The sequence below is a fragment of the Nocardia elegans NBRC 108235 genome (assembly GCF_001612845.1).
Classification (GTDB): domain Bacteria; phylum Actinomycetota; class Actinomycetes; order Mycobacteriales; family Mycobacteriaceae; genus Nocardia; species Nocardia nova.
Map to the genome: position 1 here is coordinate 1 of NZ_BDBF01000043.1, position 57671 is coordinate 57671.

The 57671-nt window shown below is 66.8% G+C and carries 48 protein-coding genes, 4 tRNA genes and 1 pseudogene (1 of these 53 running past the window's edge); 26 read left to right on the top strand and 27 right to left on the bottom strand.

The genetic code is table 11. The features are described from left to right. From NE2_RS26320 to NE2_RS26340, 5 genes are all read right to left on the bottom strand, one after another. A partial coding sequence (locus tag NE2_RS26320; RefSeq protein WP_167356783.1) for an NAD-glutamate dehydrogenase domain-containing protein occupies window positions 1-2837 on the bottom strand: 2837 nt, incomplete at its 3' end. A 248-nt stretch (window positions 2838-3085) separates the two neighbouring features. Continuing rightward, window positions 3086-4762, bottom strand: coding sequence for an energy-dependent translational throttle protein EttA (ettA, locus tag NE2_RS26325; protein WP_030517883.1), 1677 nt, complete (start codon window positions 4760-4762; stop codon window positions 3086-3088). Window positions 4763-4837: 75 nt separating this feature from the next. Continuing rightward, window positions 4838-5347 (bottom strand): single-stranded DNA-binding protein, encoded by a 510-nt coding sequence (locus NE2_RS26330; RefSeq protein ID WP_084494343.1) that lies wholly within the window; start codon window positions 5345-5347, stop codon window positions 4838-4840. 162 nt (window positions 5348-5509) lie between these two features. Beyond that, the gene (locus tag NE2_RS26335; protein WP_063909491.1) at window positions 5510-6460 is read right to left on the bottom strand and encodes a threonine/serine dehydratase; all 951 of its coding nucleotides are present in this window, start codon (window positions 6458-6460) and stop codon (window positions 5510-5512) included. Then, window positions 6457-8493: a bifunctional copper resistance protein CopD/cytochrome c oxidase assembly protein gene (locus tag NE2_RS26340; protein WP_063030403.1), complete on the bottom strand. Its 2037-nt coding sequence runs from the start codon at window positions 8491-8493 to the stop codon at window positions 6457-6459. The genes NE2_RS26335 and NE2_RS26340 overlap by 4 nt, the downstream gene beginning before the upstream one ends. Window positions 8494-8675: 182 nt before the next feature. Here NE2_RS26340 and NE2_RS26345 point away from each other — a divergent pair. The 5 genes from NE2_RS26345 (at window position 8676) to NE2_RS26365 (ending at window position 13925) form a co-directional block, all read left to right on the top strand. Beyond that, window positions 8676-8749, top strand: a tRNA-Arg gene (locus NE2_RS26345). Window positions 8750-9077: 328 nt separating this feature from the next. Beyond that, window positions 9078-10904, top strand: coding sequence for a glycoside hydrolase family 15 protein (locus NE2_RS26350; RefSeq protein WP_063030404.1), 1827 nt, complete (start codon window positions 9078-9080; stop codon window positions 10902-10904). Next, window positions 10901-12274 carry a glucose-6-phosphate dehydrogenase gene (locus NE2_RS26355; RefSeq protein ID WP_063030405.1) on the top strand — a complete coding sequence of 458 codons (1374 nt, stop codon included), beginning with the start codon at window positions 10901-10903 and terminating at the stop codon, window positions 12272-12274. Before NE2_RS26350 ends, NE2_RS26355 begins: the two co-directional genes overlap by 4 nt. 51 nt (window positions 12275-12325) lie before the next feature. After that, window positions 12326-12808 carry a gluconokinase gene (locus tag NE2_RS26360; protein WP_233429883.1) on the top strand — a complete coding sequence of 161 codons (483 nt, stop codon included), beginning with the start codon at window positions 12326-12328 and terminating at the stop codon, window positions 12806-12808. A gap of 301 nt (window positions 12809-13109) precedes the next feature. Next, the gene (locus NE2_RS26365) at window positions 13110-13925 is read left to right on the top strand and encodes an enoyl-CoA hydratase/isomerase family protein (protein WP_063017495.1); all 816 of its coding nucleotides are present in this window, start codon (window positions 13110-13112) and stop codon (window positions 13923-13925) included. Here the strand turns inward: NE2_RS26365 and NE2_RS26370 are convergent. Together NE2_RS26370 and NE2_RS26375 are read right to left on the bottom strand one after the other, a co-directional pair. Beyond that, a complete protein-coding gene (locus NE2_RS26370) occupies window positions 13907-14326 on the bottom strand; it encodes a PPOX class F420-dependent oxidoreductase (RefSeq protein ID WP_063030407.1) in 420 nt (139 codons plus the stop codon). The two genes, NE2_RS26365 and NE2_RS26370, sit on opposite strands and share 19 nt — an antisense overlap. 49 nt (window positions 14327-14375) lie before the next feature. After that, a complete protein-coding gene (locus NE2_RS26375; RefSeq protein ID WP_063030408.1) occupies window positions 14376-14936 on the bottom strand; it encodes a DUF2165 domain-containing protein in 561 nt (186 codons plus the stop codon). A 241-nt stretch (window positions 14937-15177) separates the two neighbouring features. Between NE2_RS26375 and NE2_RS26380 the strand changes: the two genes are divergently transcribed. From NE2_RS26380 to NE2_RS26405, 6 genes are all read left to right on the top strand, one after another. Further along, window positions 15178-16563 (top strand): dihydrolipoyl dehydrogenase family protein, encoded by a 1386-nt coding sequence (locus NE2_RS26380; RefSeq protein WP_063030409.1) that lies wholly within the window; start codon window positions 15178-15180, stop codon window positions 16561-16563. 58 nt (window positions 16564-16621) lie between these two features. Further along, complete coding sequence (locus NE2_RS26385) at window positions 16622-16963, top strand: MmcQ/YjbR family DNA-binding protein (protein WP_030517848.1); 342 nt, start codon at window positions 16622-16624, stop codon at window positions 16961-16963. Window positions 16964-17014: 51 nt separating this feature from the next. Next, window positions 17015-17458 carry a nuclear transport factor 2 family protein gene (locus tag NE2_RS26390; protein ID WP_063030411.1) on the top strand — a complete coding sequence of 148 codons (444 nt, stop codon included), beginning with the start codon at window positions 17015-17017 and terminating at the stop codon, window positions 17456-17458. Window positions 17459-17570: 112 nt separating this feature from the next. Then, window positions 17571-18785 carry a DUF445 domain-containing protein gene (locus tag NE2_RS26395; protein WP_063909492.1) on the top strand — a complete coding sequence of 405 codons (1215 nt, stop codon included), beginning with the start codon at window positions 17571-17573 and terminating at the stop codon, window positions 18783-18785. Between the two features lie 88 nt (window positions 18786-18873). After that, window positions 18874-18949 (top strand) — tRNA-Gly (locus tag NE2_RS26400). A gap of 262 nt (window positions 18950-19211) precedes the next feature. Then, window positions 19212-20117: an aromatic prenyltransferase gene (locus tag NE2_RS26405; RefSeq protein WP_063909493.1), complete on the top strand. Its 906-nt coding sequence runs from the start codon at window positions 19212-19214 to the stop codon at window positions 20115-20117. 102 nt (window positions 20118-20219) lie between these two features. On the opposite strand, the gene ectB is transcribed toward NE2_RS26405, so the two are convergent. Beyond that, window positions 20220-21473, bottom strand: a complete 1254-nt coding sequence (gene ectB, locus NE2_RS26410; protein WP_063030412.1) for a diaminobutyrate--2-oxoglutarate transaminase — start codon at window positions 21471-21473, stop codon at window positions 20220-20222. Window positions 21474-21761: 288 nt separating this feature from the next. Here ectB and NE2_RS26415 point away from each other — a divergent pair, with 288 nt between their 5' ends. From NE2_RS26415 to NE2_RS26425, 3 genes are read left to right on the top strand one after another with little or no spacing between them, the layout of a single operon-like run. Continuing rightward, window positions 21762-22568 (top strand): ABC transporter permease, encoded by an 807-nt coding sequence (locus tag NE2_RS26415; RefSeq protein ID WP_063030413.1) that lies wholly within the window; start codon window positions 21762-21764, stop codon window positions 22566-22568. Beyond that, the gene (locus tag NE2_RS26420) at window positions 22561-23382 is read left to right on the top strand and encodes an ABC transporter permease (protein WP_063030414.1); all 822 of its coding nucleotides are present in this window, start codon (window positions 22561-22563) and stop codon (window positions 23380-23382) included. Before NE2_RS26415 ends, NE2_RS26420 begins: the two co-directional genes overlap by 8 nt. Beyond that, window positions 23379-24548, top strand: a complete 1170-nt coding sequence (locus tag NE2_RS26425) for an ABC transporter ATP-binding protein (protein ID WP_233429884.1) — start codon at window positions 23379-23381, stop codon at window positions 24546-24548. The genes NE2_RS26420 and NE2_RS26425 overlap by 4 nt, the downstream gene beginning before the upstream one ends. Before the next feature lie 159 nt (window positions 24549-24707). Here NE2_RS26425 and NE2_RS26430 read toward each other — a convergent pair whose 3' ends face one another. Next, window positions 24708-25037, bottom strand: coding sequence for a hypothetical protein (locus NE2_RS26430; RefSeq protein ID WP_063015358.1), 330 nt, complete (start codon window positions 25035-25037; stop codon window positions 24708-24710). 358 nt (window positions 25038-25395) lie between these two features. Between NE2_RS26430 and NE2_RS26435 the strand changes: the two genes are divergently transcribed. Next, window positions 25396-25938, top strand: a complete 543-nt coding sequence (locus NE2_RS26435) for a DUF4254 domain-containing protein (RefSeq protein WP_063030416.1) — start codon at window positions 25396-25398, stop codon at window positions 25936-25938. Between the two features lie 6 nt (window positions 25939-25944). Here NE2_RS26435 and NE2_RS26440 read toward each other — a convergent pair whose 3' ends face one another. From NE2_RS26440 to NE2_RS26450, 3 genes are read right to left on the bottom strand one after another with little or no spacing between them, the layout of a single operon-like run. Continuing rightward, entirely contained in the window at window positions 25945-26265 is a 321-nt protein-coding gene (locus tag NE2_RS26440; RefSeq protein WP_063030418.1) for a hypothetical protein, read from the bottom strand. Next, window positions 26266-27420, bottom strand: a complete 1155-nt coding sequence (locus NE2_RS26445; protein WP_063015355.1) for a fatty acid desaturase family protein — start codon at window positions 27418-27420, stop codon at window positions 26266-26268. A gap of 15 nt (window positions 27421-27435) precedes the next feature. Continuing rightward, window positions 27436-28545 carry a ferredoxin reductase gene (locus NE2_RS26450; RefSeq protein WP_084494344.1) on the bottom strand — a complete coding sequence of 370 codons (1110 nt, stop codon included), beginning with the start codon at window positions 28543-28545 and terminating at the stop codon, window positions 27436-27438. Window positions 28546-28714: 169 nt separating this feature from the next. Here NE2_RS26450 and NE2_RS26455 point away from each other — a divergent pair, with 169 nt between their 5' ends. From NE2_RS26455 to lysA, 6 genes are all read left to right on the top strand, one after another. Continuing rightward, window positions 28715-29332 carry a TetR family transcriptional regulator gene (locus tag NE2_RS26455; protein ID WP_084494350.1) on the top strand — a complete coding sequence of 206 codons (618 nt, stop codon included), beginning with the start codon at window positions 28715-28717 and terminating at the stop codon, window positions 29330-29332. A 199-nt stretch (window positions 29333-29531) separates the two neighbouring features. Beyond that, window positions 29532-30134, top strand: coding sequence for a PadR family transcriptional regulator (locus NE2_RS26460; protein WP_030517834.1), 603 nt, complete (start codon window positions 29532-29534; stop codon window positions 30132-30134). A gap of 4 nt (window positions 30135-30138) precedes the next feature. Further along, entirely contained in the window at window positions 30139-32190 is a 2052-nt protein-coding gene (locus NE2_RS26465) for an NADPH-dependent 2,4-dienoyl-CoA reductase (protein WP_063030424.1), read from the top strand. Continuing rightward, window positions 32190-32813: a VOC family protein gene (locus NE2_RS26470; RefSeq protein ID WP_063030426.1), complete on the top strand. Its 624-nt coding sequence runs from the start codon at window positions 32190-32192 to the stop codon at window positions 32811-32813. The genes NE2_RS26465 and NE2_RS26470 overlap by 1 nt, the downstream gene beginning before the upstream one ends. Window positions 32814-32824: 11 nt before the next feature. Next, on the top strand, window positions 32825-33616 hold the full coding sequence (cmrA, locus tag NE2_RS26475) for a mycolate reductase (RefSeq protein ID WP_063015350.1): 792 nt from the start codon (window positions 32825-32827) through the stop codon (window positions 33614-33616). Between the two features lie 146 nt (window positions 33617-33762). Continuing rightward, window positions 33763-35106 (top strand): diaminopimelate decarboxylase, encoded by a 1344-nt coding sequence (gene lysA / locus NE2_RS26480; protein ID WP_063030428.1) that lies wholly within the window; start codon window positions 33763-33765, stop codon window positions 35104-35106. A 51-nt stretch (window positions 35107-35157) separates the two neighbouring features. On the opposite strand, the gene NE2_RS26485 is transcribed toward lysA, so the two are convergent. Further along, the gene (locus NE2_RS26485; RefSeq protein ID WP_084494351.1) at window positions 35158-36840 is read right to left on the bottom strand and encodes a helicase HerA-like domain-containing protein; all 1683 of its coding nucleotides are present in this window, start codon (window positions 36838-36840) and stop codon (window positions 35158-35160) included. A 169-nt stretch (window positions 36841-37009) separates the two neighbouring features. Here NE2_RS26485 and orn point away from each other — a divergent pair, with 169 nt between their 5' ends. Continuing rightward, window positions 37010-37648: an oligoribonuclease gene (gene orn, locus NE2_RS26490; RefSeq protein WP_063030432.1), complete on the top strand. Its 639-nt coding sequence runs from the start codon at window positions 37010-37012 to the stop codon at window positions 37646-37648. A 54-nt stretch (window positions 37649-37702) separates the two neighbouring features. Then, window positions 37703-37775, top strand: a tRNA-His gene (locus NE2_RS26495). 60 nt (window positions 37776-37835) lie between these two features. On the opposite strand, the gene NE2_RS35950 is transcribed toward NE2_RS26495, so the two are convergent. Then, window positions 37836-39437 carry a WXG100 family type VII secretion target gene (locus NE2_RS35950; protein ID WP_146165361.1) on the bottom strand — a complete coding sequence of 534 codons (1602 nt, stop codon included), beginning with the start codon at window positions 39435-39437 and terminating at the stop codon, window positions 37836-37838. Between the two features lie 130 nt (window positions 39438-39567). Here NE2_RS35950 and NE2_RS26510 point away from each other — a divergent pair, with 130 nt between their 5' ends. Beyond that, window positions 39568-45114 (top strand): FHA domain-containing protein, encoded by a 5547-nt coding sequence (locus NE2_RS26510; RefSeq protein WP_167356784.1) that lies wholly within the window; start codon window positions 39568-39570, stop codon window positions 45112-45114. A 9-nt stretch (window positions 45115-45123) separates the two neighbouring features. Here NE2_RS26510 and NE2_RS26515 read toward each other — a convergent pair whose 3' ends face one another. The 3 genes from NE2_RS26515 to NE2_RS26525 form a co-directional block, all read right to left on the bottom strand. Further along, on the bottom strand, window positions 45124-45726 hold the full coding sequence (locus NE2_RS26515) for a hypothetical protein (protein WP_146165362.1): 603 nt from the start codon (window positions 45724-45726) through the stop codon (window positions 45124-45126). 477 nt (window positions 45727-46203) lie between these two features. Further along, window positions 46204-47664 carry an alpha/beta fold hydrolase gene (locus tag NE2_RS26520; protein WP_218018668.1) on the bottom strand — a complete coding sequence of 487 codons (1461 nt, stop codon included), beginning with the start codon at window positions 47662-47664 and terminating at the stop codon, window positions 46204-46206. Window positions 47665-48026: 362 nt separating this feature from the next. Then, window positions 48027-49211 carry a L,D-transpeptidase gene (locus NE2_RS26525; protein WP_084494346.1) on the bottom strand — a complete coding sequence of 395 codons (1185 nt, stop codon included), beginning with the start codon at window positions 49209-49211 and terminating at the stop codon, window positions 48027-48029. Window positions 49212-49559: 348 nt separating this feature from the next. Here NE2_RS26525 and NE2_RS26530 point away from each other — a divergent pair. Beyond that, window positions 49560-49632: transfer RNA gene (locus tag NE2_RS26530), tRNA-Lys, on the top strand. Window positions 49633-50029: 397 nt separating this feature from the next. Further along, window positions 50030-50164 (top strand): annotated as a pseudogene (locus tag NE2_RS26535) (MerR family transcriptional regulator); the annotation flags it as partial. A gap of 17 nt (window positions 50165-50181) precedes the next feature. Here NE2_RS26535 and NE2_RS26540 read toward each other — a convergent pair. The 10 genes from NE2_RS26540 to NE2_RS26585 all read right to left on the bottom strand — a co-directional run. Further along, entirely contained in the window at window positions 50182-50526 is a 345-nt protein-coding gene (locus NE2_RS26540; protein WP_063030448.1) for a hypothetical protein, read from the bottom strand. 632 nt (window positions 50527-51158) lie between these two features. Then, complete coding sequence (locus NE2_RS35955) at window positions 51159-52607, bottom strand: hypothetical protein (RefSeq protein WP_146165363.1); 1449 nt, start codon at window positions 52605-52607, stop codon at window positions 51159-51161. Window positions 52608-52661: 54 nt separating this feature from the next. Then, on the bottom strand, window positions 52662-53015 hold the full coding sequence (locus tag NE2_RS26555; RefSeq protein WP_063030454.1) for a phage tail fiber protein: 354 nt from the start codon (window positions 53013-53015) through the stop codon (window positions 52662-52664). 86 nt (window positions 53016-53101) lie between these two features. Next, the gene (locus NE2_RS26560; protein WP_063030456.1) at window positions 53102-53437 is read right to left on the bottom strand and encodes an LtfC-like domain-containing protein; all 336 of its coding nucleotides are present in this window, start codon (window positions 53435-53437) and stop codon (window positions 53102-53104) included. Next, the gene (locus NE2_RS26565; protein WP_063030458.1) at window positions 53434-53829 is read right to left on the bottom strand and encodes a hypothetical protein; all 396 of its coding nucleotides are present in this window, start codon (window positions 53827-53829) and stop codon (window positions 53434-53436) included. The genes NE2_RS26560 and NE2_RS26565 overlap by 4 nt, the downstream gene beginning before the upstream one ends. Further along, window positions 53829-54116 (bottom strand): hypothetical protein, encoded by a 288-nt coding sequence (locus tag NE2_RS26570; protein WP_063030460.1) that lies wholly within the window; start codon window positions 54114-54116, stop codon window positions 53829-53831. The genes NE2_RS26565 and NE2_RS26570 overlap by 1 nt, the downstream gene beginning before the upstream one ends. After that, window positions 54113-54934: a glycoside hydrolase family 25 protein gene (locus NE2_RS26575; protein WP_063030462.1), complete on the bottom strand. Its 822-nt coding sequence runs from the start codon at window positions 54932-54934 to the stop codon at window positions 54113-54115. Before NE2_RS26575 ends, NE2_RS26570 begins: the two co-directional genes overlap by 4 nt. A gap of 39 nt (window positions 54935-54973) precedes the next feature. Beyond that, complete coding sequence (locus NE2_RS26580; RefSeq protein ID WP_063030464.1) at window positions 54974-56365, bottom strand: hypothetical protein; 1392 nt, start codon at window positions 56363-56365, stop codon at window positions 54974-54976. Then, complete coding sequence (locus NE2_RS35220) at window positions 56362-56805, bottom strand: phage gene 29 protein family protein (protein ID WP_084494347.1); 444 nt, start codon at window positions 56803-56805, stop codon at window positions 56362-56364. Before NE2_RS35220 ends, NE2_RS26580 begins: the two co-directional genes overlap by 4 nt. Window positions 56806-56822: 17 nt before the next feature. Next, window positions 56823-57671 carry the 3' portion of a Gp37-like protein gene (locus NE2_RS26585; RefSeq protein ID WP_063030466.1) on the bottom strand. 834 nt of this gene lie beyond the right edge of the window, so the window shows 849 of its 1683 coding nt (coding positions 835-1683); the start codon falls outside the window, past its right edge; the stop codon is at window positions 56823-56825.

Sequence of the window (57671 nt, forward strand, 5' to 3'; positions counted from 1 at the left end):
CCGTATTTCTTGGCGACGTCGTTGGCGATATCGGAGAACGTCGCGGTCCCCTTGTCCGCCGCGACCACCAGATAGGTGTCATCCCCGTCGCGGCGCACCACCCGCGCCGGCGGAACCACCTCGCCGCTGGCGTGATCGACATTGTCGGTCACATCCAGCAGACCGCTGATGAAGGTGCGATAGCACTCCACTCCTTCGCCCTGCAGGGCCTGGCGATCGGTTGCCGGATCGCCACTGGGCGCCGGCGGGCGTTTCACCACGAATCCGCCCTTGGCGCCGACCGGCACGATCACCGCGTTCTTCACCGCCTGCGCCTTCACCAGACCCAGAATCTCGGTCCGGAAATCCTCCAGGCGATCCGACCACCGCAAACCACCACGCGCCACCGGGCCGAAACGTAGATGGACGCCCTCGACCCGCGGCGAATATACGAAGATCTCGAACTGCGGCCGCGGCCGCGGGAGCTCCGAAATCGCGTGCGGCTCGACCTTCAGCGACAGATAGTCACGCGGCAACCCGTCGGCGTCGACGACGTAGTAGTTGGTACGCAGCGTGGCGGTGACGACACCGAGGATGGCACGCAGAATGCGGTCGGCATCCAGGCTCACGACCTCGTTGATCCGTTCCCGTACCGCCGCACGCAGCTCGTCCGCACGGTCCGCGGAGGCCGAATCGGGATCGAACATGGCCTCGAACAGTCCGACGAACAGCTGCGCGATATCCGGCGAGGCCAGCAGAACGCGAGCGATATTGGCCTGACTGTACGGAAAGTCCGCCTGCTGCAAGTACTTCGAATAGGCACGCAGAATCGACACCGACCGCCACTGCAGTCCGGCCCGCAACACCAACTCGTTGAGGGGGTCGCTTTCCGCCCGGCCGTGCCAGAGGGCGTCGAACGCCTCGGTGAAGCGCTCGCGTAATCCACATTCCTGCGCGTCGAGGAGATCGAGCCGGTCGGCGGTTTCCAGCAGCTCGGCATCCATGTTGCGGTCCAACGACATTCGCAGCAGGTCGGGTCGCGCCTGCAAACCGAAATCGTAGATCCACGCCCTCCGACCGTCGCCGAATTCGACCTCGTAGGGCCGTTCGTCGACCACCTCGACACCGAGGCTCTGCAGCAGTGGCAGCACCTGGCTCAGCGAAATACCGCTGCCGATGTACAGGGTGAATCGCCACGACCCGGGCGCGGCGTCCGGCCTGCGGTACAGATGCTGATCGATGGTCTCGCCGGCGAGGCGCTCCAGCCGCACGATGTCGGCCAGCGCCCGGGAAGGTCCGAAATCCTCCTTGTACCCGTCGGGCAGTGCGGCCGCATACCGTTGCACGACCGCGGGATCCAGCACGGTGGACCGAGCCACCTCGTCGCGCAGATGATCGTCCCAGGTGCGGCTGGCCTCGGCGAGCAGATTCTGAATCCGCAACCGGTTGGCCTCGGAGGTATCGACCCGAGTGCCCGGTTCGGGCAGATGCACGGTGAAATACACGCTGGCGAGCTCGTTTTCGGACACGCGCGCCGAGTAGTCGATCGATACGCCGCCCAACTCGCGAACCAGGATGTCCTGGATCTCGAGCCGAACCCGGGTGGTGTAGCGGTCGCGCGGCAAATACACCATGGCGGCCACGAAACGACCGTAGGAATCCTGGCGGAGGAACAGCCGCACCTGTCGACGCATGCCCACGCTGAGCACGGCGCTGGCGGTCCGCCGCATCGTGTCGATATCCGAGGAGAACAACTCGGTCCGTGGGAAGGACTGGATCACCTCGAGCATCGCCTGGCCCGAGAACGATTCGAGATCGAATCCGCATTGTTCGATCACGGTGCGCACCCGGCGCGCGATCACCGGAATATCGAGCACATTCTCGTGCAGGGCGGCGACGGTGAACACACCGATGAACAGATGTTCGCCGACGACCGTGCCCGAGGCGTCGGCCTCCGCGACGCCGATGAAATACGGATAGACCGAGCGGTGCACCGTCGCCGGGACCAGCCCCTGGGTGAGCATCAGCAGCGGACGTCGGCCGCCGTCGACCGGAACCTGGAAGTCGGTCCCGACGTTGGGTCGCAGGACACCGAGGCAACTGTCCGGCACGACAACGGATTTCGCTTCCGCACCGGTCGCGGGGCGACGCTGGAAGCGGGCGTAGCCGAGGAGGGTGAAATGCCCGTCTGCCAGCCAGCGGAGCAGATGCGCGCAGTCCACCAGGTCCGTGACCGGGTACGGCGAGGATCCCGCATCCGCCGTCCGGATCAGCTCGCGGGCGAGGCGATCCTGCACCGCCCGCATCGCTTCGGTATCGCCGATGACCTGGCGTACGTCGGTGAGCACATCGGGCACCTCGGCCTCGATGCGCTCGAGGACGTCGCGGCTCGTGGACGGATGCAGCTGCACGTGAATCCAGGATTCGCGCAAGCCGGTGACACCGTTGCCGTCGACCTCGTGCGGGGCCGCGGAATGCAGCCGCCCCTCGTCGTCGCGCATCACCTCGAAGATCGGATGGATCACTTCGCTGACGGTGGCGCCGATCCGGGTCAGGGCCGAAGCCACCGATTCGACGAGCAGACGCATGTCGTCCGTGACCAGTTGAACCGCCGCCCCGATGCCGCTGCCGTCGTCGGGGTGGTACACCCGCACGAGCGCCGCGCCCGGGGGACGTTGCAAGCCGAGTTCGAGATGCCTTCGGAAGACCAGCGCCGAACTTCCGGTGATCGCACAGTCCACATCGCCGGCATCCACGTGACGGAAGTACGCCGATTCGAGCGTTGCGAGTTCTCCCCGCAGCGGCTCCGGCAGACTTTCCGCCCACGCGTTACTGGACAATTCGGACGAGACCGTCATTTTTTTTCGCCAACTCCCTCGGATTCGGTTCCGCAACAAAGTGACGCCGGGATCGAGAGTAGCTGGGCAGCCGAGGCGCCGGGGTGTATTCCTTCTAAACCCTCGGCGACGCTCAGCTACCTCGAACGTGCCGGTTGGTACGCCCGTGTTCGCAGCCTACGCCGAGACCCGGGTAGACCGCGATGACGTTGCGCCCCTGAGAGATTGACGCACGTCCGGGTGGTCGGTCGACTGCGCGAGCCAAAAGGTCAGTCGCGAGTCAGCTTACGGTGAGTAACGCGGTGCGGACGGGCCGCCTCCGGGCCCAGACGCTCGACCTTGTTGGCTTCGTAGGCCTCGAAGTTACCCTCGAACCAGAACCACTTGGCCGGATTCGAGTCGTCGCCCTCCCACGCGAGGATGTGGGTACACGTGCGGTCGAGGAACCACCGGTCGTGGGAGATGACCACGGCGCAGCCGGGGAAGTTCTCCAGCGCGTTCTCCAGCGAGCCGAGAGTCTCCACATCCAGGTCGTTGGTGGGCTCGTCGAGCAGGATCAGGTTGCCGCCCTGCTTGAGGGTCAATGCCAGGTTCAGGCGGTTGCGCTCACCACCGGACAGCACACCGGCCGGCTTCTGCTGATCCGGGCCCTTGAAGCCGAAGGCGGAAACATATGCGCGCGAAGGCATCTCCTGATTGCCGACCTCGATGTAGTCGAGCCCGTCGGATACCACCTGCCAAACCGTCTTCTTCGGGTCGATGCCGGCACGGTTCTGGTCGACATAGCTCAGCTTCACCGTGTCGCCGACCTTGACCTCGCCGCTGTCGGGCTGCTCCAGTCCGACGATGGTCTTGAACAGCGTCGACTTACCGACGCCGTTCGGGCCGATCACACCGACGATGCCGTTGCGCGGCAGGGTGAACGACAGATCCTTGATCAGCTGCCGGTCGCCGAAACCCTTGTCCAGGTGCTCGACCTCGACCACCACATTGCCCAGGCGCGGGCCGTGCGGAATCTGGATCTCCTCGAAGTCCAGCTTGCGCATCTTCTCCGCTTCGGCGGCCATCTCCTCGTAGCGGCCGAGGCGGGCCTTGTTCTTGGCCTGGCGAGCCTTGGCGCCCGAACGCACCCAGGCCAGCTCCTCCTTGAGCCGCTTCTGCAGCTTCTGGTCCTTCTTGCCCTGAACCTCGAGTCGCTCGGCCTTCTTCTCCAGGTAGGTGGAGTAGTTGCCCTCGTAGGGGTAGGCCCGGCCGCGGTCGAGCTCGAGGATCCAGCCGGCGACATTGTCCAGGAAGTACCGGTCGTGCGTGACCGCGAGGACCGCGCCCTGGTACTGGGCCAGATGCTGTTCGAGCCAGTTGACGCTCTCGGCGTCGAGGTGGTTGGTGGGCTCGTCGAGCAGCAGCAGATCCGGCTTGCTCAGCAACAGTTTGCACAGCGCCACCCGGCGGCGCTCACCGCCGGAAAGGTTGCCGACCGGCTCGTCCGGCGGCGGGCAGCGCAGTGCGTCCATGGCCTGCTCGAGCTGGGAGTCGATATCCCACGCGTCGGCGTGGTCCAGGTCCTCCTGCAGCTTGCCCATTTCATCCATGAGCTCGTCGGAGTAATCGGTGGCCATGAGTTCGGCGATCTCGTTGAAGCGGTCCAGCTTCACCTTGATCTCGCCGAGGCCTTCCTCCACGTTGCCGCGGACGGTCTTCTCCTCGTTCAGCGGCGGCTCCTGCTGCAGGATGCCGACCGTCGCTCCGGGCGCCAGGAACGCGTCACCGTTGTTGGGCTGGTCCAGTCCGGCCATGATCTTCAGCACGCTCGATTTACCGGCGCCGTTCGGACCGACGACGCCGATTTTGGCGCCTGGAAGGAAGTTCAAGGTCACATCGTCGAGGACGACCTTGTCGCCATGCGCCTTGCGAACTTTCTTCATCTGGTAAATGAACTCAGCCATGTAGGAAAGCCTATCGGTGTCGGAACCAGTGGGTCGAAACGGAGGACCGCGCGAGCGGAGCAGAGGTAACGGTAGTCATCCGGCGTCGGCGGCCGCCGCGGAGACCGGCTCGACCGTAGTCGATCTCTCGCCCGTGGCGGGGCCGGACTCGCCCGGCGGCGCCTGTGGCACCGCGTCGTCCCCTTCGGGGACAACGTGTAGGTCCGGTCCGGAGTTCCGGGCGCCGCCCCGCCGCAGCACCGGAGCGGCACAGCGGCCCAGGTCGGGCCCCAGCGCGGCGGCTCGCATCTCGAGATCGTGGCGTTGCACACCTTCCCTGGTCCGGTACTCGTTGGTGCGCAGCTGACCGTAGGCGATGATCGGATCCCCGCGACGGATGGACGCGTCGACCCCCTCCACCAGGCGGCGCCAGCATGTCACCGTCAGAAACAGGGTGCCGCTGTCCACCCAGCCGCCGGTATCGCGATCGAAGCGGCGGGCATTGCTGGCCATCCGGAAGCTGATCACCTGTTCACCACCCGGCAGGCTCCGCCGTACCGGATGTGTGACGACGGTACCGATCACGGCGGTATTCGCCTCGTACATGGTTGTCCCCCTTCGCGATTCGACTGTGCCCCCGTCCGCGGCGCCCTCGGCGGACGTGACCTACTCAGCGTCGCCGATGCCGCGACGCCTCACCAGCCCCGGATGCGAATATGTGGACAACTCACGTGGGTGTGAACAGGCCCCGTTCCGGAGTCCACGTGGTCAGAGGTTGCTCACGTCCGTATTGGCGCCGCACAGCACGATCACCGGCCGCTCGCCGGGTTCCGGGACATAGGCCCCACTCTGTACTGCGGCCAGGGCGACCGCGCCCGCCGGCTCCACGACCAGACGGAATTCCCGCCACAGATATTCGCGTGCCATCGCGATCGCGTCGTCGCCCACCAGGACCGAGCCGACGCCGTAGCGAATCGCGGTATCGAGCGCGATATCGCCGATCCTGGTGGCGCCCAGCGCATCCGCCGCGATGCTGTCGACCGGCACATCGACCGGGCGCCCCGCCGACAACGCCGCGTACAGCGTCGGCGCGCCCTTGGGTTCGACGCCGATCACTCGTGACCGCGGGCCGAGCGCGATCGCGATACCGGCCATCAGGCCCCCGCCGCCGACCGCCATCAGCACCGGCGGCCGTCCGCGCACCTGACGCTCGATCTCGAGCCCCACCACACCGGCCCCGGCAACCACCGCCGGCAGATCGTAGGCGTGCAGTTGCAGCGCGTTCCGCTCCGCGGTCACCGCGTCGGCGTGGCGTTTGGATTCGGCATAGGTCGTTCCGTGCCACAGCACTTCCGCGCCGTACCCCCACATCGCCGCGACCTTGGTGTGCGGTGCGGTTTCCGGGACGACGACGGTACAGGGGCGGCCGCGCAACGCACAGGCCAGCGCCGCGGCGATCCCCGCGTTGCCACCGGAGGCGATCACCACCGGCCGGCCGTCGTCGGCCGACTGCAGCAGCGCGTTGAGACTGCCCCGCACTTTGAACGTGCCGCCGTACTGCAGATGTTCGAGCTTCAGAGTGACCTTGACCGGCCCCTCGGGACCGGCCACCTCGGTGTGGAATACGGGCGTGACCCGCACGTCGTTACCCAGCCGCTCGCGGGCGGCCCGGATATCGGCGCGAAAAAGGCGCGGAATCTGCGCGGGCGCCTCGGTCACGGTTTCACCTCGCGGTCACGTTTGGCCAGTTCGGCGAACATGGCGTTGTGCGCGGCGAGGGCGGCGTCGTGGTCGCGCTCGGCGGCCCGGTCGAAGCGCTTGGCCGTGCGGTTGTCGCTGCGCGACCACTGCACCAGCAGCGCCAGCATCACCAGGACCAGCGGAATCTCACCGCTGGCCCAGGCCAGCCCGCCACCGGTGCGCTGATCGCCGAGCAGATCGGTGTTCCAGCTCAATCCGAGCCCGCGATAGAACCACTCGCCCATCACCGTGGTCATGCTCATCAGCGCGACGCCGAAGAAGGCGTGGAACGGAAGCGATCCGAACACCATGCCGACCTTCGTGAGCGGCTGTACCTGGCGCGGTTTGGGGTCGATACCGAGAACGACCCAGTAGAACAGGTAGCCCGACACCAGGAAGTGCAGATTCATCGCCAGATGGGCGCCGTGCTCGCCGACCACCGCGTCGAAGATGCCGCCCAGATACAGCGCGTAGAAGCCGAGGATGAACAACGCCGCCGCGACAGCCGGCTGGGTCAGGAAACGCGAGACCGGGTTGTGTACCGCGGCCAGCACCCATTCCCGCGGCCCGGGCGGTGCGTCGCGACCAGCGGCGGGCAGGGCGCGCAGGGCCAGCAGCACCGGGCCACCCAGTGCGAACAGCACCGGCGCGAGCATCGACAGCAGCATGTGCTGGGCCATATGCACGCTGAACATGGCCGGGGCGTACCGGCCCACCCCGGAACTCGTCGCGATCAGCAGCACCGCACAACCGCACAGCCACGCCACGGTCCGCCCCACCGGCCAGGCGTCGCCGCGTGCGCGCAAGCGCCGCACGCCCACCAGATACAGCACCGCCAGCACAATGGCGAGCGTGCCGAACATGATGTCGAAGCGCCAGTCGAACAGGATGCGGCCGACGGTCGGCGGCCCGGCGAGGTTGTAGCCGAGTTCGACCTCCGCGGGCGAGGGCACCCGTTTGAGATCCGGCGGCGGGGTGCGGCCGAGCCCGACGGCCAGGCCGATCGTGGCCGCGAAGATCAAGATCTCGACTCCGGCGTAACTGATCAGGGCCGAGCGGTCGCGGGGATTGTCGGCCAGCGCCGGAAGGGCGCGGCGGCGCTGGAGGAATCCGGCGACACCGAGCAGGCAGAGTGCGACCGTCTTCGCGATCACCAACCGGCCGTAGGTGGTGGTGAACAGTTCGTCCCACGGCACCCGCACCCAGGCGTTGAGCACACCCGACACCGCGACGACCGCGAACGCGCACGTCGCCACCAGGGAGAATCGCCGTGCGGCGAGACCGGTGTACTTTCCGCCGCGCATGGCGTAGGCGAGGACCGCGAACAGTCCGCCGACCCACACCGCCATGCCGACCAGATGCAGGATCAGGCTGTTCGTCGCGACGTCGTGGGCGCCACCCGATGACGAATGTCCGGTCAGCGCAACCGGAATCAAGCACAACAGCGACCAGGCGAACAACACGGGCGTCCAGCCCCAACGCAAGGCCAGCCGGCAGCCGATGGCGAGCAGAATCGCCATGATCGCGGTGGCGCGCCAGGATCCGGCGACATCGACCTTGCCGATGGCATGCCAGATCTGATCGGGCCGCACCACCGAGCGCACGGACTGGCCGGTGGTGTCCGACAGCGTCAACGGCACCAGCAGAGCCGAGGTCACCGCCCAGGCCAGCGCCGCGATCCCGGCGCGACGCAGGGCCCGGTAACCGCCGACATCGAGCAGGCCGTCGCGCTGCGGTGGGCACAGGAAGGCCGCGAACAGCAGCGACCCGACCGCGATCGCAGCCGAGAAATCGGCCACCGCCCGCACTGCGGGCAGGCCGTAGGTGGTCAGCGGGCCGGGGTCGGGAATGCCGAGCAGAGTCAGCGCCTGCGCCGCGGACAGACTCACCACGATCGGCGCGACCAACGCGGTCAGACCTACCGCCACCACCGCCAGCACCGGGAACGCCGTCGCCTCCGGCCGCACGGCCTGGGGGTCGGCTTCGACGGGCGGATCCTGCGGTGACGACATACTATTCAGCGTAGTTGGCGGCCCACCTCACAGCCTTCCCGGCCCGAATCCACCCCGCTCGCTGTGACGAGGCCGACAGTCGTCCACGGCGTTGTCGATGACCAGCACCGATCTGGACGCTCGCTATAATCAACTCGCTGGACACGCTGCCCCAAACCGGGCATGGTGTTTGGTACTGCCATGCCTCCGTAGCTCAGTTGGATAGAGCAAGGGCCTTCTAATCCCTAGGTCGCAGGTTCGATTCCTGCCGGGGGCGCTTCGCCAGTCTGACCTGCGTATATTCCGGGTTGGACTGTGGTTACCCACTCGCTTCAACGGCTAAACACACAAGAATTTCGCGGAAGTTTCGGTCGCGGGGCGAGCCTCGCATGTCGTCGGGCAGTCACCACCGCCTCCCGCTCCCCCAAGTCTCCGGCCCCCCGTCGGCCTGTGCGTCCCGCCGGGAAAGCGTGCGTTAGCCAGCCAGTCGATCGATCGGTGTTTCAGGCAGGTATCGGCCGCTCTGTTCCGGTTTCCCACCGGATGCCAGCTGATAGCCTTCCCTCTAGTTGTCGCCGGGCGTTCCACTCGTGGAAGGGGGTGGCGTGCACGATCCCGATCCACCGTTCCGGCCGATCCCCCGGAGCGACGGGTATCGCCCGCTGGAGGACTACGGTCTGATCGGAGACGGTACGACGGCCGCGCTGGTCGGGATGGACGGTTCGATCCCGTGGCTGTGCCTGCCGCGCTTCGACGCCCAACCGTTGTTCTGCGGGCTGCTCGACCATGCCCACGGCGGCCACTTCACCGTCGCGCCGGCCGATCCTTTGGAAGGGCGCCAGCGCTATCAGCCGGACACCGGCGTGCTGGAAACCGAATTGCGCAGCGCCACCGGCGTTCTCCGGGTGACCGACGCCATGGTGGTGCGCCCCGGCTCGGATCTCGGCGACGACGCGCCCGCCGATCGCTCGGAACTGGTTCGCTCCGCGATCGTCGTCAGCGGGCACGTCCGGGTGGCGGTGGAGATCGCGCCGCAGGGAGGTGCGCAGTTGCGGCCGGTGCTCAGCGGGCTGGAGATCCGGGTCGCCTCGCAACCGAACCTGCGGCTGCATCTGCGCGCCGACCGGCCGCTGGACGGCGTGCACACCACCTTCGACCTGGTCCAGGGCGAGCGACTGGAGCTCGTGCTGTCGTGGGGACGCTTTCACCGTCACCATCGCTTCGACGCCGCGGCGATGCTGCGCCACACCGCCGACGCCTGGCGATCGTGGATGCGGACGTGCGTCTACGACGGTCCCGAGCAGGCACTGGTCCGGCGCTCCGCGATCACGCTCAAACTCTGCGACCACTGGGTGAGCGGATCCGTCGTGGCGGCACCCACCTCGTCGCTGCCGGCGCCCATCGGCGGCGTCCGCAACTGGGACTATCGCTACGTCTGGATCCGCGACGCGTCGTATGCCGTCTATGCCCTGCGCCGCATCGGGTTCCGTAACGAGGCCGACGCCTTCCTGGGCTGGGTGCTCGACGCGTTCGAGCGCAGCGGCGAGCCACGCATCATGTACGACATCGACGGCGATCCGGTTCCGGACGAGATGGTGGACACCGGCCTGGAGGGCTACCGCGGAAGCGGGCCGGTGCGCTGGGGCAACGGAGCCACCGACCAGCGTCAGCACGACGTCTACGGCGAGATCCTCGACTGCGCCGACCAATGGCTGCGCACCGGCGGTGAGTTGCAGCCGCTGCTGTGGTCGAACCTGTCCGATCTGGCGGAGGCCGCGGGCCGATCGTGGCAGGAGCCGGACCAGGGCATCTGGGAAGTGCGCAGCCCGGGCCGGGTTTTCACCTATTCCGCGGCGCTGTGCCAGGTGGCACTGCACCGCGCCGCGTCGATCGGGGAACGATTCGACCTGCCCGGTCCCGTCGCGATGTGGCGCAGCACCGCGAACGAGATCCGCGAGGCGATCCTCAAGAACTCGTGGGACGAGCGGGCCCACACCCTCAGCGCCCATCTGGACGGTGGCGGCGAGTTGGATGCGAGTTTGCTGGCGCTGCCGCTGCGCCGCGTCGTGCCCGCCGATCATCCACGTATGACGGCGACGACCGCGGCGGTGGCCGATCGGCTGGGCGCCGGCGACGGACTGCTGTATCGCTACCTGCACGACGAATCACCGGACGGCCTGCCCGGCAACGAGGGCGCGTTCGTCCTGTGCAGTTTCTGGATGGTCGACAACCTCACCGCGCAGGGACGGCTCGAGGACGCCGAGCGGCTCTACACCTCCCTGTGCGCCCGCGCGAGCACCGTCGGCCTGCTCGCGGAGCAGATCGACCCGACGACCGGCACGTTCATGGGTAATTTTCCGCAGGCGTTCAGTCATATCGGCATCATTTCCAGCGGGGTGAAACTCGCGCGAGCGAAGGCGGGTGCGCCATGATCACGCGTCTGGTCGTCTTCGGCGGCACCGGTGATCTCGCTGGGCGCTACCTCTTGCCGGCCGTGGCCGCTCTGTTCCAGGCCGGGCATCTGGACAGCCGTTTCGAGGTGGTGTGCGCCGACCGGAAGGGCCGCGGCGACGAAGAGTTCCACGAGTGGGTGGTGGCCCAGCTCGAGGACCATGCCGCGGAGGCGCCGCCCGACGCCCGGAAGGCGGTCGCGGCCGCGACGCGGTACCGCAGGGCCGACATCCAGAACGCCGACGAGGTGGCGGCGGCTATCGCCGGCGACGGTCCGGTGGCGGTCTACCTCGCCCTGCCCCCGGCGGTGTTTCCAGCCGCGATCACGACGCTGCACGAGGTGGGACTGCCCGCGGGCAGCGGGATCGTCCTCGAGAAACCGTTCGGCGAAGACCTCGACAGTGCCGAGAAACTGAATCGGCTACTGGCCGATCTGGTGCCCGAGCGAGCCGTCTTCCGTGTGGACCACTTCCTCGCCATGACCACGGTGCAGAATCTGCTCGGCAGCAGGCTGGCCAATCGCGTCCTCGAATCCATTTGGAACAGCGCGCATATCGCCAAGGTGGAGATCGTCTGGGACGAAACCCTCACCCTCGAGGGCAGGGCCGGATACTACGACCACGTCGGCGCCCTCAAGGACATGGTGCAGAACCATCTGTTGCAACTGCTGTGCCTGATCGCCATGGAACCCCCGATCACGCTGTCCGAACGGGACCTGCGCGACCGCAAGGTCGATGTGCTGCGCTCGGTGCGTCCGCTGACCGATGCCGATGTCGCCGCCCGCACGCGTCGCGGGCGATATCTCGCGGGACGGATCGGCGATCGCGACGTTCCGTCCTACGTGGACGAGGAGGGCGTCGACCCGCGTCGCCGGACCGAGACCTTCGCCGAGGTCGAACTGACGCTGGACAGCTGGCGATGGTCGGGAACGACCTTCGTGCTCCGCAGCGGCAAGGCGCTCGGGACCGATCGCAACGAGGTCGCCGTCCACTTCCGCCCGGTTCCACATATGCCCTTCGGTCATCAGGGAACGCCGGAGCCCAATGTGCTGCGGTTCGGGCTCGACCCCGAAAGCCTGTCGCTCGGTCTGACGGCCGTCGGCGCCACCGCCGGGACCCTGGTACCGCTCACACTGATCGCTCAGGTGCAACCGCCGGAGTTGCCGGCCTACGGCAGGCTACTGCTCGACGTACTGAACGGTGACCCGGCCCTCTCGATCCGCGCGGACGAGGCCGAACAGGCCTGGCGGGTGGTGACTCCGATCCTGTCGGCGTGGTCGCGCGATGTGGTGCCGCTCGACGAGTATCCGGCCGGGTCACAGGGACCGGCCGGCGCCGATCACAGCGAATGATCACCCGTGCCCGCGCCGACGCCCCGCCGGACGGTCCCGCCCTGCGTTGTCGTGACCGGAGTGTCGGGAACCGGCAAAACCACGACGGCCCGCCTGCTCGCCGCACGGCTCGACCTGCCGTTCGCCGACGCGGACGACTTCCACCCGCCGGCCAATATCGCCAAGATGACCGCCGGCATCGCGCTGAGTGACGCCGATCGCGAACCCTGGCTGATGTCGGTGAGCCACTGGCTGCGCGACCGCCATCTCCGCGGAGACGGCGGTGTGGTCGCCTGTTCGGCGCTCAAACGCCGCTACCGCGACATCCTGCGTTCCGCCGCGCCGGAGACCGTCTTCCTGCTCCTGATCGCCGACCGGGAAACCCTCAGCGAACGCATCTCCCACCGCCACGGCCACTACATGCCGGTGTCGCTGCTCGAATCCCAGCTCGCGACACTCGAACCGCTCGAACCCGCCGAACGGGGCCTCATCCTGCACGCCGACCGGCCACCGGACGCCGTCGCCGACCAGGCCGTCGCCTTTCTGACCGGATGATCCCCTCCCACGCGGTGAGCGACGCTCGAAACGGTCCCCGGAACGCCTGCGGCCCACCACATCCGTGATGTGGTGGGCCGGGTTGTGTCGTGATGGGTGGTCAGGCCGCGCTACCGCTGGCCCCCAGCGCAGCCAACATGTCCACGAGCACAGTCAGAAAGTCCATTCGGGTCTTACCTTTCGATTCAGCGGAGGGTGCCAGCATGCATGCCGAACGTTGCCGCAAGGTTATGCGCTGGTGAAGTCGAGTCGCCCGGACGAGAAGGGAATATCCGATACGAGAGATTGATATTCTTCCCTCATGACTGACGATCTCGGTGCGGCGGGGCTGCGATTCGAGCGCGACGGCGTGATCGGATGGTGCGTGATCGACCGGCCCGCAGCGCGCAACGCGCTGACGCCGGCGATGTATTTCGGCATCAAACGCGCGGTGCACCTGGTCAATTCGGATCCGGATCTGGCGGCGTTGATCATCACGGGTACCGATGACGTGTTCGCGCCGGGCGGCGACCTGGGCGGGCGCGCCGAGCCCGGGGATGCGTTGCCGCCGGAGCTGTCGGGCCAGGATGTGCTGCCCTTCCTCGCCATTCGTGACAGCCGCGCCCCGGTGGTGTCGGCGGTGAACGGGATCTGTCAGGCGGGCGGTCTGCTCATCGCGATGATGTCCGATATCGCGGTCGCCAGCGAGCGGGCGGTGTTCCGGGTGCCGGAGCTACTGCGCGGCATTCCCGACGCCACCTACGCCGCGGTGCTGCCCGCCCATGTCGGCGTGGCGGTGGCTCGGGATCTGCTGTTGTCGGCGCGGCGATTCGACGCCGACGAAGCGCGGCGACTCGGCGTCATCAGCCGGGTGGTGGCGCACGAGCGACTGCGCGAGGAGGCCGTCGCGGCCGTCTCCGAGATCCTGCAGACCGCACCGCAGGCCCGCGCACAGGTGAAACGCATGCTGAACGAGCGCTACGGCAGCATCGACTATCAGACTATGTTCCTCGCCCTGGAAACCTCGCCGGAACCGCGGGAGGGAATGCGCGCCTTCATGGAAAAGCGTGCGCCGCAATGGATTCCCGAGGGACTGCCCACGTCCGGCGAGCGCAGGCCTCAGGGCAGCATGCCGTAGGCGCGGGTGGGACGCAGACGCGCGATCACCCGGCGGTCGGCGACCATCGCGCGGCGATAGTCCGCCCAGTCCGGGTGCTCGCCGCTGAGCGCCCGGTAGTAGGCGATCAGCTCCTCGACGGTGGCGTCGTCGGCGGTCGCGGCCACCGGGGTCAGCTCGACATCGGCCTCCAGGACGGCGTAGGCCCAGAAGTCGTCACGGGTGACGTGCAGGGCCGCCCACGGCTCCCGGCGCAGATTGGCGTATTTGGCCCGGTCCGCCGTGATGGAGATCCGGATGATGCCGTCCGGGGCGACCCAGTGGGTGACGTTCGACAGCTGCGGACGCCCGTTGCGACGCAGGGTGGTCAGGACGGATCGCGAGGTCGTACGGGCGAAGTCGAGCGCGGTGTCGAGTTCCATACGCGCTGCAACCCCGGCCGCGCGGACACTGTTCCCGCACAGCCGCAACTCATTCCGACGGCGCGGCGGCCCGCGGCGCCGAGTCGGGCAGATGTACCAGCACCAGGCCGATGCCCGCGATCAGGAAGTTCTGCAACGCCGCCGAGGAGGCGTTGACCTCCTTGTTCGCCCACATCCGGAACCACTCCCCGCCGACGGTCAGGAACGCCCCCGCGAACAGCAGCACCGCCATCGTCCAACCGATACTGGACAACTTCGCCGCGGTGCCGGGTCGCACCGGCACCCGGCGTGGCCGCCCGCTCAGCTCCCGCAGCCAGCAGGCCGCGGCGACGAGGAGCACGAGGGCGATCGAGAACTCCCAGATCACCACGAGGATGTAGACGACGAGCGCGATGTCGCCGTTGGTGAGAGCACGCCAGTCGGTGCCCGGATTGTGGATCGTGGCCCGCATCGACAGCACAGCGGCCACCCCGCGGCGATTGGTGACGGTGTCGGTGCAGTTGGTGATCGCGACGAACAAGTAGTAGAAGCCGGTGATCGTCGCGAGTACCGCCACCGCCGTCCGTCGGCTACCGAGCACGTCGAGAATTCCCGCACCGCCGATTCGCATGATGCTTACCTAAACGGTTCGGCGAAACCGCGTCAACCGCAGCGGCTTCCCATCAACGACCAAGTGCGAAGGGGCTTTTCGCGAGAGACGGCGACTCGCCCGATCTCCTCCCACGCCACCCGCGGCAACGGAATCCCGCAATGGGTACTTGTCGATCCCCCACCGGCAGCGTCCCAGCTGTCACCATGGTCTGCGGGACCCCGCCGTCCCCCACCGAGTCGAATCAGAGGAGCGTGATCGCATGCCCGCCGAAACCCCGGCGACCGAATCCGTGGATGCCGTCGTCATCGGCATGGGGCCCGGCGGCGAGGCCGTGGCGACCGAATTGGCGCGCGCCGGACTCGCGGTGGTCGGCGTCGAAGGCCGGTTGCTGGGCGGCGAATGCCCCTACTACGCCTGTGTGCCGACCAAGATGATGGTGCGCGCCGCCGAGACCCTGGCCGAGGCGCGCCGGGTCGGCACCCTCGCGGGAAGCGCCCAGGTGCAGGCGGATTGGGCGCCGGTGGCGAAGCGGATCCGCGACGAAGCGACCGACAACTGGGACGACAAGGTCGCGGTCGAACGGTTCGAGTCCGCCGGCGGAACCTTCGTGCGGGGCTGGGGGCGCATCACCGGTCCGGGCCAGGTCCGCGTCGATACCGCCGACGGACCGCGCGACTTCCGCGCGCTGCGGGCGATCGTGCTGAATCCCGGCACCGCCCCGTCCGTACCGCCGATCGAGGGTCTGGCCGACACCCCGTACTGGACCAATCGCGAGGCGGTGACCACCACCGAGGCGCCGGAATCGTTGATCGTGCTCGGCGGCGGACCGGTCGGCGCGGAATTCGCCCAGATCTTCTCGCGGTTCGGCGCCGAGGTGACGATGGTCGTGCGCAGCCGGCTGCTCCCGCGCGCCGAGCCCGAGGCCGCCGACCTGCTCGCGAAAGTCTTTGCCGAAGAGAGTATTTCGGTACGCACCGGCGTCGAGGCCACCCGGATCGACCACGACGGCAGCTATTTCACCGTCCGGCTGAGCAACGGTGATCCGATCCGCGCCCAGCGCCTGCTGGTCGCCGCCGGCCGCTACACCGATCTGTCCGCACTGGGCGTAGGCGCCATCGGCCTGGACGAACAGGCGCACGGCATCCGGGTCGACGACCGGCTGCGCGCCGCCGAGGGGGTCTGGGCGATCGGGGACGTCACCGGGCACGGCGCCTTCACCCACATGTCCATGTACCAGGCGCGCATCGCCGCCGCGGACATCCTCGGTTCTCTTACCGAGCCCGCGCAGTATCACGCGGTTCCCAATGTCACCTTCACCGAACCGGAAGTGGGCGCGGTCGGGATGACGGAGTCGCAGGCCCGCGACGCCGGACTGAGCGTCTGGACCGGACGGGCCGAGGTTCCGGATTCGACCCGCGGCTGGATTCACGGGCCCGGCAACGCCGGATTCGTCAAGCTGGTCGCCGACGCCGATCGCGGCATCCTGGTCGGCGCCACCTCGGTCGGCCCGGTCGGTGGCGAGGTGCTGAGCGCCTTGGCCGTCGCGGTGCACGCCCGGGTGCCGGTCACCACGCTGCGGGAGATGATCTACGCCTACCCCACCTTCCACCGCGCGATCGAGGCCGCCCTCGCCGACCTCGGCTAGTCCGGCCCATCTCGCCGAACCGGACGCGACGACGCGGATTCGGCCGCATAATCGGCCCATGGCCGATGCCGACGACGTCCGGCGAATTGCGCTGGGACTACCCGAGTCCACCGAAGCGCCGCATTTCGACATGCCGTCGTTCCGCGTCCGCAAGGCGATCTTCGCGACGCTGCCCGATCCCGCACACGCCCACGTGATGGCGAGTGAAGCCGATATCCGGGAGGCGGTCGCGGAATATCCGGACTGCTGCGCGGAGAAGTGGTGGGGCAAGCGCCTGTCGGCGGTCCGCGTCGACCTCGGCGCCGCCGACACCGGCCTACTGAGCGAGTTGCTCACCGACGCCTGGCGACACAAGGCGCCGCGCACCCTGGTGCGCGCCTTCGACGCGGCTTCCGGATAGCCCGCATCGTCTGGTCCGCATCGTCGCCGAGCCGCTACCACTGGAGGAAAAATGCTGTCGCTGCAAGAGATTTCGGATCGGATCGAGATCGAGGATCTGATGGTCCGATACTCCCATGCCGTGGACACCCAGCAGTGGGATCTGCTCGACGACGTCTTCACCGCCGACGCGCAGATCGACTACTCGGCCATGGGCGGCGCCAGCGGAGGCCTGCCCGAGATCAAGAAGTTCCTCGCCACGGTGATGCCGAACTTTCCCGCCTTCCAGCATCTGATCAGCAACTCCTCCATCACCGTCGACGGCGATACCGCCACCGGCCGCACCATGTGCCACAACCCGATGCTCGTCGGCGAAGCGGAGGGCAAGCAGAACCTCATGCTGTGCGGCCTGTGGTATCTGGATACCTTCACCCGCGTGGACGGCGCCTGGCGGATCGCGCGGCGGGTCGAGGAGAAGAGCTACATGTTCCTGGCCGCCACCCCCGGCTCCCAGTAAAGCGCCTCCCTAGAACCTGTTACTGTTCGCGCGTGCGGCTCGACATTTCCTCACCGTTGCAGCGCTGTTCGCCGAATCACCGCTGGGCGCGGGCTCCCCACAGGGCGGACGCGTGATCGCCGATTTCACCGAGCACTGGCTGCTCTACTGCTCGATTCCGGTGATCGCCGCCTTCATCGGCTGGACCACCAAACTCGTCGCCGTCGAAATGCTGTGCCGCCCATTGGAATTCCGCGGCATCCCGCCCTGGTTCGGGTGGCAGGGCGTGATCCCGAAGGCGGCGCCGCGGATGGCGACGATCGCGGTGGACCTGATGTTCTCGCGGCTGATCGATCCGCAGGAGATCCTCGGCCGCATCGACGTCGCCGAGCTCACCACCACCCTGCGCGAACCGCTCGACGACGCCGTCGCGCACACCGTCGACGAGCTGATGATGCGCTACGAACCGCGACTGTGGGTGACCATGCCGCAGTTCGCCCGCGAGGCGATGATCCGCCGGGTCCAGCGCGATGTCCCCGACCTCATCGACGAGATCGTCACCGACCTGCGGACCAATCTCGACCAGATCATGGATCTGCGGTCCATCGCCATCGACACCCTGGTCAACGACAAGGCGCTGCTGGTGGAGATGGTGCGCCGGGTGGGCCATCACGAACTGCGCTTCATCGTGCGCTCCGGCCTGCTGTTCGGCACCCTGCTGGGCTTCGTCCAGATGATCACCTGGGCCTTCACCCACTCCTCGTGGCTGATGCCGCTGTTCGGCGGATTCACCGGCCTGGTCACCGACTGGCTGGCACTGCAAATGATCTTCCGGCCCGTGCGGCCGTGGCGGATCTTCGGCCGGGTCGGCTGGCAAGGCTTGTTCCACAAGCGCCGCGAACAGGTCTGCATCGACTACGGCGATCTGATCGCCACCGAAATCCTCACCCCGGCCAAGATGCTCGAGGCGGTCCTCAACGGGGAGCGCTCGGACCGGCTGGCGTCGATTCTGGCGCGACGGATGGACGAATTCATCGATACGCAGTCCGCACCCGCGCGACCGCTGGTGATGCTGGTCGCCGGCGATTCCATCACCCGGGTCAAACGCGAGATCGTCCCCGAGATGCTGGCCTACATCCGCAGTGCCGCAGCCGGATTCGAAGATCACGCGATGCGCACGCTGGATCTGCGCAATCTGGTGATCGAGAAGACCCGCCAGCTCACCGACGACGAATACGAAGGGTTGCTGCGCCCGGCGTTCAAGCAGGACGAGTGGAAACTGGTCGCCATCGGCGGCGTGCTCGGCTTTCTGGTGGGTGAACTGCAGGTGCACCTGCTGCTCAGCTGAGGTCACATACGCAGCGCGCTGACCTGCGGATTCGCGGTTGCGCGCCGCCATCGGCTATTGTTTTTCTCGCACCGCCGCGAGGCGGGATGCGGATGTAGCGCAGTTGGTAGCGCATCACCTTGCCAAGGTGAGGGTCGCGGGTTCGAATCCCGTCATCCGCTCCACGAAAGTACCGGACCGGTCGTCGAGCCATCCTGCTCGCAGCCGGAGTCCACATCTCAAGCGCTCCTCCTTGGTCGGCAGGGGCGAAGTCCCGATCCCGACAAGCTCCCAGCAGCGGGCAGTCGACCGCGGCCTGTCGGCCACCTCGATTCGTAAAATCCTGTGCGCGTTCCGCATTCGACTCCGCCGGGCACCGCTCATTGCCCGGCCGCAGTCTCGGCGAGACCGCGATGTTGCTCGTAGCACCCACCTCAGGAAGGACGCATGTCCACCACTACCGAATCCGCGCTGGACGATCTGTATGCGGCCATCGAGAAATCCGCGCGGCTGGCGAACGTCGCCTGCACTCCGGACGCTGTGTGGCCGGTCCTGAACGCGTACGGCCCGATGCTCGCGCAATCGGTGATCTCTTTCCGGGTGGTCACCCAAGCCCGTCGCTCGGGCGACCTCGACTATCGCTTTCTCACGCTGCCGAAAGCCATCGACCCCTACGACATCGCGCGTTCGAACGGGCTGATCCCGGAGACCGATCATCCGATCGGCTCACTGCTGGACCAGGTCCGCGAGCAATTCCCCGTGGACAGCTACGGCATCGACATCGGTGTCGCCGGCGGCTTCAAGAAGATCTGGCCGTTCTTTCCCGCGGACGGCGTGCAGAGGGTGTCGGAACTCGCCGCACTACCCGCCATGCCGGCCGGTCTCGCCGACCACGCCGATATGTTCGCCCGGCACGGCTTGGCGGACAAGGTCGGCCTACTCGGCATCGACTACCACGACAAGACGATGAACGTGTACTTCCCCGGGCTTCCCGCCGACCACTTCGCACCCGACGCCATCGCGTCGCTGCATCGGGATGCCGGATTCCCGGAACCCAGCGCGCAATTCCTCTCGCTCACCGCGAAGGCATTCGACATATACGCCACGTTCAGCTGGGAATCGTCGCGGATCGAGCGCCTGTGCTTCCCGGTCATAACATCCGACCCGGCCGCCCTCGCCGTCCCGATCGACCCGCGCTTCCTGGAACTCGCCGACCAGGTGCCCTACGCCACGAACGACCGGCGATTCACCTATGCCGCCACCTCGTCGCCCGAGGGCGAGTCCTACAAATTCAGCTGGTTCTACCAGTGGCAGCCCAGGATCCTGGACAAGATGAAAACATCCGATTCGTAACCGTTCGCGGCACACACGAATGTGCGGGACCGGGCCCCGCAGCGGAAACCCGGCCCCGCGGTCGGCTACCGGGTGTGGGTCGGCAGCCGACGGTCCGCCCCCCTATGTGCGCCTGCCGCAGACGATGTCGACAGCGCGCGCGAGGATGTCGAGTCCGTGATCCAACTCGGAATCCGTAATGGTCAGCGGTGGAAGCAGTTTCACCACCTCGTCGTTGGCGCCCGAGGTTTCTACGAGCAATCCCTCCTCGAAGGCGACCCGGCTCACCTTGCCCGCCTCGGAGGCGTCGTCGAAGACCAGGCCGTGCACCAGACCGCGGCCCCGCGTGGACAATCCGCCCACCGCATCCGCCACCTGCGCCAAGGCGGCGCGCACCCGCTCGCCGCGGGCCAGCGTGGAGAGCTCGAGCCGGTCGTCACGCCAGTACTCCTCCAGCGCCACCCGCGCGGTGACGAACGCGGGATTGTTACCGCGGAAGGTGCCGTTGTGCTCGCCGGGCGCCCACTGGTCCAACTCGCGCTTCATCAGCACCAGCGCCATCGGCAGGCCGTAGCCGCCGATCGACTTCGAGAGTGTGACGATATCCGGGGTGATGCCCGCGGTCTCGAAGGAGAAGAACGGTCCGGTCCGCCCGCAGCCCATCTGCACATCGTCGACGATCAGCAGAATTCCGCGCGTCGCGACCAACTCCGAGAGCCGGCGCAACCACTCGGCGCCGGCGATGTTCACCCCGCCCTCGCCCTGCACCGTCTCCACGATCACGGCCGCCGGTTTGTCCACCCCCGAGGACGTGTCGTCGAGCATCCGCTCGATCCACGCCAATTCGTCCGCACCACCCAGGTAGCCGTCGTAGGGCATCGGATGGACATGCGGCAGCGGCACGCCGGCCCCCGCCCGCTTGGCGGCGTTGCCGGTCACGGCCAGCGCACCCAGCGTCATGCCGTGAAAGGCGTTGGTGAAATTCACCACCGTGCTGCGCCCGGTAATCTTGCGGGCCAGCTTCAGCGCCGCCTCCACCGCGTTCGCCCCCGTCGGGCCCGGGAATTGCACCTTGTAGTCGAGCCCGCGCGGGACGAGGATCAGATCGCGCACCGCCTCGAGCAGATCACGCTTGACGACCGTCGACATATCCAAGCCGTGAATGAGCCCGTCGCGGGACAGATAGTCCAGCAGGGCCGCCTTCAGGATCGGATTGTTGTGCCCGTAGTTGAGCGCGCCGGCTCCGGCGAAGAAGTCGAGGTATTCACGACCCTGCTCGTCACGGAGCCAGGCGCCGCGGGCGGTGTCGAAGACCGTCGGCCAGACCCGGCAGTATCCACGCACATCCGATTCCAGCGTTTCGAAAACGGTGGTCATAGGCGGTCCTCAGGGGCGGGAGCCACCGCGGCGACCCCAGTGTGAAACATGACTGTTTCTAACACTGCGATGGAGGTCGCGGCAAGGTTTTGCGCAAATCCACATCGACCCGGCAACGGCCGGGACATCGCCCCGGCGTGCCGCGACAGGCGGGGCCGGCAACCGTCGAGCATCCGAGCGCGCCCGGCCATCGGGTGCGACGACCATACCGACCGCCCGGACTTCCCCACTCCGGTTCTTCGAAATTCGCTCGCCGAGTGAGCGACCACGTCGTATTCTGGACGACTTGTGCGCGCACTCTCGGGGGTTTATTCACGTCTGTTCGGCGCCGGCTTCAGACGCCAATGGAATTACCGGTCGGCCGTCTTCGCGGGCCTGGCCGCCAATGTCGTCTTCGGCCTGATCCGCGCCGCGGTGATGATCGCGGCGGCACGCTCCACACCGGGCTTCGGCGGCTACACCGGTGCGTCGATCGGCGCCTACGTGTGGTTGTCGCAGGCCATGCTGGGCGCCCTGCGGGTGATGGGGCCGCCGCACGATATCGCGGAGCGGGTACGCACCGGCGATGTCGCGGTCGATCTGCAACGCCCCATCGATATCCAATTCTTCTATCTGGCAACCGATCTCGGCGGATCGGCGTGCACGCTGGCGCTGCGCGGCCTGCCCTCCATCGCCACCGGTCTGATCACGGCGCAACTGGTGTTGCCCGGCACCTTCGCGCCGTATCTACTCGGGGCCGTCAGTGTCGTTGCGGCCGTGACGCTCTCACTGCTGCTGTTGTTCTCGGTGAGCCTGCTGGGATTCTGGCTGATCGAGACGCGCGGGGTCAGAATGCTCTACCAGATCCTGTCCACGTTCCTCGCCGGTCTCTACGTACCCATCCACCTGTTTCCGGCGCCGTTGGCCGCTGCCGCACGGATGACCCCGTTTCCCTGGCTGCTCCAGGGCCCGGTCGACGTGATGTCCGGTCGCGCCACGGGTTCGGCGGCCTGGGCGGTGATCGGCATGCAGGTGCTGTGGATCGTGATCGCGATCGGCATCGGCCGGGCTCTGATCGCGGCAGGCCGGCGCAAACTGGAGGTGCAGGGTGGCTGAGCTCGCACCGTACGGCAACAGGCTCACACCCTATGTGGCCGTGCTGCGCTCGCGGATGCGCTCGCAGCGCGCCTATCCGCTGTCGTTCGCCACCGACCTGTTCTCCTCCCTGCTGATCGGCGTGGTCGAATTCGCCGAGATGTGGCTGATCTACCACAACGTCACGGCCTTGGGCGGGCTGAACTCGACCCAGATGCTGCTGCTGTTCGGCCTGTCCAACCTGAGCTTCGCGCTCGCGCAGATCGCCGTCGGTCACACCGACACCCTGGCGACCTACATTCGGCTGGGCACCCTCGACGCCTTCCATCTGCGACCCCAGCCCCTGCTGCTCCAGCTGATCACCAGCGATGTGTCGCTGCGGCGTCTGTCGCGGGCCACCGTCGCGGCGGTGGTCCTGACGGCCGGGCTGATCGGCAACAATATCGAGTGGAGCCCAACGCATATCGCGCTCGCGGTGAGCAGCGTAGTGAGCGGGATCGCCATCTTCGCCGGACTGTTCGTCTGCGCCGCGGGCCTGCAATTCCACCTGGTGGACGGCTCGGAACTCACCAACAGCTTCACCTACGGCGGATCCTTCGCCGCCCAGCAGCCGAGTTCGGTGTTCTCCGGACCGCTGCGGGCGCTGTTCGGATTCGCGATCCCGGTGTCGTTCGTCGCCTATCTGCCCACGATCGCCCTGCTCGGCCTGCCCGGACCGCGGTGGCTGCCCGCCGAGCTCGCCTGGTTCGGACCGCTTGCGGCACTGTGGGTTTGGATAATGGCCTCGACGCTGTGGCGCATCGGGGTACGCCACTATCAGGGAGGGGGCGGATGAACACCGTCGAAGTATCGGAACTGACCAGACAATTCGTGCTCCGGCGCAGTGCGCGGGGCCGCCGCAGACGCGTGCGCGAGGTGCTGACCGCCGTGGATTCGATGAGCTTTCGCATCGAATCCGGTTCGGCGGTCGGCTATATCGGCGCCAACGGAGCCGGCAAATCCACCACGATCAAGATGCTCACCGGCATCCTGGTGCCGACTTCGGGAACGGTGCGCACCTGCGGACTGGATCCGGTGCGCCGGCGGCGCGAACTGGCCGGCCGGATCGGCGTGGTGTTCGGACAGCGGTCACAGCTGTGGTGGGATCTGCCGCTGCGCGAATCGTTCACCATCCTGGCCGCGATCCATCGCCTGGAACCGGCCGCGGCCCGCCGCCGCACGGACGAACTCGTCGAACAACTCGAGATGGCGCACACCCTCGACACCCCGGTCCGTCAGCTCTCCCTCGGTCAGCGCATGCGCGCCGAAATCGCCGCGGCGCTGCTGCATCGCCCGGAGCTGCTGATTCTCGACGAGCCGACCATCGGACTGGACGTACTGTCCAAACAGCGGCTGCGGGAGTTCCTGCGCCGGGAACGGGTGGACAGCGGCACCACCCTGCTGCTCACCACCCACGATATGGGCGATATCGAGCGCCTCTGTGAACGGGTGCTGGTGGTCGACCACGGCCGTCTCGCCTACGACGGCACGCTGCCGGGACTGGCGCGCACCGTCGGCGCGCGGCGCGTCCTGGTCGTCGATCTGGCCCGGCCCAGCGACGATCTCACCGACCTCGCGGGAGCGACACTGCTGGCGGCCGAAGCCGACGGCATGCGGCAGCGGCTGGCGTTCGACCCCGAAATCACTACCGCCGCCCAGCTTCTCGCCGCCATCTCGAACCGGGTCGAGGTGCGCGACCTGTCCATCGAGGAACCCGATATCGAGGATGTGGTGCGCCGCATCTACTCCGCCGGAGACGGCACCGCCCCGGCGCCGTCGGACGCCGGGACGGTTGCCCGGGGCGCGATCCCCGGGGACGAGGCGGAATCAGCCGCCGAACGACCCGGTGAACAGGGTGTTCAGAACGCCGCTGAGGGCGGCGCTGCCGGTGTCGAGAAGGCCGTTCAGCGCGGCGCTACCGGTGTCGATGATGACCGGAATCATGCTTCTACCTCTCTCTAGGGGGCATAGGCCGTCGATGCCCGTGCCGGGCGATCGACCAGACCCACCCTGCTGGCCGGAACTTAATCGCCGCTGGCCGGTAGCTGAGAGGGACGTAAGAGCCGCTGTGTGGAGTGTCTCCGTAACGAAAACGATTGCGGTGTCGATGGGAAATCGACTCTAGCGCTTGTCGTCTGGGCGATTGCTGTCCGACGAGTACAAGCTGACCTCACCGCCCTCGCCGAGAAATGCGTTGACCAGCATGATCCGCTCGGCCTGCATGGCGTCGGCGTCCGGTGCGGCGGTGGTGATCGAAATCTGCGGAATGGCAGCCCAGTTCACGACATAACGCTCGGGCGGACCTTCCGCGCCGGAGACGTGCGCGAGGCGAAAGACCGAGACTGTCCGGCGTTCCATCAGATCTCGCACCACCTCGGCGATTCGCTCGGGATCTTCGAGAGCGAACAGGAAGCCGAAGGTCAGCTCCGGCGAAGAGACATAGGCGGGCACAAATCCTCAGGCTAGCCACCCATGACCGGTCGCGCAGGCGCCGCGCCGCCGATGGTGGATCTTCGCGATCATGTGATCCCGGCGTGATGCGTATAACGATTGTCCGGCACCTTGGGTGTTCCGCGCGTCAACCGTTGCATGCCAAGTCAGGACACGCTTTCCTGAATATGTCCCCGCATTCGGACACGTCTTTCGCATCGTCGCGGATATCCCGGTTCGTACACCCGTGAGCAGTGCGACCGAACAGCCGGCGTCCGATTCCGCGGGACTACGCCGGAGCCGAGGGGAGCCCCTCCCCGAAAACCTCCTCGGCCCTGGCGTAACCAGATTCCGACCGCTGAGACGAGGGTGGGAGACGATGGCGACCGCATACGCCGGTGACAACGACGCGACCGGCGCACTTCCGTCGGTATCCGCACTACTGCGCGCATTCCGGTCCACGACGCCACCGCCCGGCGACCATCCGGTGCTGGAGGCGGCCCGGCAGCTGGTCCACTGCCACGAACTACGCCGGCACGCCTACCGGGAGGCGCAGGCGCCGAAGGCGTCGAGCGCGCGCGTGGCCGGTGCCAGCCGCCTGGTCGACCACATCGATCGCGAACGGACTCGGCTGGTCGACTGTATCGACGTCTGGGTGGCCGACAACATCGCGCACCGCGAGGGCGCGTCGCTGCATACCGAAACCCTGGGTGCGGTCATCGACCGGATGGCCGGAAAATGGGTCGCCGCCCATCATGCGCTCGGACTGCCCGCCTCGAACCATCCGACGGACGAACTCCCCGCCTCCACGCCGGACGGCGAGGCACACCTGCACTGGGTGCGCCTCGCCGAACTGGCCGACGGCTACAAGGATCTGATCACCGATATCGCCGAACACCGGCGTCGGCTGCCGGTGTTCTGACTCCGCTCAGTGCTTCGGATCGACGATTTCCACATCGGCATCGATGATGGGCTGCGCCGCATTCACATTCGCCGCCGAGTCGGGCTCGTCGATCAACACATCCGGCTCGTCGCGACCGGTGTTCACCCCGGCCGCCGCCTCCCGATCACGGTGCGCCGCGGCCGCGGCCTCCCGCATTTCGATGGCGTCGGTGATCCAGTCACCGATTTCACGCGTCACTTCCGAGACCGTTCCGGTAATGATCGTTGCAATATTGCCGACGTGTCGCGCCCCGGAGGATGTCAGCTCCTGGATCAGATCCTTGTTGCTCTCGAATTTTCCGATCATCTACCCGCCCACCTCGCTCGGCTCGACCTGCCGCTCTCGCATCACGATAACACCAGGCTGCGAGCCTTTCCCGACGATGGCCGGGGGAAGGGCGAGCGTGCAGATCTTGAGCCAGACCGAGCCGACCTGTTTGCTGAGCCGGCCGGTGTTGTAGGGCAGGCCGTATTTCTCGCACAGTGCGCGTACCTCGGGTGCGATCTCCGGATAGCGGTTGGCCGGCAGATCCGGGAACAGGTGGTGTTCGATCTGGTGGGACAAGTTGCCCGACAGGATGTGGAACAGTTTGCTGCCGCTGATGTTGGCCGAGCCGAGCATCTGCCGCACGTACCACTCGCCGCGCGTCTCGTTCTCGGTCTCCTCTTCGGTGAACGTCTGTACGCCCGACGGGAAGTGTCCGCAGAAGATGATCGAGTACGCCCAGACGTTGCGCACCAGGTTGGCGGTCACGTTGCCGGCCAGGGTGGAGACGAACAGCGGGCCGCTCAGCAGCGGAAAGACGATGTAGTCCTTGAGCACCTGCCGGCCCGCCTTGCGGATCTGCCCCTTGGCCAGGCGCTTGATATCCGACCACTTCCGCTTGCCCTTGACGATGTTGTCGGCCTCGAGGTCGTGCAGCATCACGCCCCATTCGAACAACAGCATCAGCGCCAGCGCGTACACCGGGTTGCCCAGGTAGTACGGGTTCCACTGCTGGCCCTCGTCGATGCGCAGCACGCCGTAGCCGATGTCGCGGTCCCGACCGTGGATGTTGGTGTAGGTGTGGTGCATGTAGTTGTGCGAATGCTTCCACTGATCGGCCGGGCACACCGTATCCCATTCGAACACACGCGAATTCAGGCCGGGCTCGCGCATCCAGTCCCACTGGCCGTGCATGACGTTGTGGCCGATCTCCATATTGTCCAGAATCTTGGACAGGCTCAGCGCCGCCACCCCGGCCAGCCAGAACGGCGGCAGGAAGCCCAGGTACATCAGTCCGCGCCCGGCGATCTCGAACCCGCGCTGCGCCTTGATGATCGAGTAGATGTATTCGCGGTCGCGCTCCCCCAGATCGGCGGTGATGCGGTCGCGCAGCGCGTCCAGCTCCCGGCCGATCTCGGCGACCTGTTCGGGCGAAAGGACCAGCGGTCCGTTCTCGGTTTCGGTGAGTATGGTCATGACGGTTCTCCCCTTTCAGATTTCGATGTCGACGTCGCCGACCGCGGCGCTGACGCACAGCTGGATCGGCTGGTCGGGATCGCTGTCCACTTCGCCACTGCGCAGATTGCGGGTGCAGCCGGACCGCTTGACCGCCGTGCAGGAGAAGCAGATACCCATCCGGCACCCGAACTCCGGCGTCAATCCGGCCGATTCGGCCTGTTCGAGCAGGCTCGCACCGGTGTTCTCCGACTGCTTGCCGCTCACCGAGAAGGTGGTGATGCCCTCGACGTCGGTGGTGTCGGCCGGCGTGGCGGTGAGGACGAATTCCTCACTGTGCAGCCGGTCGTCGAGACCCTCGGCCTGATAGATGCGGCGCACGGACTCCATCAGCGGCGGCGGGCCGCAGACGTAGGTCTGAGCGGTCGCGAAGAACGGCGCGATGCGCGACAGTTCGTCGTAGTCGAGGAACTTCGCGCCGGGCACGGTCGCGCAGTTCCACGGTGCGCCGTCCAGCCGCTCGGACCGGGCCAGTTCCGGATAACCCAGCACGATGTCGACGTTGTCGTGGCGGCGGGCGATATCGGCGAGCAGGTCCCGGTGCGGCACCTCCTGGGGTGAGCGGGCGTAGTGCAGGAACACCACGTCACCGCGGTACCCCTCGGCCACCAGCGTGGACAGCATCGACAGCACCGGTGTGATGCCGCTGCCTCCGCTGATCAGCACCACCTTGTCCGGTCGCCGCTCCGGCAGCCGGAACACACCGGACGCGGGCGCCAGGTCCACGACCATTCCCCGCTTCGCGTGCCGGTGCAGATACTGCGACACCAGCCCCTCCGGATGCGCCTTCACGGTCAGCGTGAGGGTGCGGCGCGGGCCGGCTTCGGCATCGATCGGCGAATAGCAGCGGGTGTGCTTCACTCCGTCGATCAGCACGCCCACCTGCACGAACTGACCTGCCTCGTGCCCGGCCCACTGCCGGGTCGGACGGAGTGTGAGGGTCACCGAACCGGGCACCGACCGATCCACGCCGATGATCTCGGCCCGCATATCGCGCAGCGTCAGTGTCGGTCGCACCAACTCCAGATACCGGTCGAGCGGGTGCGGCGAGGTCAGTGTCTGGACCAGATCGAGCAGTCCCACCATGCGGTTCTCCCCAGCCTTCGTCTGTTGATCGCGTGCACCTATTTCGGTGCACATCTGTACACTGAACTAGTGTGCCTTGCGGTACCGCAATAGTTCAACCTGCATCTGATGTGACCGATGCAACATCTCCATGAATGGACCAATCGTGAACGGATGTATGCTCAGCGAGATGAGCGAGCAGGCCGAAACCCGAGTCGAGCGCAAGGAGCGCACGCGGCGAGCGCTGCTGGACGGCACCCTGACCCTGGCTGCCGAGCGCGGATTCGCGGCGCTGAGCCTGCGTGAGATAGCCCGCTCGGCCGGGATCGTGCCCACCGCCTTCTATCGCCACTTCGATTCCCTCGACGAATTGGGAACCGCCCTGGTCGACGAGGGCGTGCGACAGTTGCGCCTGGCGCTGCGGCACTTGCGCCGCACCCCGGACGCACGCCTGGCCGAAACGGTGCGATTCGTGTTCGCTCAGATCGCCGGCCGCGAGGACCTCTACGGCTTCCTCATCCGCGAACGCCACGGGGGCGCACCGGCACTACGCTCCGCGATAGCCTCCGAAATGCAGTTGATCACAAGGGAATTGGTGGTCGACATGTCGCGGATTCCGGCGCTGGACGCATGGCCGACCGATGATCTGGAATTGGCCGCCGACCTGATCGTCTCCACCGTCGCCGACCATATCGCCGACTTCGTCGCCGCCCCGTTGCGCGACCGCCCGCAACTCGTCGATCGCACCGTCGGCCAGGTGCGGATGATCGCCCTGGGCATGGCCGCCTGGAAACCGCATACCGCCTGAGCGCCCCTCGGACAGAAGGACGCCCCGCGGACCTCGCGGTCGCGCGAGGCGCCCTTCCCGTATCCGAGATAGTGCAGAGCACCGCGGGTGATGATACAGAAAACCGCACGTCCTCACAGGATTCTCGCAGTTCCGGCCCCCCTGGCCGGGAATATGCACCACGTTGCATAGTACAGCGGGTATCGGTTAACCTCACCGCATGGCCCTCGAACACGCACTGCTGGTATCGCTGAGCGAGCGGGCCGGTTCGGGGTACGAACTGGCGCGCCGATTCGACAAATCGATCGGATTCTTCTGGAGCGCAACGCATCAGCAGATCTACCGGGTGCTCAAGCGCATGGAGGAACGCGGCTGGGTCACCGGCGAGGCGATCGCTCAGGACGGGCGGCCCGACAAGAAGGTCTACACCGTCAGCGCCGCCGGAGATGCCGAACTGGCGCGCTGGATTGCGGAGCCGACCGACGATATCGGCCCGCTGCGCAGCGAATTGGGCGTGAAGATCCGCGCCGCCGCACACGGCGATCCGGACGCGTTGCGCGCCGAGGTCGAACGTCATCGCGATCACCACGCCCAGCGGCTGGAGCTGTACCGCCTCATCGAGAAGAAGGACTTTCCCGCCCCGGACCGGCTCACCGGCACCGCCCTGTACCAGTACCTGGTGCTGCGTGGCGGTATCCGGGTCGAGGTCGGCTTCGTCGAATGGTGCGACGAGGTACTGGCCGGTCTGCGGGGTGTGTCGCGCTCGTCGTCGCCTGATCCGGAAGCCTCAGCCCCGCAACCGGATTCCGTTTCCGAAAGGTAATCCCATGACCGCGAATTCCGATTCGCCGCATTCGTATCCGCATCTGTTCGAGCCGCTCGACCTGGGCCACACCACCCTGCGCAATCGGGTGGTCATGGGTTCGATGCACACCGGCCTGGAAGATCGCGCCTGGGATACCAACCGGCTGGCCGCCTATTTCGCCGAGCGCGCTCGCGGCGGCGTGGGCCTGATCATCACCGGCGGCTACGCCCCCAATCGCGAGGGCTGGCTGCTGCCATTGGGCGCCAAACTCACCAACAAGACCGAGGCCTACCGGCATCGCGCGATCACCAAGGCCGTGCACGCCGAGGGCGGCAAGATCGCCCTGCAGATTCTGCACGCCGGTCGCTATGCCTATGTGCCGTTCAGTGTTTCGGCTTCCTCGATCAAGGCGCCGATCAACCCGTTCCGCCCTCGCAAACTCTCCGACAAGGGTGTCGAGCGCACCGTCGAGGACTACGTGCGGTGTGCGCGGCTGGCGAAGTTCGCCGGATACGACGGTGTCGAGATCATGGGTGGCGAGGGATATCTGATCAACCAGTTCCTCGCGCCGCGCACCAACAAGCGCACCGATCGCTGGGGCGGGTCGGCGGAGAACCGGCGGCGGTTTCCGTTGGAGATCGTGCGCCGGATCCGGGCCGCGGTCGGCGCGGACTTCGTCATCGTGTTCCGGCTGTCGATGGCGGAATTCGTCGAACACGGCCAGACCGAGCCCGAAATACTGGCGCTGGCAACAGAATTGGAGACAGCGGGCGTCAGCATCATCAACACCGACATCGGCTGGCACGAGGCACGGGTGCCGACGATCGTCACCTCGGTGCCGCGCGCGGCCTTCGTCGAATTCACCGCGAAAATCACCGCGCGCGTGAATATTCCGGTCTGCGCCTCGAACCGGATCAACATGCCCGAGACCGCGGAGGAGATCCTCACCCGTGGCGACGCCGATCTGGTGTCGCTGGCCCGGCCGCTGCTGGCCGACCCGGAGTGGGCCGCCAAAGCCCGCGCCGCCCGCGACGACGAGATCAACACCTGTATCGCCTGCAACCAGGCCTGTCTGGACCACGCCTTCGTCCACAAGACCGTGTCATGCCTGCTGAATCCGCGGGCCGGCCACGAAACCGAACTGCGTCTGCTGCCCACCCGGCGGATGCAGCGCATCGCGGTCGTGGGCGCGGGGCCGGCGGGACTGTCGGCGGCGGTGAACCTGGCCGAACGCGGACACAAGGTGGATCTGTTCGAATCCGACGACAAGATCGGCGGACAGTTCGATATCGCGCGGCGGATTCCGGGCAAGGAGGAATTCAACGAGACGATCCGGTACTTCACCCGCAAGCTGGAACTCGCCGGGGTGCGGGTATTCCTGAACCGCCGGGTGAGCGCCGGTGAGTTGATCGAAGGCCGCTACGACCACGTGGTGCTCGCCACCGGCGTGCGCCCGCGTATCCCGAACATTCCGGGTATCGACCATCCGAAGGTGCTCACCTACGCCGAACTCGTGCGCGAGGAGAAGCCGGTCGGTAAGAAGGTCGCGGTGATCGGGGCGGGCGGAATCGGTTACGACGTCAGCGAATTCCTCACCGTCGAGGGGCATCCGGCGCGCAAGCTCGACGAATGGAAACAGGAGTGGGGTGTCACCGCCGACGATCCGGAGGCCCCGGGGCAGCTGACCGTCGCGCGTCCCTCGCCCGCGCCCCGCGATGTCGTACTGCTGCAACGGAAGTCGACTCCGTTCGGCAAGAGCCTGGGCAAGACCACTGGCTGGGTACATCGTGCGGCGGTGAAGGCGAAGGGCGTCGAGCAGATCGGCGGCGTCAACTACGAACGCATCGACGATCGCGGGTTGCACATCAGTTTCGGTGACAAGCGGAATCGGCCCACCGTCATCGAATGCGACAACGTGATCCTTTGTGCCGGACAGGAATCGGTGCGCGATCTGGTCGAGCCCCTGCGGCAGGCGGCGGTGCGCATCCATCTGATCGGCGGCGCCGATGTGGCAGCCGAACTCGATGCCAAGCGGGCCATCGATCAGGGCACCCGCCTGGCGGCGGCGCTGTAATGGCGATTCTCACCCGGCTGGGCCTGCCCGGCGACGAGAAGTCCTGGGCCGCATTGGGTTTCGCGGTCGAGGACGGGACGATGCGGATCGGGCGGATCTCCTGCACGCTCGGCGTCGGCACCGGCTGGGGATTCGAGGGGATCGAGTCCGACGCGGCGACACTGGGTGTGCCGGAGCTGCTGCGCGACGTCGAGACCGAGACGGACCATCCCAACGGGGTGACCTTCGTCGACCACGTCGTCTACTGGGTGCCGGATCTGGACGAATCCGTGACCGCGCTGAACGCCGTGCTGGGGATCGGCCCGCGACGGCGCTTCCACCCGCGCGGTCCGGACGGCCCCGAAATGGCGTTCTATCGGGTCGGCGAGGCGTTCCTGGAGGTCGTTGCCGCCCCGACGAAGCGGCCCGCGCTGGTCGGCGTCGCCTTCGGCACTCCGGATCTCGATGCCACGGTGACGGCGGTGCGTGCGGCCGGTGGCCCGGTCGGGGATCCGAAGCCGGCGGTGCAGGGTGGACGGATCGCCGGGGTGTGGCACGGGCATATCGACTGGGGGGTCGCCTTCCTGGAGCCCAAGCGCCGCGGCGAGGGGAAGTCCGGCGCCGCGGATGAGGGCACCCGGTAGGCTCGGCGACCGTGAGCTTGCCTGCACCCACCGCCGACAATCGTGCCGTCGTCACCGGAGCGTCCTCCGGGATCGGAACCGCTCTGGCCGAGGAGCTCGCCAAACGCGGCTATTCGGTCATCCTGGTCGCCCGGCGCGGCGACCTGCTCGCCGAGCTGGCACAGCGGCTGACCGACACCTACGGGGTGACCGCCGAGGTTCGCGCGGTGGACCTGTCCGATCGCGAACAGCGCGCACCGCTGGTGGCCGAGCTGGCCGGCCGGGAGATCGCCATCCTGTGCAACAACGCCGGTGTCGCCACCTTCGGCGCCGTCGCCGACCTGGACGCCGACGTCGAGCGCTCGGTGATGGAACTGAACGCGGTCGCGGTTCACGATCTGACCCTGGCGGTGCTGCCCGGCATGCTCGCCCGCGGCGGCGGCATCCTCATCACCGGTTCGGCGGCCGGGAACATGGCCATCCCCAACAACGCCACATATGCCGCGACCAAGGCCTTCACCAACACCTTCTCCGAATCGCTGCGCGGCGAGCTGACCGGCAGCGGCGTGCATGTCACGCTGCTGGCGCCGGGCCCGGTGCGCACGGACAATCCCGACCAGGAAGAGGTCGGCAGCAAGATCCCGGACTTCATCTGGGTGTCGGCCGCCTACACCGCGAAAATTTCCATCGACGCCTTGGCGCGCAACAAGATGCGCGTCGTTCCCGGCCTGATCAGCAAGGGTATGAGCGTCGCCGGCCAGTACGCGCCGCGGGCGCTCACCGCGCCCATCGTCGGCTCGTTCTACAAGAAGCTGGCCGGCTGATCCGCAGGGTGTCAGGGCGGCGTCAAGATCGCGGCGCCGCTGGTCAAGACGGCGTATCGAGACGGTTCCGGCACCATTGCGCGGCGTAGTCCTGAGAGTGACCCCCGCAGTCGAGGAGGAAAGCGGGGAACCACAGGAGACACGCCGTGACGCTGCTCGAGATGTTCCCGTCCTTACGTTCGGGGATGGCATCCCCGCGATTGGACACCACCGTGTGGCCGTGCCGGACGCACTACGACGAACTGGGCCGCATCACCGTCGACGGGGTCGCCCTCGACGATGTCGCCGACCGCTACGGCACACCGACCTATGTGATCGGTGAGAGCGAGATCCGCACCCGCTGCCGGTCGTACCGCAAACACTTCCCCGATGCCGAAATCGTCTACGCCGCAAAGGCTCTGCTGACTCGGACGATCGCGGCGCTGGTGGCCGAGGAGGGTCTCGGCATCGATGTGTGCTCGGCCGGCGAACTGGCGATCGCCCTGTCGGCCGGGGTGGACCCGCGGCGGATCATCCTGCACGGCAGCGGGAAACCGTTCGCCGAACTGGAATACGCGGTCGGCGTCGGCGTGGGACGGATCGTGATCGACTCGCTCACCGAGGTGAGTCTGCTGGGCACGGTGGTCACAAGGCCGCAGCAGGTTCTGCTGCGCCTGACACCCGATATCGACGTGCACGGACATCCGGCCGTCCGCACGGGGGTCAGCGATCAGAAATTCGGCTTCGGCCTGCACGACGAGACCACCGAGGAGGCGATCCGGACGATCATCGACCATCCCCTGCTCGACCTGCGCGGTTTCCACTGCCACCTCGGCTCGCAGATCCACAACCCCGACCATTACGGGGAAGCGGTGCGACGGCTCGTCGCGCGGATGGCCGAGGTCCGGCACGACTACGGCGTCGTGCTGACCCAGCTCGATCTGGGCGGCGGGCATGCGGTGGCCTATCGCACCGGCGACGCGGAACTGAATCTCTCGGAGCTGGCCGACATCATCGACGACGCCCTGGACGCGGCGTGCGCGCGAAATCGCTTCCCCCGCCCGGTGATCGCGATGGAACCGGGCCGCGGCATCGTCGCTCGCGCCGGCGTGACGATCTATCGCGTCACCGCGATCAAGCATGTGCCGGGCGGACGAACGTTCGTGATCGTGGACGGCGGAATGAACGACAATCCACGGGTCGCCCTCTACGGGGCGCGCTACGACGCGGTGGTGGCGGGCCGGCATCCCACCGGACCGACCGTCACCGCCACCGTGGCCGGACGCTACTGCGAAGCCGGTGACGTCCTCGCCGCCGATATCCGGTTACCCGCGGATCTGCGCGTCGGTGAGTTGCTGGCGATTCCGTGCACCGGCGCCTACCACCACAGCCTGGCCTCGGCCTACAACGGCGTCGGGCGGCCGCCGATCGTCGCGCTCCGTCACGGCCGGATGCGAGAGCTGGTGCGCCGCGAGACCGTGGCGGATCTGCTGCTGCGCGATCTCGGTTGAGTGGCACCTCCGCGCGCGGGCCGGTGACGCCTGCCCGGCGTCCGGGGGCGCTCAGCGTTTGCGGGTGCCGAAAAGGCCGCGGCTGATCTCGCGGCCCGCGGCCGAGGCCGCCGAACGCAGGAAACTCTTCACCGCCGGATTGCTCATGATCCGTTCCGCCGCCGAGACGTCCGGCTCCGGTGCACGCCTGCCGGAGCCCTGCGGCACCGCCTGCGGTTCCGGTTCGGCCGCAACCACTTTCGCGGCCAGCATCTCGTAGGCCGATTCCCGGTCCACGGTCCGACCGTACTTCTCGAACAGCGGGCTCGACTGTGCGCGCGAGCGGATACCGTCCTCGCCGATGGTGTTCATCAGCGACCGCGGCGGGCGCAGCCGGGTCCAGGCCACCGGCGTCGGCGCGCCCTGTTCGGACAACACCGTCACGATCGCCTCACCGATCCCCAGAGTGGTGAGGGCGTTCTCGAGGTCGTAGGCCGCGGTCTTCGGATAGGTGCGCACCGTCTTCGACAACGCCTTCTGGTCGTCGGGGGTGAACGCGCGCAGCGCGTGCTGGATCCGCGCACCCAGTTGCGACAGCACCGCGTTGGGCACGTCGGTGGGCAACTGCGTGCAGAAGAACACGCCGACCCCCTTGGAGCGGATCAGTTTCACCGTCTGCTCGACCTGCTCCAGGAACGCCTTGGACGCGTCGGCGAACAGCAGATGCGCCTCGTCGAAGATGAACACCAGCTTCGGCTTGTCGACATCGCCGACCTCGGGCAGGGTCTGGAACAGATCGGCCAGCACCCACATCAGGAAGGTGGAGAACAGCACCGGCCGCGCCGCCTGCGATCCGAGTTCGAACAGCGTGATCACGCCCTGGCCGCCGGCGGTCCGCAACAGATCGGCGGGGTCGAGTTCGGGCTCACCGAAGAAGGTGTCGCCGCCGTCGGCCTCCAGATTCACCAGCGCACGCAGGATCACCCCGGCCGTCGCGGCCGACACCCCGCCGATCCCCTTCAGATCCTCCTTGCCCTCCGGACTGGTCAGGTGCTGGATCACCGAGCGCAGATCCTTCAGATCCAGCAGCGCCAGCCCCCGGGTGTCGGCCCAGTGGAAGATCAGGCCGAGAGTGGATTCCTGAGTGTCGTTGAGCCCCAGCACTTTACTGAGCAGCACCGGGCCGAACGAGGTGATGGTCGCGCGTATCGGGACGCCGATTCCCTCGGTGCCGAGGGAGACGAATTCGGTCGGGAATCCGTGCGGCGCCCAGTCGGTATCGCCGGTCTGGGCGGCACGGGCGGCGAGCTTGTCGTTCGATTCGCCCTGCTGCGCCAGCCCCGACAGATCACCCTTCACATCGGCGAGCACCACCGGCACACCCGCCGCGGACAGCTGTTCGGCGATGCCCTGCAGGGTCTTGGTCTTCCCGGTTCCGGTGGCGCCGGCGACGAGCCCGTGGCGGTTCAACGTTCGCATCGGAATCCGGACCCGCGCGGCCGGATCGACCTCCCCGCCGACGACTACCGCGCCCAGTTCCAGCGCGGCACCCTCGAAGGCGTAACCCGCCGCGATCTGCTGGGCGGCCGAATCCGTCTCGGCGGCAGCCATTTTCGGCTCCGTCACTTGCTCCGCGGCGGCTTCGGCCTCGGCCGCCTCCGCCGCGGCCGCCGCCTCGGCCGCGACCCGGGCCGCTTCCTCGGCCGCCTTGCGCGCCGCCGCCGCCTTCGCCGCCTTGTCCTCGGAACTGGTCATCGCCGATCCTCCGTCGCCCTGCCCACCGCTGCCGACACCACTGGAATCACGCATATACCTGGGCAAACTGTAGCGGGAGGTTTGCCGGAAAGCGGCCGCAACGGGCCGGACGGCACGCATCCGGTGCGGTCGGTCCGATTCGCACCGTCCGCGCACTAAGGTTGCCGGAGTGTCCGACAAACTGATGGTGTGGATGGATTGCGAGATGACCGGCCTGCGCCTGGACAGCGACAAGCTGATCGAGGTGGCCGCGCTCGTAACCGATAGCGATCTCAATATCCTCGGCGACGGCGTCGATATCGTCATCCACGCCGACGACGACGCGTTGGCGGCGATGCCGCCGGTGGTGCAGGAGATGCACGCCAAATCCGGCCTGACCGACGAGGTGCGACGGTCCACGGTCACCATGGAGGAGGCGCAACAGCGGGTTCTCGACTACGTGCGCAAGTGGGTTCCCACTCCCGGCACCGTGCCGCTCGCCGGCAACTCCATCGCCACCGACCGCGGCTTCATCGCCCGGGACATGCCCGAACTCGACGCCCACCTGCACTACCGGATGATCGACGTGAGCTCGATCAAGGAGCTGTGCCGGCGCTGGTATCCGCGCATCTACTTCGGTCAGCCGGAGAAGGGCCTGGCCCACCGCGCCCTCGCCGATATCGAGGAATCCATCCGGGAGCTCCGGTATTACCGCCGGACCGCGTTCGTGCCCGCCCCCGGCCCCTCGAGCGCCGAGATCGCCGAGATCGCCGCGCAGGTCAGCGCCGGTTCGACCGGCACCCAGCCACCCGCCGCACCCGCCGATTAGGTTTCCCGGCGGTCTTCGCGCTACCATCTAGCGCGCCGGTTGTTACCGGCAATGGTGACCGTAGTTCAGTTGGTAGAGCACCAGGTTGTGATCCTGGCTGTCGCGGGTTCGAGTCCCGTCGGTCACCCTGCAAGGGCCGGGCCTCCGCAGGGAGGTCCGGCCCTTTTCGTCAGCGTCGTCCCCGTCCCTACCTTCGCGGTGCGCGGGCGACGCGTCCCTGATCTGCCAGCACCCCGTGCAGCACCCGAGCCGGGGGGACGGCCTCTCCGTTCAGCACGACATCGGTGAACGCCTCACTCAGCGCCGCGGCCGGATCGAACCTGTCGCCCTGGAAACTGCGACCGCTCAGCTGTGCGCGCCACCGCCGGAAGCCCGCGACCACGCGCCCGAGCGAGCCCCGGTCAGCCGTGTCCGGACGCGAGAGATAGGTGGCCACCAAAGCTCGATGGGCCACGCTACGGGCAGCGAAGCCGCCTGCCACATCCAAAGCACCACCCAGTTCCCGCACAATCGACGAGTACACCGGTCGTTGCCCGGATCCCGGCGCGAGCATGCCCAGCCGTTCGGCGGCGGCCACGGTCCGCTCCAGCCCGCCGGGATCGACCGCGGCCCGAGCCGCGAGCACGATCCGCACGGTATACGGGGCGGGACCGTCCGCGTCCCATTCCAACCGCGTCAATTCGCCCTCGGGCAGTTCATCGAGCCCGATTGCCCGCAGATCGATGGCGGGATAGATCGGCAGGACGTCGTGCACGGCGACCGTGAGTTCCCGCAGCACATCATCGGAAACACCGGGAGTTTCGAATCCGAAAGCCTGGACGCCGTGCCGTTCGGCCAGCTCGCGCGCCAACCGGGCCGCCAACGACTCGGCAGGTTTCCCCACCTTCGACGAAGCGGGTTCCCGTTCCGGCCGTTTCGTTCCCCGCGGACCCGAAGCGCGCGGCGGGGAACCCGATTCCGGGGCTGATACCCGCGGGGCAGCCCGGGCCGAGCTCGGCGTCGACCAGGGAGTGCGCGACGATGCCGACGTGCGCGCCGCATCGCCAGCGGCTCTCCCACCCGCCTCCGCCGTCGACGCAATACGGACACCGGCATCGACGTCGCGTCGTGGCGCCGCCTGCCAGGGCGTCGACGCCGCGGCCGCGGTTTTCCGGACGTCGCTGGGGTTCGCGGAATTCCGGGCCGAGGATGCCGCGGCCGGCGGCGTCCCCGTCGGATTGCCCCCGGTACGCGGATCCTCGCTCGACGGTTTCCGGGTGCCCGATGCGGCACGGGAAGGTGGTTGTGCGCCGGAGGACACCGGCGTTTGCTGCGCGCCGGATCCGCCCCCGCCACCGGGTGGGGAGACCCGGGGCGTGGCCGGCGGCTTCCCTGTCTCGACGGCGGACGGCCCGGGCGCAAGCGCCGAGGAAGGCAACGGTTGCGCCGGCGGAGTGACACTCGGCGTCGCCTCCCGCCGCGACGGCTCGATTCCGGGCATCCGGTCGCCGACCTGCTGCCCCAGTGCCCGGTCCTGGTCCTCCAAGTTGGTCACCAACTGACGCAGGTCGGGTCCGGCCTGCTGGAGCACCTTCACGAGGTCGCTCAGATCCAACATCGACCGTTGTTGTTCTGGCAAATAAGAATTCGCGAACGACTTCCCGGCATCGTCGTCCCCCCACGGCGCGCCCTCGGCCGCCAGCGCGTGGCGTAACCGCTCCACGGCGGCATGGACATCGGATCCGATTCGATCGAATTCCGGCGCCAACGCGTGGAGCTGGTCGAGGTCGGCCCAGAACTGATCGCCCATCGATAGTTCCTCCCGCGTCTATTTCACCGCTCCACAACGATCATCCCCATCATTGGGAATAGCGGCTGGTAGACGATCGGCAACTCCTTGACCTACCTAGATGATTGGACGAATCGAAGGGTCGCTGCGGATGCCTGATGCGAGCCACATGTTGACCGAGGTTCCCGCGTTCCTGCGTGACCTCGTTCTCGGGCACTGGCCGGCCACCTTGGTCGACCCGATGCGCCGCTGCGGTGACGCCCATTTCGACCTGTGCAAGGCGCTGACCGTTGCCGCTGACGACTATTGCGCGATGGCCACGGAAGCCGAGGCGTCGATCGAGGGCGCGATTCGATCCGGTTTGGCCGAGCGGCACCGCGCGGTGGCCGCGGTGCTGCGCAACCAGGCTGCGCTTCACCACAGCCTGGGGATGCAATTTCACAGTACGGCCGACTCGACGTTGTCGACACAGCATCTCCTGATCGTGGCCGGAATCGTGCTCGGCGCCCAGGTCACCTACGACATGCTGCTGTTCTTCCAGGGCGGCGGATTCAAGGCGCTCGCCGACCGGATGGCCGCCGAGGCCGAGATGCGCCTGATTGCGCAGCGCTTCGCGACAGAAGTCGGTCGCGAGGTGGTCGCCGGCGCCGCCCGCCGCGCCGCCCTGCACGGCGCTGTCCATGCCGCGAAGGTCGGTGCCCTCTTCGGCGGCGTTACCAGTGCCGGGGCCCAGGCGTGGGATCTGATGGACGGCAACCGCAAGAGCTTCGATGTGGGGGCATTCCTCGAACAGTCCGCGGGTGGTGCCCTCGGCGGCGTGGTCGGCGCCGAAATCGGCCGGCGCGTGGCACCGCGGCTGATGGGCAACCTCGTCGGTGGGGGAACCCGAAACATCGCCTCGCTCGTCGGCCGCACCATGGTCGTCGGAGGCGTCGGCGGGCTCGGCGGCGGCATCGCCGGCGCAGTGCCCTCTCTGGTGTTGCATCACGAGAACATCCACAGCCTCGGTGACCTCTTCAAAGCCGTTCGCGACTCCGCGATCACCGGTTTCGGCGGTGGCTTCATAGGCGCTGCGTCCGGCGCGCTACGACCGCCGCGACCGGCGAGGCACGAGCCGGTTGCCGGCCGCGGACCGACCGACTTCGGTCCGCGCGTCGAGGCACTCCTGCACTCGGGCAGTCCGGTACGGATCGAACACGTTTCTCTGCGCGGCCGACCGGGGGAGGCGCCGATCACGGCAGAAAAACTCACCTTCGGCGACGGTACTCGGGCATTCCGCGCCGTGGTCGATACCCCGGCGGCCGCACGTCTCACCCGGCTGCACACCACCGGCAGCGGTGAACCTGCCCGGACCCTGCACGTGGTCGGGCGTCATCTGTTCGCCGAGGCGCCCCGAGCCCCTGGGGATTCCGTCGCTCCGGCCCGAAGTCTCGCGAATCGGGAGACCGCACGACAGCAGGCGCATCCGACGGAAGGTCCCGGCCGGGAACCGCCGCGACGAGGCGCTGCCGTTTCGGCGCGTGGCGACCGCCCGCCGGCTCCGATCGACCACAGTGTCCACCCCGGCCGTACGCCCGGCGGCGATCGCGCCACCCCTGAACCGAGAGTGCCGATCGCGGTACGGTACGACGGGCAACCGGTATCGGAGATTCCGGGTCTCGCGCATTCTCGATTCGGCGACGAATCGCGTCACCCGCTCGCCGACCCGTCGCCCGCGCCGCACGCGATGTCGGATCACCAAGTCGGCGACAGCCCCGTGGCCGTGGTCAAGGCCCAGCACGAGGGCGGGATGGGCGAGGACGGACCGCTTCCGGGGAGGGAGCCCACTCCATTCGACGAGTCGGTCGATCAGTTCGTCATTCAGCAGATGATCGGTGGGGGCGACGATATCCCGCCGCCACCACCGCCGGAAGGTTGGAACTTCGAAGAGGGCGACCCGCCGAACGACAACGACCGCGCGCTCGCGGATCACGCCTTCTCCCGGCTCCCGGGTGCCGACGACGGGATCCCCGGGGGTCCCGAGGCGGGGGCACTGCTGCTGCCGATGGATCCATCGGCGTATCGAGACGGCGAGGTCAGCGCCGAGGAGTTCGCCGCGCACGGACGCGCGCAGGCACTCAACAACCTGGCATGGTGGCGGAGTCTGAGCGACGAGTCGATTCCGGATGGTCTGCGTGCCCGCGTTGCGCAGGAACGGTTCGAAGGCTCCGGCTTCGGTCTGAGCAGACTGCAGCGAGCAGTTCTGCGTACCCACCCGGAACTTCTGACGCGGGCGCTGGGAATTCCGGACGATGTGGCAGGTCAGGCATCGCTGCGAGTCCTCAACGCGCGCATGCGAACTCTGATCGCCAAGGCCGAGAGCGGTGTGGGCTTCACCCGCGACGAACTGATGGAATACGCCCGCACACCACAGCTGATCGATGCCATCACGATGGACCCGTCGATGGCGGTGAATATGCGCGACTTCGACCCGGCTACCGGCGAAGCGGCATTCGTCTTCGGCAATGCGGCGACTGCCACCAAACGCGTCTACGTGGTGACACCGATCCACCCCAACCTGTTCACGTCGGACTATCACGCGAACTGGATGACGGCGAAACGGCTCTACGACCGGATGCAGCAGATGCGGCCGGATGCGGATGTGGCCGTCATCGCCTGGGTGCGTGGGCCGGAGAGTGACAATGCCGCGGGCGATGCCCTCCGAGGGCCGCTACTGCGCCGCGACATCGCGGTCGGCAATGCTGTTCACCAGCAGCACAGCGTGGTCGATCCCGATCTGGTCGCCGCAGGAATCGAACTGGATGTGGCCGGCGGCCACGACGTCATCACCTTCGACCATGCCTCCGCGGCCGCGTACGCGGCCGTGGGCGAAGAGGGGCTGCACACCATCTACACGGTCGATCCGAAGGAGGGGCCACCACCGGAGAATCTTCCCAACGACGTGTCGCGCTACACCAGCAACACCAGGAAGAACGAGCCGATCACCGGACTGAACAGCGACAACGGACCGCGGTTGGCAGCTGTCGACGGCACGAGGCACCCTGCCCGCGCGGGATTCGGTGAGCCCAATCCGATGTTGAACGTCATGGCGAAAATCGGTCTGGGCCACGACGTCTCGCGCTACATACCGGAACTGTCCGACCGATTCGGAGCGTTGAAGCCGGACGGAGACCATCATCCGGCGGGCAATCGCACCCTCGCCGAACTCGGCGCCGACGATGTCTTCCCGATTCCCGACGGGCCGCTCGACTGGCAAACGCTCGAGGGCAGTGTCCGCGGCCGCCTGGTGCCGGTCGTCGACGCGGAAGCGGGTCGGCTGAATCCGCTGGACCGGCTCACCGCGGACCTGCGAAACGGTATCGCCCGCGACGACCGCGGCGATGTCGTGCCGGGCGTGGTCGCCGACAGCTATACCGTCGTACTGGACAACGGATACGGCACCTACCGGGTCGAGATGAGCAGGATCGGTGACGAGATCGTCGTCTTCGACCCACTCGTGAGCGGGCCCCTGGAATTGAGCCGGTGGCGCGAACTCCAACTGCATTCCGAGGTCGACAAGGCGTGGGTGATCGCGCATCAGGTGGACGGCGACGGTGTGCTGCGCCCCATCGACGACAATCTGCACGATCGATCGGCCGATCACGACGAGATGCCCAGCCGTCCCATCGGCGAGTACGGGGTCGACGCTCCGCTTGCCGAGCGAGTGCCGGGGAGGCTGACGTTGGCGCGCCATGACGGTCTGGCGTCCTACCTACGAGATGTGACCACCGGCGGGGAAATCGTGCTGGGCCGAAGCGCAGCCGGCGCGACCTTGTTCGAGCACTACGGCAGTGTGTCGCGTAACCACGCCCGGGTCGGGGTGTTCCGGGACGGCCGGGTATGGATCGCCGACAATGGTTCCAGCAGAGGAACTTTCGTCAACGGCGAGCGCCTGACACCCGGCGAGATGCGGGTCATCGGCCCCAACGATATTGTCCAGCTCGGTCATGACTTCCGCACGACGATCAGCTTCCATCCGGAACGTCCGCTGGTGGAACAGCAGGTAGCTGCCGAACCGGACGGTCCGGTCCATCCCGGCGCCGCTCGGCCGCCGGAACCGACGCCGGCGGCCGATCCGCCGCAGCATTTCCTCCGGCTCGGCGACGAGGCTTCGCCCATCCCCTTGTCTCCCGGGGATGTGATCCCACTGGGCCGGGAGGGCGACCCGCGGCTGCCTCCCGGACTGCGCGAGAACGACTATGCCTCCCGCCACCATGCGGAGATCAAAATGGGCGAAGACGGCCGGCTCCTGGTTACCGACACCGATTCCACCAACGGCACCTACATCAATGGGCAACGGATTCCGCCGCGGGAGGAGGTGCCGCTGGAGCCCGGCGATACGCTCCGGATCGGCCGCTTCGAGACGACCGTGCGGGTGGAGAATCCGGAAGCCGAACTGATGGCGATGCCACCGGTCGCCTTCGTTCGTTCCGCGAACAACGACGGCCCCCCACTCCGGCTGGCGCCCGGCGACGAAGTCGTGCTCGGACGCCAAGAAGGACCGCTGCTACCCAGGCTGGCAGTACACAACAGCATCTCGCGGCGACACGCGACCATCGGAATGGACGACGAGGGCCGGTTGTGGATCCGCGACGAAGGGTCCACGTTCGGCACGTTCGTCGACGGTGAACCCATCCCCCCGGGTCAACAGGTTCCGATCGGGGATCGCTCGGTGATCCGCCTGAGTCACGGGTACGAACTCACCGCGCACTCCTCCGAAGTAGTGCACGAACTCCGGCAGCCGGTACACGATGCCGTCGCCGCATGGCCCGAGGTGTTCGCGAAGCCACGGCGACTCGACGAATTGTTGCGCAAAATGCCACTGACGATGTCGTTCGACCACGTGGTGAAGTTGCGCGAATTGTCGTTTCTGCGTAACGGAGTCCTGGCGCCGGACCCAGCACGCGAGAGCCTGGACAACTTCGTGCTGGACCTGTGGCGAAACAGGGAATCGATCGACAGCTGGCAGAACATCGAGGCTCGGGCCCATAGCAGCGATGTCCGCAACGTCTCATACCACCCGCAAGCATTCCTCCGTGAATTGGCAAGCACGGTCGGTGTTTCCGACGACCACATGATCTCTCTCGAAACACCGACCGGGCAGCGTCTACCCGCGCCCGAGCGGCTCGACCAGCTCGCTCCGGACGAGGTGGGCTACCTCCACTTCTCCCGGCCCGGTGCCGTGGACGGAGCGGGTACGGAGATTGCGGTGAATGTCGGCGTCGACGCGGCACCGTCGGTGCTACGCGATCTCGTCCGCAACGTCCTCGGCAACCCGGACTTCCCCGGGATCACCGATATCGCCGTCAAGGGCCCGCTCGTAGACCGGGCCGACGGCATCGTGATCACGATCAACGATGCCGGTACTGTCCAGCGGCTGGTGCAGTGGCTGAACGAATACCGTCAGGACGGTAGGCATTACCTGTTCCGCCCGGATATCCCGGCGATGATGCACCAAGCCGGGTACGGCATCGGTGTCATGGACCGCACCCCGGCAAACAACTTGGGTGAGGTGCAGGCGCGGCAGCTTTTCGCGGCTATGCGTTCGACAATCGACGGCGGCGGCGGGCTCGGCACTTTTCGTGAGAAGGTGCACGAATTGTTCCTCCGCAACGGCATCGACCCGATGCATCCGTATCGTGCAGCCCCCCGTCGCTGACCGACCGAATCAGGACAGGTCCCGTCCCGCGCCGGCGTCCGCGTCCGCCGACTTCTGATCATCTCGTGATGCGCCGGTTGCCGTCGCGGCGGCCGCGAGCGCCTCCAGCTCGGGTGAGGTGTTGGGCGGGGCTGTCCACGGGGTGCGGTACGCAGCAGTGACAACCTTGATGGAAGAGGCGGGCCGTTGCGTCTCGGTATCCGTCACGGGTGCGGTCCAGGGTGTAGAGAACGTTGTCTGCGCCGCGCCTGCCTGGCTCGACGCTCGCGTTGTGGCCTCGGTGCGCTGCGGCGGAATCTCCAGTGGCCCCAAGACCTTGCCGTCTTCGCGTGGGGCTTCGCCCGCAAAGAATCTCGGAAGCACGGCACCCGCGTTGTAGACAGCATCCAACACCGGTGCGTTCCATACACCGCCCGACAAGACCGCCCGGCCACCGGGCAACAGAGTCAAGGTCGAACCGCTGTGTCCCGCGCTTTCGAATACGCCCACCGACGGACACACTCGCGGCCCCCACTCCGATCCGGCCGCCACGAAAGCCGCCGACAACACCGCCCACCGGGCCCACAACACCGCTAGATCCGGCAACTCGCCGTTCACCGGCACCGCACGCACGCCCTCACTCCGGTCCCTCCGCATCCCCTCGGCGGCCTGCCGCGGTGGCCTCGACTGTGACCCGCCACGCCCGACGTACGCCGCGAGCCACACCGGAAGCCGGTTCCGCGGAAAAGTCTCGAGGTCGGCCAGGTAAGCCTCCGGCGCGAACAATTGCTCGCCGGGGAACGGCTCCTCACCGCGATCACCGAACACCTCGACACCACTCGCGTCCACCCGCACCAGCAATCGCCACCACGGTCCGCGATCCGACCGAGCCGACTCCTGTCCACACCCTTGCGGGCTTTCGTGCGCCTTCGCGGGCGAACGCGAAGACAAACCCGCGAATCGCGCTCACCACCTCGGTGGCTCTCTCGCCGAGACGGTGGCGCGCCACGATCACTCGGTCATCGACGCCGAATCGGAGTGCGCGTCACGGTTGCCTTCGGTACCCGCGGTTACCGGCCGACCCGATCGAGCGCACACCGGTCGGACGGCTCATTCGATCAGTGTGGTGGGGCGGCAGGTGCGATCGTCTTCCGGAAAGTCCCCGTCCCGGAAGTAGTCGTTGGTCGTGTCGAGAACGCAGGTGCTCAAGCCCGGACGCAGCACCATGTGGATCCTGGTGTCGGCCAAGGTAATCAAGCGCGACCCCGACATCTGTCGATGCAGTGCCACCGAGTGCTCGTGAGGCGTCCGGTTGTCGCCGGTGGCGGACAGGATCAGTGCGGGCACATCGTTGTCGACCACGGTGGGCGGCTCCACCGGCGGTGGCCAGAAGGCGCAGGGCTGGACGTTGTTGGCCAGTGCCGCGAAGATCGGCTGGCTCGGGCGAGCCGCCTCGATCGCATTCCAGTACCAGGCGGGATCGGCGGGCATCGGTGCGTCCGCACACCAGATCTGCACCATGACCGAATCTTCGTCGTGCTCGTAGTACTCGATCTGCTGGTGCAGCTGCGGAGGCACCTCGGGCGCGCGGCCGTCCGCCGCGTCGGCGAGAGCCCGTACCGATGCCGCCAGCGCCTCGTTCAATCGCGCGTCCCGCAACATCGTCCACAGCAGATTCGGCAGGACGTGATCGTCGAAGCCGAACCGCTCGACCACGATCGGCGACCGCGCTGCCCGGTCGATGAGGGCCTCGACTCGCCGGCGTACCTCGGGCGCGGAATCGCCGAGGTGGTACTGCCGATCGCGAGTCGCCGCCCAGCCGGCCCAGTCGTCGAAGGCCGCTTCCACCGCCGGGCCCCAGTCCTGTTGCAAGCCGAGCCAGTAGCGCTGCGGATCGATGGCACTGTCGAGCACCATGCGGTCGGATCGGCCGGGGAACAACTGCGAGTAGACCGCGCCCAGATACGTGCCATAGGACACGCCGTAATAGCTGATGCGGTCCTCGCCCAGTGCCGCACGGATCACGTCCATGTCGCGGGCGGTGTTGCGCGTGCTGAGCTGCCGCATCCAGTTCAGGTCACCGCCCACCAGACAGTCGGCGGCGAGCCGTGCCTGCAGGGCCGTTTCGGTGACGAAGCCCGGTAATCCGATACCTGCCGAGCGGATCGGGGTGGCGACCGGCCAGCCGCATCGCTGGTGCCGCCCGGAGTGGGCGACGCCACGCGGATCGAATCCGATCAGGTCGTAGCGGCTCAGCACATCCGGTTCGAGAACATCACCGACGAGTTCGAAGGCATCGAGCCCCGGCGTCCCCGGTCCGCCCGAATTGGTCAGCAGCACACCGCGACGGTGTGCCGTATCGCTCGCCGGGATCCGCGAGACCGCGATGCTGATGATCGGCCCGTCCGGGCTGCCGTAATCGAGTGGCACCGCGACATCCGCGCAGACCGCACCCTCCGCTACGAGGGCCGCATCATCGCATACACCCCAGTCGAGACGTTGCCGATGAAAGCGCGCCAGCGGGTCTGCGGGTTCGGCGACCGCGATACCGGAAGCGGAGGCCACCGTCACCGCGAGTACGGCAACGATCACCGACGCGACAGCCCCGCCGACCTCTCGCAGCCGACCACGAGAACGACGACACCCAGGAGACGTGACCGCGTACCGCTCTCCACCACCCATGAGGACCTGACCCTTCAGCAAGCCGAGACCGAATCACACGGGAGCCACCGCCAACCACGCAGCGGAGCGGCGATCGCTCCGGAAGATCCACGAACACAGGCGATTTCGGGGAGCCGGAGTGTTGTGCGCCTCGGCCCCGGATTTCGCGGGAGTGGATTGGCGGAAGCAAGTGTAGCGTCCGATCACCGCGTGGAGCCCGAACGACGAGCGGGCCTTCCGAATATCCGGAAGGCCCGCTCGTCTCGCCGTCGTCAGCGGTTGGTGTCGGCGTTGCCCGCCTTCCATTCCGCCCACGGGATATTCCAGTCGCCGAGTCCGTCGACGCCGGACAGGGTGTCACCGACGGTGTTCTTGACGATCGCGATATCGCCGCGTTTGGCGTTCTCGTACACCCAGCGGGCATCGGCCGGGCTCAGGTTGAGGCAGCCGTGGCTGGTGTTCGAATAGCCCTGCTGACCGACCGACCACGGCGCCGAATGCATGAAGATGCCGCTGTAGGACATGCGCGTCGCCCAGTCGACCGGGGTCCGATAGCCGTTGGGGCCGGTGGCGGCGACACCGTAGGTGGACGAATCCATGATCATGTGGTCGAACTGGTCGCCGATGATGTAGATGCCGTTCTGGGTGGGCGTGGAATCCTTGCCCATCGAGGTCGGCATGGTTCGTATCACCTGGCCGTTGCGTTCGACGGTGACCATCTTGGTGTTGTCGTCGGCGGTGAAGACCATCGGATCGCCGATGGTGAAGCTGGAATGGATATCGGAGTCACCGACCAGCCCGCCACCCAGATCGCGGCCGTAGGTGTTCACGTCAACCGTGACACTGGTTCCCGGAGCCCAGAAATGCTCGGGGCGCCAACGCACTTCGCGATTGTTCACCCAATAGAACGCGCCTTCCACCGCCGGCGTCGTGGTGATCTTGATCGCATCCTGCGCGGCGCGGCGATCCGGGATGTTCTCGTCGAACTGGATCGCGACCGGCTGACCGATTCCGACCACCGCGTTCTCACCGGGCAGCAACCACGGATGCGTCTTGTTGCGCGGCGCGAGAGTGGTGAAACTGATTGTCGTCGAGGTGGTGCCGCCGATTCCGACCGCGTCGGCCTGCAGGCGATACGTGCGGTCGAAGCCGAGTTGTTCGGTTAGTTGCCACGAGGTCCCGTCCGGGGCGATCTGCCCCGCCACCGGATTGCCCTCGGGTGTGAGCAACGTGACAGCGGTCAACTTCCCGTTGTCCACCTTCACCGGAATCGGATCGCCCGGCGACACCCCGACCGCCCCGTCGGCGACCGGCGTCAGCACCTTCGGTGTGACCAGGTCGACGGCCGAAGCCGCCTCGATCGCCGGTCCGCTGTTCGCGGCTCCGGAATCACTGCATCCGGTCACCGCGAGCGCGAGCATCGACATCACGCCCAACCACGCCGCCGGCGCTCTCATTCGCCGCGAGCCTCGACGTCCGCCCATGTGCAACCCCGTTTCATGCCTCGTACGCAACCGGGAAAACCGGCCACGCTGCTCAACCCACCACGCATGCGGGGATCGGTCGAGACCACGCCCACCTATTCTGCCAGGTGGAAGGGTCGCAACCGGTTGAACACGACGCGCCGGCCCCGCACACTCTCGTCCGATTCATCCCTTCCGGCCCGCCAACCGTTACCGCATTCACCCAAGATCACGATGCCTTCTCGAATAGCCTTTGAACAGGCGATTTCACTTTCCGCGCACCCAACTGTTATGGTTTCTCCCGCACCGGAACGGAGCCCACAGCCCGATCCGGAGGTCCAAGCGCCATTAGCTCAATTGGCAGAGCAGCTGACTCTTAATCAGCGGGTTCGGGGTTCGAGTCCCTGATGGCGCACTTACATCCCAGGTCACACCAGGTTGACCGGACTGCAAGGCCTCAATTTTGGGTCGGCCACCAAAAATACACCAAGAGATGCCGACCGAGGGTTGTCGGCGCATGGTTCTGTCTCGCACCTTCTGCAGCGCTGCCCACACGCGGCTGTCATCTCCGGATGCATCGCGCATACAGTCCGCCGTCGTGGGGATATCCCGTGATCGCGGGTCGTAGCGCCTGATCCGAAGCAGGCCCGCATCCACCATTGCCACCGTGGCACCTAGGGCCGCTAGCCTGGCGCACTGGTGACGACGGTGACTCCCCGGGATGTCCGGAGACTTCATCATCTGTCAGAGAGGATGGAGTCGTGTCGTCGAGGAAGAAGTACCCGGTCGAGTTGCGTGAGCGGGCCGTGCGGATGTTCGCCGAGATCCGTGATCAGCACGAGTCGGAGTGGGCCGCGATGAAAGCGGTCGCCGATCTGCTCGGGGTGGGGACGCCGGAGACGGTCCGTAAGTGGATTCGGCAGGGCCAGGTCGACATTGGTGCCCGCGCTAGTGGGTGCGCCCGTTAGTTCGTCGGGGTTTGCCAGGCGGTGGGGTCGTTGAGGTAGAGGCCGCAGGCGCAGTCGAGGGTTTCGGCGGGGGTGCCAGAGGGGCGGCCGTTGGGCAGGATGGAGTTCTCACAGCCTTCTCGGCTGGCGAGGTAGATGACGAATCCCCAGGTCGTGGCATATCCGGTGTAGCGCAGCCGCATCAGCGGCAGCCGGGTGCCGTCAGCGAGTTCTCCGGTGACGTAGGCGAACGCGCCGTGGTATCGGACGTGGACCGCGGCCAGTTGCGGCCAGCGTTGCGCGGCGTGTGCAGCCAGTCGTTGCCGCAGTGAGGTCTTGGTCGATTCCGGCGGTGTGGCCATGAACCTCACCCTGCCACGGACAGGCCGGTGCGGGTTTGGTGCCAGGCAAAGGCTCCGCCTCCGTCAGAATGGGCGTTAGAACAGGGTCGGACGCGACCTTGCGACTGTTCTGCGCCGCAGCGCTCTGCCCCGGATTGCGGATCGCCTGCGGAGTCAGACCCAAAGCTTGCAGCTGGGCCGAATTTCCCACTTCGCTCGATGCCTTCGGTGACGCCGACTCCGATGCTGAAGCTTTGCCGCTGGACGTCGGCGACTGGTTCTGCTGCTTGCGCTGGCGATCCGCTGCAGCAAGGGAGGTCCACAGCGGATCGTTGAGATAAGGGTTGGTTGAGCTTTCGGATGGTGGCGAGCCCATGGAACACCTCACTGGCCAATGCTCGAAATGAATTTGAAGATTAAGAGATCAGGATTGGTGCGCGCGAGGCCGCCACGGACTGGCATTGGCAAGCCAGCCACAGGGGCGAACGCATACCAAATGCGCCCATGACCCAAAAGGATGATTAATAGATTTCCGAGACCGACCATAGGCCGGTCGGCGTCGCACATTGAGTGTTCGAAGAAGAACATCTAGGTTCGAAATGCGAAGTGCCCCTGTCTCCTTCAGGAGACAGGGGCACATTTCGCGGTGGACCTCAGGTGATGTGCACGAAAGTGCCCGCGCCCGAGGAGATGGTCGCCGCGTACGCCGACCACTGACTGTTGTCGATCATCTCGACGGTGATCAGATCGCCGTTGGCCACGGCGACCGATGTGGTCGCGGTCGACGGACTGGAACTACTGGTCGTGCCGGTCACGATCACGGTGCCGTTCTTCTTCAGACGTACCTGGATCGAATTTCCGAACATGCCCGCAGTCCATGCGACCGTACCGGTCACCGTTGCCGCAGCCTTTCCTCCCAGGGACACAAGCGCATCCGAACTTGTGGCGGATCCGGGATAGGTGGACGTATCAGCCACCCACCCCTTAACTTGGGTCCACGTATTCGACGTCGGCTGCGTGGGATTCTTCGTCATCCCGACGGGCGCGAAACCCGGCGTCACCACAGCGGACAGACCCCCGGTGCCCGACCATACGACCGGTCCACCGGTGGCTGCAGCGGCCGTTCCGGCAGTCCCGAACAACGCGAGACCACCGGTAACAACCGACAAGGCGCCCACACCGGACCCGGCTCCGGAAGTATTCGGGCCCACAAGGGCACCGCTACCACTGAACGCGGCTTTTTCCACCACCGTGTCGGTCACCGTCAGCACTGCTGAACCGCCGAAAGCGGCCGGCATGCTGACGGTCGCGACGGCGGTTCCCGTACTGCCGAACACTGCGGGACCGCCCAAGAGCGTGGACAGGGCGCCTGTACTTCCAGCCGCCCCAATTGCGCCGGTCGGGGCGCTCAACGCACCCGCGCCGCCACTCGCATATGTGAGCGGCACTGCAGCCGCCGCTGTTGATGCCGGTTGCCCGACTCCGCCGAAATGTGCTGCAAGCACGGCACTTCCGCGGATAGCGACCATGGCGGTAGCTCCGCCGGTACCTGTTTGGTTCTCGATCAGCCCCACCGATTGGGTATACGGCGCGCCGGTGGAACCGGCCCCCGAGAACAATGCGACATAGCTGAGCGCGGCTGTCGCCGCGCCGGACGCATAGAACGACGGCCATTCCTGAGAATTCGGCAGAATCGACAGACCAAGTCCACCGATGCCGCCGTACGCAGCGTTACTGGCGACCAAGCCGCCCGCACCGCCGAAGGGAGCGGACACGACGATCGCGCTTCCTCTCCCTGCCGCAATGCCGACCGACGTGCTCCCCGATGCGGTGAATGTCGGCCCCACAGTGCTAATGGAAGTGGTTGCCGCAGCAAACATTCCGACACCGGTGCCGCCCGCGGGTGAACTCGCGGTTGGCGTGACCGCGACGGCGAGCATGCCCAGACCTGCTACCGCTGCGAGCGCATACGGGCGGATAACCGGGACTTTGGTGCCGTCGATGACGATCAGCGGGGCCGTCGGCATCGGCACCGCACCGATCGGTGGCGCCGGCGCCGCGGGGGCTGCGGTCGGTGGCGCCGGCAGTGTCGCCGCGATCACCTGTACTGGTGTTGTCACAGCGCCTCCGATTCAGTTGTGGTTGAGGGTTTCGGCTTAGGTCATGGTGAAGGTCGGGGTCACCAGCAGGGTTCCCTGGGAACCCAGCGTGGTCGAGGCGATCGCGACCTTGTCGATGAAGGTGCCGCCGGAGGCCGCGGTCCACAGCCCGGCGTAGGTGTAGGTGCCGGCGGGCAGGTTGATGGTGACCTGGCTACCGGATACCTGGCCGTTGCTCGCGGCGCCCCAGGTCGTCGCTACCCGGGCGTAGGCGGGCGAGCCGCCGGTGGCTTCGTTGGCGCCACTGGTGCCGGGGTCGCCGGTGTGGATGGAAACGTAGGTGTTCGCGCCGCCGATGCCGGCGTAGGCGTTGCACAGCGTGTTCTTGGTAGCGGTAACGGCGATAGCCATGACGGCTCCTCATTTCTTCTGGGTGGGTTGACGAGTCCGGGCCCTGTGGCCCGAACCGATTGGAGGGAAAGTGAATGTCGCGGATCTCAGGTACGCACGACCGCGCCCTCGTACCACGCATAGGTGGTCGCGGGGGTGGTCGGATAGGTCACCAGCATCGTGTAGCGCGAATTGGCCGGGATGGCGTCGCTGATCGCGCTCGGTACAGCCCACGTGGCCGCGGTCGGCGTCACCGTCGCGGGCCAGGCGTCCAATGCTGCGCCTCCGGGTGCGGTCAGCACAATGGAAACCGTTGTACCGTTGGGGAATACAGCGCCGCCCGACGGCTGAATGGTTTGAACGAAGCTGGCGCCGGTCGTGAGTTTCAGCGGTTCGATCGTTGGTTGGTATCCGAGAAATCCGGGATCGGTCGGTGTGGTCATATGACTCCTTGATGGTGGTGTTGGACCTCGTTCATCAGCTCCGGAGACAGGTGCAGTTCCGGGATGTGCCCGGATTGCGCGGCTTCGATCACGCCTCGTAGCACGGCCAGCGCCTCACGGAAAAGCCCTGTGACGCGGTCCAATTCGCGGATCGATGCCTCTTGGGCCGCCTCTACCGCGTCCAAGCGGTGCGTGACCGCTCGCAGTTCGGTCGAAACCCGCGTCAGGGTGGCCAGGGCGATGTCGTTGACATCTTTGGCGGCGGCGACTTCGTTGCGCAGATTCTCGACCGGGTCACGTTTGCGGGCGCGCAGCCAGGAGAAGAACGCCGCAGCGCCGCTGCCGCCGAGAAAGGTGGCGGTACTCAGCACCGTTGTCTCGACCAACGGCATCAAGCGCCCCCGGACTCGCCGGCCTGCTCGGTCTCCGGTTGTCCGATCGCGGCTACCAACTCCGCTCCAGCGTGGGCTGCTGTGGCGATGACCGGACGGTTTCTGACGTACCAGACGTTGAAGCTACGGGCCATCTCCATGGCGGTGACCAGCCCTGCGCCGGACTGAGCCACGGTCGCCGGTGCGTAGCGAAACAACACGACGGCCACGGCCACGAGGTTGATCAGACCGCCGATGACAGAGACGACTGCCTTGGCGTTCGTGGCTAAGGCATCCCCCGCTGTCACGGTGCGGTCTTCGGCGTAGTACCGGCACGCAGGTCGGCGACCGCGTCGACCAGGGTGAGGTTCTGGCCGTCGGCGGTGGCGCCCAGCTGGGGCCATCCGTGTCCGGTCGGTCCGAGCAGCTGCGCCCAGATGTCTTGAACCTTTTGATACAGGTCTGCCTGTTGGGCATCGGTGAGGGCCATGAGAGCTCCCGTCGTGGTCGATGTGGATGTCAAAAGTCGCCGCAGGTCCTCGACGGTGCCGCGAAACGCGTTGGCATCGACGGCGTGCCCGGCTACCTGTGCGGCATCGGTGAACTGAAGAATGTCGACAGCTCTGCCGCAGAAGCCGTTCCAGTACGGTGAGCTATCCCCCGGATAGAGGGCGGCGGCGAATCCGGTACCACCGACATAGCTCGATTGGATAAGTCCGGGCACCTGGGCGAGGTCGGGCGATCCGATCTGCTGGGCGTACCAGCGCGGAATGTAGCTCAAACTCACCGTCACGCCGCGCGCGTTGATCGCCCGGCACAGCGCCCAGAACACCGACATCTCGCCAGAATTCGCTTCGAAGTCCAGCATCGCGGGTGCTCCGCCCAGATGTTCAGTGAACAGTGCTGCCTGCCGGTCGATGTCGCAGTCCGCGCGTACGTAGTGGTAACCAGCCACGAGTAGTCCTGCGGCGTGTGCTGCCTGCCGGTATGCCGGCCAGGTGTGGTCGACGAAGTAGTCGCCCTCGGATACTTTGGCGAAGACGAAGTCGAAACCTTCGGCCTTCACCTGGGCCAGGTCTATATCGGGACCGTTGTTATTGGATATGTCGATTCCGAAGATCGTCACTTTCTCACTCCCATAGAAGGCGTCGTGACGGCAGGGATCTCAGGAGAATGAGCACAAGGTGCCGTCGAAGAAGGTGGCCACGCCGCCGGCGTCGCCGCGCACGCCGGCGCTCTGTCCGGATTGGAATCCGGGGGCGCAGACGGTTCCGGCACCGAGAAAGACCACAAAGGTCGCACTCGTGTCGTACTGGTTGCTGCCCATCGCTTCACCGGCGAAGCGCATCGCAGTCCATGTCCCGCCCGCCGCCGGCGCCGTATACAGCACGGTCCAGTAGGGATTGGATCCAGCGGCTGTGTCCCACTGGAAGCCGACGCTGATCACGTACCAACCTGATTTCGTCACCTGAATCTGACCGGTACCGAGATCGATGAGATTGATGTTGTTGGTCTGGCGGACAGTATCGAAAACAGGCGCAGTCAAAACGTTGGCCCCGGCACTCTGCGCGACGCTGGAGGTGTTCTGCCGGTACAGCGACCAACCGGTTCCCACGATCGGAGGCGAGGCGGTGTCGGCCGCGGCGAACGAATCGAAATCGAAGCCGTAATAGCTGGACGTTCCCCAGGCAGAGCTCTGCTGCAGATACGTACTGATGAAGCCGACCCAACGGTTGGTGCTGCCAACCGGTGAGACCGCCGACGCGTCGTGATAGTTGAGAGCGCCGACACCGTTGATCTGCACGGTGTAGCTGTTTCCCACAGCGGTCAGGGTGATCGTATCGCCGGTGGAAATCGAGAATTGACTGCCCCCGACCCACTGGGTGAAGGTGGTGGTGCCGCCGCTTCTGACGCCGTAGCCGAGCGCAACGCTGGTCGTAGATACCGCCGCCCACACGAACGACGACAGGTCGGCGGCTGCGCGGATCACAGGCCCGCTGCCGAGGTCGTTGGAGCCGGCCTGGTTCACTGCTCCCAAGACCACCGACACTGATTCCGAATCGGTCAGCAGTGGTGTCTTCCACAGTGCCCCGACGCTTCCATTGCCGGTATTACCCGACTTGGTGATTCCCGCCTGGCCGTTGACGACGCTCACGTCGGCGACCGGGCCGGATCTGAACGTCGCCCAGGACGCGGTGTTCCAGCTGGAGAAATTGTCGGTCACCGAGGCTCCGCCGACTTGGGTCTGCTGCTGCTGGGTTTGCAGCGCGGCGATGGCCGAGGCGTTGGCGGTCGAGGTGTCTTGCGCGGCTGTGGCCGTCGACTGAGCGCCCGACGCTCCCACGGCCGCAGCGGTGGCGGCCGACATCGCCTGTGTGGTCGCGTTGTTGATATTCGTGGTGGCGGCGCCGACGCCCTGGAACGACTGCATGACACCGGAGATGATCGACTGCTGTGCCGACTGCCACGTCAGTTTCTGCAGGCTGGGAAGACCCGCGCCAGTGCCGGCCGGGCCCGCATATGCTCCCGCCGGGACCCGCTTGTCCGGCGAGGTCATCGCGCTGCCTGTTCATCGGCCGGCGGCTGCTCGATGGTTGTGGCTGTTGCCAGATTGGGCGGTAGATCACGCGCGTCGACCAAGTGCGCGAGCTCTCCTGACTCACGCAGTTGCTGCACTACGTGTGCGCGCTCGTCGGCGGTGAGCTGGGCCATATCGGGTGCAGAAACTTCAGCCGGTGCTGGGGTTCCGGCCGGAACCCATCGCCCGGACCCGTTGAGCCAGTGGGTAACTCCGCGTGCGGGATGGTGATATTCCTTGGTCTGCGCCTGCGGGTCGTGTCGAAACCCTAGGTCCCACAGGTGCTTCGACCATTGCCGAAGCACATCGGGGTGGACCATCAGCGGCGCATTCCGCGGGCCCGGCAATCCGACCAGCGCCCAGGTGAACGCCTCGTGTGGATTGTTCGGATCGCAGTCGTCATAGGTAGGGATGGACATGAATAGTCGTCTCCTGGTTACATCTGGACAGCAAGCTCGTGGATTTCGTCGACGATGTCGGCGATCACCCGCATCGACTTGGCAAACGGCATGTCGTGGTCGTGATCGGTGCCGACGGTGATCTGCCATGCCGGGCTGGCGGTGCGAGACCACGCCAGCTCGAGTTCGGTGACCTGATCGACATATATGGAGCCGGCAGGCATCCCCTTGACGGTGGAGCCGACACGATCGCCGAGGAAAAAGTGACCCATTCCCTGGTCCCCGATCAAATAGGGCTGACCGTTCGCGACAGTGAACTTGTGGGTGAAATGGCGGCGGGTCTTCCACAGGCCCTCGCCGAGCGTCAGCAACGAACCGAGGGTGTAGGCACGGTCGGCGCTGGTTTCGAAGTGCTCGTAGTAGTGCGACCAACCCGACGCTGCCGCGCGGTCGGGAGCCTCGTACTGGACCCAGGCCAGCAAGGTGTCCGACAGCAAGGCCATCGCGATCGTATTGACGACCTCGGTGGCGCCGTTGGCGACACCCTGGAGCAGCGGGCCGGCGTAGGGCACCTCGCCGAGCAGGCCGCCGATGATCATGCCGCAGAACTGAATCGCCGACGAAATCGCCTCATTGACGCCAGGCGCCGAATGCCCGCCGGTGAGGATCTGCACCGACGACGAGGGAGCGATGACGAACTGCGAGGTCTGAATCCCCGAGTACTCGTTCTGCCGGTAGACCACCCAGGGATTGGATGGCAATGTGCCCATCCAACCGGGGTTCTTGTACAGCGCTGGCGCGTCCGGGTCGGGCAGGACATTGGAACTCATTCCCAGCCAGTCGCTTTCGAACATTTCGATCGTGTGCTGCAGCCCGTCCCAGACGTT

Excerpts from the sequence above, each read along its gene's own strand:
- NE2_RS26465 (WP_063030424.1), top strand. The coding sequence starts at position 30,139 with ATGACCGCGAATTCCGATTCGCCGCATTCGTATCCGCATCTGTTCGAG.
- NE2_RS26435 (WP_063030416.1), top strand. The coding sequence starts at position 25,396 with ATGGCGACCGCATACGCCGGTGACAACGACGCGACCGGCGCACTTCCG.
- NE2_RS26355 (WP_063030405.1), top strand. The coding sequence starts at position 10,901 with ATGATCACGCGTCTGGTCGTCTTCGGCGGCACCGGTGATCTCGCTGGG.
- NE2_RS26460 (WP_030517834.1), top strand. The coding sequence starts at position 29,532 with ATGGCCCTCGAACACGCACTGCTGGTATCGCTGAGCGAGCGGGCCGGT.
- NE2_RS26375 (WP_063030408.1), bottom strand. The coding sequence starts at position 14,936 with ATGCGAATCGGCGGTGCGGGAATTCTCGACGTGCTCGGTAGCCGACGG.
- NE2_RS35220 (WP_084494347.1), bottom strand. The coding sequence starts at position 56,805 with ATGTCCATCCCTACCTATGACGACTGCGATCCGAACAATCCACACGAG.
- ectB (WP_063030412.1), bottom strand. The coding sequence starts at position 21,473 with ATGACCACCGTTTTCGAAACGCTGGAATCGGATGTGCGTGGATACTGC.
- NE2_RS26370 (WP_063030407.1), bottom strand. The coding sequence starts at position 14,326 with ATGGAACTCGACACCGCGCTCGACTTCGCCCGTACGACCTCGCGATCC.
- NE2_RS26330 (WP_084494343.1), bottom strand. The coding sequence starts at position 5,347 with ATGTACGAGGCGAATACCGCCGTGATCGGTACCGTCGTCACACATCCG.
- NE2_RS26455 (WP_084494350.1), top strand. The coding sequence starts at position 28,715 with ATGAGCGAGCAGGCCGAAACCCGAGTCGAGCGCAAGGAGCGCACGCGG.
- NE2_RS26385 (WP_030517848.1), top strand. The coding sequence starts at position 16,622 with ATGGCCGATGCCGACGACGTCCGGCGAATTGCGCTGGGACTACCCGAG.
- NE2_RS26440 (WP_063030418.1), bottom strand. The coding sequence starts at position 26,265 with ATGATCGGAAAATTCGAGAGCAACAAGGATCTGATCCAGGAGCTGACA.
- NE2_RS26560 (WP_063030456.1), bottom strand. The coding sequence starts at position 53,437 with ATGACCACACCGACCGATCCCGGATTTCTCGGATACCAACCAACGATC.
- NE2_RS26510 (WP_167356784.1), top strand. The coding sequence starts at position 39,568 with ATGCCTGATGCGAGCCACATGTTGACCGAGGTTCCCGCGTTCCTGCGT.
- NE2_RS26470 (WP_063030426.1), top strand. The coding sequence starts at position 32,190 with ATGGCGATTCTCACCCGGCTGGGCCTGCCCGGCGACGAGAAGTCCTGG.
- NE2_RS26580 (WP_063030464.1), bottom strand. The coding sequence starts at position 56,365 with ATGACCTCGCCGGACAAGCGGGTCCCGGCGGGAGCATATGCGGGCCCG.
- NE2_RS26405 (WP_063909493.1), top strand. The coding sequence starts at position 19,212 with ATGTCCACCACTACCGAATCCGCGCTGGACGATCTGTATGCGGCCATC.
- NE2_RS35950 (WP_146165361.1), bottom strand. The coding sequence starts at position 39,437 with ATGGGCGATCAGTTCTGGGCCGACCTCGACCAGCTCCACGCGTTGGCG.
- NE2_RS26540 (WP_063030448.1), bottom strand. The coding sequence starts at position 50,526 with ATGGCCACACCGCCGGAATCGACCAAGACCTCACTGCGGCAACGACTG.
- NE2_RS26340 (WP_063030403.1), bottom strand. The coding sequence starts at position 8,493 with ATGTCGTCACCGCAGGATCCGCCCGTCGAAGCCGACCCCCAGGCCGTG.
- NE2_RS26555 (WP_063030454.1), bottom strand. The coding sequence starts at position 53,015 with ATGGCTATCGCCGTTACCGCTACCAAGAACACGCTGTGCAACGCCTAC.
- ettA (WP_030517883.1), bottom strand. The coding sequence starts at position 4,762 with ATGGCTGAGTTCATTTACCAGATGAAGAAAGTTCGCAAGGCGCATGGC.
- NE2_RS26565 (WP_063030458.1), bottom strand. The coding sequence starts at position 53,829 with ATGCCGTTGGTCGAGACAACGGTGCTGAGTACCGCCACCTTTCTCGGC.
- NE2_RS26445 (WP_063015355.1), bottom strand. The coding sequence starts at position 27,420 with ATGACCATACTCACCGAAACCGAGAACGGACCGCTGGTCCTTTCGCCC.
- NE2_RS26525 (WP_084494346.1), bottom strand. The coding sequence starts at position 49,211 with ATGAGAGCGCCGGCGGCGTGGTTGGGCGTGATGTCGATGCTCGCGCTC.
- NE2_RS26365 (WP_063017495.1), top strand. The coding sequence starts at position 13,110 with ATGACTGACGATCTCGGTGCGGCGGGGCTGCGATTCGAGCGCGACGGC.
- NE2_RS26485 (WP_084494351.1), bottom strand. The coding sequence starts at position 36,840 with ATGACCAGTTCCGAGGACAAGGCGGCGAAGGCGGCGGCGGCGCGCAAG.
- NE2_RS26450 (WP_084494344.1), bottom strand. The coding sequence starts at position 28,545 with ATGGTGGGACTGCTCGATCTGGTCCAGACACTGACCTCGCCGCACCCG.
- NE2_RS26390 (WP_063030411.1), top strand. The coding sequence starts at position 17,015 with ATGCTGTCGCTGCAAGAGATTTCGGATCGGATCGAGATCGAGGATCTG.
- NE2_RS26380 (WP_063030409.1), top strand. The coding sequence starts at position 15,178 with ATGCCCGCCGAAACCCCGGCGACCGAATCCGTGGATGCCGTCGTCATC.
- NE2_RS26425 (WP_233429884.1), top strand. The coding sequence starts at position 23,379 with ATGAACACCGTCGAAGTATCGGAACTGACCAGACAATTCGTGCTCCGG.